We start from the raw sequence: 52,881 nt of genomic DNA, 5'->3' as shown, positions 1-52,881 counted from the left end.
TACCGGGACGACTGCGATCGGAGAGCCTGAATCGCCCCGGCTTTCGTGCGCACCCGTTTATCTGTCTGCAGCCGGTTGCTCGGAGCGGGTCGAATAGTAGTCGGTTTCGTACTCGGTCGGTGGTCGACGGCCGAGCCGGTGCATCAACCGGGACTCGTTGAACCAGGCGACCCATTCGTGGGTGAGTAGCTCGACGTCAGCCAGCCGGTTCAGCGGCCCTCTCCGGAACGGTGAATCGTCGCGGACCGCCTCGGTCTTGTAGAGCCCGATCGTGGTCTCCGCGAGGGCGTTGTCGAAGGCATCGCCCACTGATCCTATCGACGGGCGGAGACCCGAAAGCATCAGTGTCTCAACGACTTTCACTGAAGTATATTGACCCGGCGTCGCTGTGGTGGATCAGTCCGGGCTCGATCGGGTGCCCGTAATGATCACGCCGCCACACGGCCATGTTGAGCGCCTTGGACACCAGCGAGGTCGTTTTCGTGGCGGCCGTGGTCCAGCCGACGATCGCCCGGGAGTAGGCGTCGAACACGAACGCCACATACGCCCATCCGGTCCAGGTTGACACGTAGGTGAAATCGGCGACCCACACCAGATTCGGTGCGGCGGCAGTGAAGTCGCGATTGAGCTTGTCACCAGCGCGGATCCCGTCTTTGGCGGGGACCGTGGTGCGCAGCTTGCGGCCACGCACGATCCCGTTCATGCCGAGCTCGCGCATGATCCGGTCCACGGTGCAGAACGCGACATCATGGCCGCGGCGGCGCAGGAAGCGAGTAATTTTCCGGCGGCCATACATCTGCTCCGGCTGACCCGCCAGATCACGCAATGCGTTCTCCACGTGAGCATCTGCGATATCGCGCGCCGACGGTGGTCGACGTCGCGCCTTGCGATAGGTCCTGGGCGCGATCTGGATTCCCTGCGCGGTCAGCGCACGACAGATCGACTCGACGCCGAAGACCTGGCGGTATTCGTCGATGAACCCGACGATCAGCGGTGTCGCGGGTCGAGTTCCCGCGCGAAAAAAGCCGAGGCCGCTTTCAGGATCTCGTTGGCCTGCTTGAGATCTCGGACCTCTTTACGCAGCCGCGCCAGCTCCTCACGCTCGGCCGCCGACAACCCCGCACCGGCCTTGCCGGCCAGCGGCGCGCCCTGCGCGAGCGCCTTCTTCACCCACACTCGCAACGTCTCGTAATGCACGTCCACCAGCGGGCCGATCGCGCGGGCGGCGGCATACGGGGATTCGAACTCATCGAGGCGGTCGAGGACCAGACGGACGGCCTTCTCGCGAACCTCGGGCGGGTAACGCTTCGTCATGATGGGAACCATCTTCCACTAGGAAGAAGCGGCCCCCAACCCGTGACGGTTCAGTTCGAAGGTGCCTCAATGTTTTTGGGTTGGCTCGACGGTTTTATGTCGCACCCTTCGTTCTGGACCGGGCCAGGTTGTTAGCTCACGAGGCATCGGGGTATTTGTACAGGTTCGATCCACCACCCACGCTGATCAGCAGTACGCCGAACAGCGCGATGATTGCCGTCAGGATTCCGAATACCCAGACGTGTACATTGATGGCAAGCATGATGCCGCCCCAGGTCAGCAGTGCCGTCAGGATGCTGAGAACGATCATCAAGGCGAGTGTGCTTCCGTCCAACTTTCGTGAACTGCGGTGGGCATACCTTTCGATCTGAATGTCGAGGAGGTCGAGCAATGGCTGTCGGTGGCTCTCCGGGATGGTGTCGGCCAACTGGGCAAGCTGTTTGATCTTCCGTGTACGTCCAGAGTCGCGCTCGTCAAAAAAGAACTTCGTGAACAGCGCGAAGAATGGCGGGATCGCAGCGGTTCCCAGGGCGATGGCTGTCGTCACGGTCGGCGAGCGTAGCAGCGATGGCTGGATTAGGCGGGCGAGTCCGGCGAGGGGTCGTGTGTCTATCGGGCTTTTCTTTCTCCCTGCTCCCTCATCGGCCATCCTCTACGGAGAGGGGGCGTGTCAAGGATGCCGTCGGCACCGCGTTCCGCTGACCGGTCCGAGCACAGCTCAATAGAAGCGAGCGGAGTCCGTGCCTGTGTCAACCAGGCACGGGCTCCGCATTTTTCTACCAGATACGCGCATCCTGATGCCGATCACCTGGCGGGCCGACCCGCACGCTGGCTTCCAGCACGCGCATCAGGCTTGGCACGGGCGCAAGGCTTTCCCACGCCCGGACCGAAATCGTGGGTCAGGTCAGGGCTATTGCTCGATGCCACGCGGTGAGGGATTCGCCCCATCGCTGCCTTCTACGCGGTTAAGGAAATCGCGGACATGCTGACGGTAGCGTGTGACCTCTTCATCGAACTCTGCATTACCTGCCCCGATCACCGGCCCTGCCCTGCCTGGTAGGCCGGCGAGTTCTCGCAGCTGGGGCTCATAGTCAGGGGAGAGGCCCTTGTGACAGGTTCCGCAGAGGGTTACGAGGTTCTCCTCGGTAGTAGGTCCGTCCATCCGCCAGGGAATGAGGTGGTGGACATGTAGCTCAATATCAATGTGATCTTTCGCTTTTCGGCCACAAACAACACATCGATAGCCATCCCGCTTCAACACTTGCATCCGCAGGGATCTGGATGGAGCTCGGCGATCCACGTCATCGTCGGGGACGTGGCCGGTCGCGACGAATCCGAATCCGCCTACTTCGGCCGTTCCGTCCCTGACGCACTCGGACGGCCCTATCGCGGTTGCGAGATGTGCTTCGGCTACTGACTGTTCGACGAGCGCATTACCACCCCGTCGCATGAAGATCGCGAGACTGAAGTCGTCGTACACGACCAGCCATTGCTGCCGCATTGCATCCCAGGCGTGGGTCATGGATTCCGGATCGACAAGACTGGCGACTCGTATCTCCCAGCCGGTCTTTCGTTCCGACCAGCCCACCCAATGAGTATGGCGAGACCAGAAGGGTATACCGCGTCTGTCTGCACGGAGGGTTAAGGCGTAGTAGGCGCGCGTGGGGTCGAACCGAATCATCTGTCGAAGCTGTTGCGCCAGTTCGAGGTTGCCAGCGCTCCCACCCTGATCCATCCGGCAACTATCGCACGCCGCACCGACACGTCGTGGAGATGGCAGCTGCCTTTCCGACGGCCAGAAACGGGAGGTGGTGGCAGGCGCCGAACCCGGCCCAATTTCGACGCTGGTGTGGTGGCTCTGCGATCGGGGTGTACGGCAACTGCAGCTGGGGCAGTCCTGCTCTCGTTTTATTGAGATTGCGGCTGGATGAGCCGGAGTCCCGAAATCCCTCCCTGGTTCACGCAATCGCGAGCGAGATCTCGGTCCCGATCGAAGTAGCTGCTGTCGTCCGCGCTTGCGTTGATCGTTGCGGTGACTGGACTGTAGCGAGCCAACGGAATCGAGTCTCCTTCGTACTGGAATCCGAAACCATCGACCGTGTAGATGACCAGGGGTGCCTCACCAGCCCATTCGATCCCTACCCGTGTCTCGTACTCGGTGGTGCCGAGATGCTGGCTAACGGACCGAACCAAGCCCAGTAGGTCTACTATTGCGGATTCGGTTGCCGCCGAGTCGATGTACTCGCCCGGCCAGTAGCCGTTCTGGCGATTCGGCTCGCCACCGATTGCTGCCGCAATAGTTACGGATCCGTCGTCGTGGACGCTTGACTGGAGCCCTCTGGGCAGGTCCAGCGGTTGTGAGAGTTCTGATGCACCAGAATGGGTGCAGGAGGACGAGATCACGACATGGCGCGACGACGACACACCCCTGAGCAGATCATCCACCAACTATGTGAGGGCGAGAAGCTGATCGGGGAGAAATTCTCGATCGAGGAGGTGTGTAAACACCTCGAGATTTCCGAGGCCTCTTGGCATCGCTGGCAGGCCCAGTACGGCAGCATGAAATCCGACGACGCGAAACGGCTCAAGGAGCTCGAGCGCGAGAACGCGCGGCTGAAGAAGATGGTCGCCGAGCAGGCCCTCGATATTGACATGCTCAAGGAAGTGAACCGGGGAAATTTCTGAGCCCGGACCGCCGTCGCAGAGCGGTCGTGGTTCTGCGGCAACGGTTTCGGGTGTCGCAACGGCGGGCATGCCGAGTGGTCGGGCAGCCCCGATCGGTGCAACGTCGGTCCCCGTCGGTCGAAGAGATCGAACGACGCCTGCGGCAACGGCTGCGGGCAATCTCGCGCAAGCATCTGCGGTGGGCATGGCGCAAAGCGCACTGTGCTGCGGTGAAGGTTTTGTCACCAATCATTAATGCACACAACGACTCTGGCGTGAGGAGGGCTTGAAGCGACCGTGCCGGGTGCGTAAGAAGCGCCGTATCGGACCGGGCCGCGATCAGCGGTTGAGGGCGTCGTTTCCGGATCAGATGTGGGCGTTGGATTTCCAGGTCGATGTCACCGTCGACGGACGGCAGGTCCGGTTCCTCAACATCGTCGACGAGTTCACCCGAGAAGCATTGGACACCAGAGCATTCCGTTCGTGCACCTCGGATCAGCTCGTCGGTGTGCTCGATGAAATCATCGCGACGACCGGTCGCAGGCCGACGCATGTTCGCATGGACAACGGCACCGAGATGACCGCGTACGCGATGCGGGACTGGTGTCGATTCGCTGGTGTCGATGCCTCGTTCATCGATCCGGGATCGCCGTGGCAGAACGGGAAACGTCCCACTAGGTCCACTGGAAACGGTCGGTCCATCGCAGTTCTGTGATGGACCGACCGTTTGCTCTTGAAGCTCCGTCAAACTGCCCCAGAAGTATCTGAGCGCAGCACGCGGTGCCCGCTGGTGTCAGGTTCGAGGCAGCGTGCTGTTGCCGGAATGTCCCTGCACCTCGAGCGCAAGACCCGGCAGAGTGGACCAGGGGTCCGGCAAAGTCGTCCTGTCAAGGCTGACCTGCGGTTTTTATGCCCATTTGCCCGACACGCCAGGAAAGAAAAATTGGTGGGCACGGCGGCGCTCGAGATGATCGCCTCTCCACAAGTGCGTCACACCCGGAGAGCCTGCCGTGCCCATGTCATCATCTCCCATCCTTATCCCGTCCGTCGAGTTGCCTTGTGAGGGTGGTGAATCGACCCTTTTGCCCGGTGCGGTGAGTTTGCTGGAAGTGTTGGGAGAAGTCGTCGATCCGCGGGCTCGTCGCGGTGTGCGGTACTCGGCGCGAGCGATTCTGGCTGCCGCGCTGGCGGCGGTTCTGGCGGGTGCGCGCTCGCTGACCGCGATCGGTCAATGGGTCGCCGAGGCGCCGGCTACGGTGCTGACCGAGCTCGGATTCGGCGGTTCGGTACCGGTGGAATCGACGATCCGCCGGTTCCTGCAAGCCCTGGACCCCGATGCGCTGGACTCGGCGATCGAGGCGTGGATGTGGCGCCGGACCGTGGTGCCTGGTCGCCGGGTGGTGTCCTTCGACGGTAAGTCCCTGCGCGGCTCCCGGGATGCGGCGGGCCGGGCGAGGCACTTGCTGTCCGGGGTGTGTCAGCAACTCGGGGTAATCCTGGGGCAGGTCGATGTGGACGGCAAGACCAATGAAATCCCTTTACTACGTGAGCTTCTCGCGAGGATCGATATCGACGGGATGCTCATCACCGCCGATGCGATGCATACCAACCGCGACACCGCCACCTACATCACCGAGCTCGGCGGCCACTACCTGCTCACCGTCAAGGACAACCAACCCAAGCTGCGCAAGACGCTCAAGAAACTACCGTGGCACTCGATCCGCACCGGCGATCGCACCCGCTCACGCGGGCACGGCCGCCACGAAACCCGCACCCTCAAGGCCTTGCGGATCGACGGCGGGCTCGGGTTCCCAAGTGCCCGGCTGGCATTGAAGATCACGCGCCGCCGTGTCGACGCCCGGACACGGAAATTCGCGAGCGCGACCGTCTACGCGATCACCAGCCTGTCGGCAGACGAGGCCACGCCCCGGCAGTTAGCGGCATGGTTGCAAGGGCATTGGCACATCGAGAACCGGGTGCACTGCGTTCGTGATGTCACCTTCGACGAGGACCGCTCCCGTGTTCGCACCGGCGCCGGTCCGCAAGTCATGGCCACTTTGCGAAACACAGCGATCGGTCTGCTGCGACTCCACGGTCATCACAACATCGCCTGCGGCCTCCGCTACTACTCCTACCAGCACAAACGGCCACTCGAACTGCTGAAGATTTGCTAAAACAGACTTTGCCGGAGCCCTGATCGGCGAGTTCACGGGTCGACACTCCTAGGAGGCGCGCCGCGTGGTGGATTTCGCCCCATTCCTGACGATCGGGTGGTCGGTCGGCCGTGAGAATTTCCGCAGCCCGAAGTGCCGCAGTCGCGACGGCAGTGGAAACCGTGCGCCCCCGTAGCCAGGGCAACGACCACGACTCATGGCCGACGTACCACGCACAGGGCCGGTTCGTATCTGTTCCCAAGACGAGCTGCATCCTTCATCACCTCGTGCCGCAGGTCGGGGGCTGTGGCCCCCTGTGGTTGGAGTGCGTCGGCCGTCACGATGCGGTTGCGGAGGTCTGCAGAACCGGGTCCAGATGTGATGCCCGACACATGCAACGGTAGACTTGCAACATTTGCAGAGTCAAGATGCTCATGGGAACTCTGCATCGTATGTAGCATTGGTCGTAATTTCGGATGCGGAATCGACTCATTACACGTGCGGGTGAGGAAGGATCAGGGCATGGCACCGATGTCATCGACCGTCGCACGGTGGGAACTCAAGCTGCGCCTGAACCGGTTGCGCGGGGAGTCGGGGTTCGACGACGCCGATATCATTGCCGCAGTAGGTATCTCGCGTCCGTATTGGTCGCAGGTGAGCAATGGCACCAGGATCCTGACCGAGGACAAGCTCAGGGCGCTGCTCAACATCTACGGCTGCGATGAGGCCGAGCAGGACGAACTACTCGCCCTACGCGCAGTGCTCAAAGAGCGCGGCTGGTGGATGAAATACCCCGCCCTACTCAGCCCCGAAATGCAACGGCTGTTCGGGCTCGAACACGGCGCGCGGAGCATCCGTTGCTACAACAGTCTGCTGATCCCCGGGCTGCTGCAATCGCGGGGATACGCTCGCGCAATCATCGCCGCCAACACCATGATTCGCCCCTTCGAAGTCGACCAGCATCTCGCGATCCGTATGCAGCGACAGCACCGCCTGGCAGGCGACGATCCGCTGCACCTGACGGCCGTCTTCAGCCAAGCTGCCCTGATACAGCAAACCGGCGGCCCCGACGTGCTCCGCGAGCAGCTACATCACCTCGTCCGGCTCATCGAGGATCATCCGGACACCATCGAGATCCGGGTCATCCCCTTCACCGCCGCCGAAGGCGCCGCGCTCGGTGGCTCGACCTACCATCTGCTCGACTTCCCCAGCACGCACCTGCCGACGGTGGAGTGGTCGGAAACAGCGTTGCAGGGCAACATCATCGAAGACCAGTCCGAAGTCAACGGCCTTTCCTACGCTTTCCGTCAAGCCCTCACCCACACGCTGAGCGCCGACGACTCTCTAGCCCTGATCAAGGCCTCCGTCAGTGGGTAATGTACGAAGTATGAACGTTCGCGAAACCGCACGAACCAAGCCGTCCGGCTGGTTCAAATCCACCTTCTCCGATCACGGCAATGCCTGTGTCGAAGTGCGGTTCGGCGACGGGGAAATTCTCATCCGCGACAGCAAGTACGACGGGGACGAGGCCGTCCGGCCGATCGTTGTCGTCTCCACCCAAACCTGGGGTGTCTTCCTTGAAATCGTCACGGGCACTGATGAATCCGATGATACTCGTTTGGGAATCCCCGCTATCCAGCACGACATCGCCACCGGGGTAACAACGTTGCGGGACGCGGTCGGCACTGCTCTTTCCTACACACGGGAAGAGTGGGCTGCGTTTACTGCGGGCATCCACGCCGGTGAATTCGCGTTAGCCTCGGCCTGACCGACCAGCAGGAGTTCGCCGCGATTCAGCGAATTGGATACCGGGTCGTGAACATCGTGACGTCGCCTACGTCAGTGAGTTCCACGTAGGCGAACGCTGCTCTCAATGTCGACTCCAGCCCGGTGCAGTTATCGTCGGCATTGTTGAATGCCCCGGCGCGGGTGTAGGTGGCACTCAGCGCCCGCCCGAACAGAGTGCGTGGCCGCTGATTCAGGATCGTCGCCCCGAACAGCGTCCCGTCATCGGCGAGCACGCGCGCCAGGTGCGTGAACGCGACCCCTTTCTGCGCGAAAGAGCCGGGCACGCAGTGCATCACGAAGTTCAGCCCGATGGAATCGAAGCCGGTTCCCGCGCTGTCGGGTACCGGATCGAGCACGTTGCCGGTCACAGTTCGAACCTGACACCCCTTGCTGTGCAGCCGCTTTCGTGTGTGCGAGAGAGGGGCTGGATTCAGATCCATCAAAGTGATGAGGGACTCGGCGGGCCGCTGGGCGTTGACCAGGTACCAGCCCGACCCGGGACCCACCTCGAGATGTCGATGGCCGAGATGCTTGTTGTACGCCGCGAGCATGATCTCGGCCGGGCATCGCCACGCGGATCGGTTCGACAGCCGGATTACCCACGGGTCGTAGAGCGCAAGAAACGTGGGTGTGTACGGTTTTGCGGCGCGGAGCGCGTCCTTGCCGATCATTGGTGTCCATCCCCCTCGGAAGCGACCAACCCGAAGCCTCTTGTTCTGTCCGCTGACCACGCCCGAGGTTGCCCTCGCCCCAAAGCTCTCCACTGCCCCCGACGATCGCGGGCTACGTCGCCGGTGGAGCTCGGGGGTTCGAGGTCGCTGTACGGATGCGGAGCGCGGTGAGTTCCGGCGCGCGTTGCCGGAGGTTGTGGCTCAGTTGACCCGACTAGGCGGTGACGAGTTCACCTGAAGCTGCCGGACATACAGGTCCTGAGTCGCGCGAGCAATCAACTTCCCGTCGGCATCATGGATCTCGGCGGTATGGGTGGTGATCGACTTGTCGCCCTCACGGGTGGCCTGCCGGATTTCGTCCACTTGATCACGACCGAGTTCCATTGTCGCGGTGACGATCCCACGCCCGGCCGCCAAAAATTCGATAGCACCCGTGGTGTTCCAGATCCGGTATTCGTTCCCGAGCTGCCCGAGCGCCATCATCCCGAAGAACGGGTCGGTCATCGAGAATAGTGTGCCGCCGAACGCCGCCCCGTTGTGGTTGCGGTTCCAGGGGCGGACGCGGTGCACCACTCGGATCGAGGTCCAGTCATCGGCGACATTCGCGACCCGCACGCCGGCGAAAAATAACGGCGGGTACGCGCTCATGGCGAACCGAAACACGCGTGGCGAAGGCAGCCGCATTGTTCCCCCAATTCTGGTCATGCCGGTGGCTGTTCAGTCAGGCAACTCTGCCGCAGAGTAGTTCAGATCTGCAACGTGCGCGAAGTTCGTGTCTCACAGGAACCGGTCGCGCCAGCCTGCGCTAGTCATGGATGCAGCCAGTCAGCGGATCGGTTGGTGCGGTCCGCATTCCAGCAGCAGGAATAGCGGACGTACGAAGTTGACCTTGGGCTCTCGTCGCCGCCTGGGGCGCAGATGGCCAGCACCGCAGCCGATACGGGGAGCAGGGTGATGGGCGGATCGAGGTTTCGTCCACATCTGGGGGAGAGGGGCTGCTGATCCACCCGGCGGCCGTCCGCGCGGTCCCATGCGCCGATGTGTAGGACGTCCTCGCGCAGGGAGGGGTCGAAAGTGACTGCTACTTCGCTGATCCAGAAGGGCGGGATCGGTCAGCTGCGTCTGATAGGGGTCGGGCGGTCGCGATGATCGTGATCCAGTATTCGGCGTTCTTCTCGTACGCCGCCGATACTCGTTCATCGCCGAGCGCACTCGCTCCTCCACCATATTCGGCTTATGCCGCTCTCAGCAGTGTCATGGTCGCCGCGCGGACGGTCTTGCCGGTGATTCCGGTTCCCAGACGTTTCCTCCAGCGTATGGCGTGGTGCCTCGAGTGAGCGGCCGAACGTCCGATCTTGTTCGAAGCAAAACGGTGCTGGTTCGCGCATGCTTTCGTGCTCTTACCCTCTTGTTGAAATAATGTCAAACAAGCATGTAGAGATAAACTCTTGTAAGCTTGTTTGACATTTCTCATTCGGGAGGTACTCAGCGCCCGGTCTGCACCTTGCTGTGGCCGGTGACGCGGTCATAGCAAATGCCCGGGTGAATCTGTTCGCGGGCGGAACCGTCGAATTCACTGTTCCGGTACCGGATGTTGAAGCGGCTGTGGTCCTTAAGGCTCTTGCATGGCGAAAACGGCTTGCCGACAAGGACGTCATCGATCTGGCCACGCTATTCGAAATAGTTCATCAGCCCCACCGAGATCCGGACCTGGCGGCTGGCGGACACCGCGCTCATCGGTGCGCGCAGAGACGCAGTCGCCGCGCTCGCCCTGCTCGTCTCGAGCATTGATCGAGGCAAATGGCAAAGCGCGTTCGCTGGCTCCGCGAACTCCGCCAGATTCACCGCCATCATTCGTCGAAATGTTGGAGTCTGAGCTCCTCGACGAATCGCGGGTTGCCGCGGACCGGCAGCCACGATAAGGACGAAACCAGATGCGGCCGAGCGCGACAGCGTCGTGCTGAGTGGCGGCTGTCCTCGTTGCGGAGAGGCTTACAGGCTGGTCGGCGATCCCGTAGTGCGCAGTGGGGTGGCGCAACGCTGCCTTAGGCGCAGCGATTCTGCCCGTAGAACTGTAGGGCGCGGACCACCTCGCGCCGCCCAGCCCGAAGCGGGCCGAGCGGGCACAACGTGACGGCGCCCAGAGACGGAACGTAGTGCGCCCCCATGCCTTCCTCACCGGCCGTGGGATAGGCATCGGCGTGCCTGCTCCAAGCCGCAAGGCCGAGATTGCCGTCGATTCGAGTGACGTCGATACGGTCGATTAGGTCCCAGGGCATCCAGGCAGAGTTCTTCGGAAAGAATGTCTGGACACCGGCGACACCGACCTCCAGTCGAACCGGCTGCATCGCCAAGCCCCAAAACCCGATGATCAGAGCGACATCGATCGCGATGAAAACTACGCATGCGATTCGCCACGCAGCATCGCCTACGATCACTCCGGTCGCCGCCAGCGCTGCCATGAGTAGCAGAATCCCGACCAGCACCCAGTAAATGCCTTGGTGGCCTTCAAAAGTCACGTACCCGCCGGTGGGATTGCCGCGCGCGGACTGCTGAGGATCCCAATCAATCGCTGCGGCGTCTCGCCCGGAGACTTTGACTCCGACGCCGGCGGTCCTGTTGTTCGACTGCCTGATGTCCTCTGTGGCGGGAGCCTCGAACTTCTGGGCTGCCCACTGCTCGTGGTCGGCCTTCAGTCGCCGAAGACGTTCGGCCGTGAAGAACATCGGCTGGTCATCGACCTGCTTGTGGTGGACCTTGCACAGGAGGATCAGGTTGTCGTATTTGTCTAGCTCCGAAACCGGGATCAGCCCAGCTCGTGGGCCGCCACCGGATTGGGCAACAATATGTGCCTCGTCGCCGACGACAGACTCGCGGTCGGTCTCTGTTGCGTTCAGGACCAGAGGCTGTCTACAGATCGCGCACGCGTTATGGGAGCGCGCCCACAGGATCTTCCGATCCCGAGCTTCGACCGTCATATCCGCAGTCTCGCAGGGAGATCCGTAAGGCGTGCAGGTTCTCCCTTCATGATCACTCGCACCGCTGTGGCAATCGAGGCGGTGATACGCGCGACGTCGTGAGTGCCCGTCACGCTCATGTGGCGTGAGGACTGCGCTCTTGGATACGCGATAGCGCGTGGCGAGTTCCGCAGAGGAGGAGCCGTCCTGGTAAGGCCTGGATCAACTCCTCGATCGTGCTCTTCGACAGTCGTCGCTCGACCTTCTGTGGGGTGCGCGATGCCGCCTTCTTACTTGACGTTCGCTTGCGTCGCCGCTAGCCCGCTGGTGCGCCCATGACCTCGACCTCGGCCCGAGCGGCTTCGAGTTTCCGCAGGTCAGCGCGGTTCGAATAACGTCCCGCTAGGTCCACCCTGAAAGGAGTCGCAGGTCACCGACCTGCGGCTTCTTTCCGCTATGTTGCGTGAATGCTGACTAGGTCCTTGAGCTGCAGCAATAGCGCTCGCGGCGGTTCGAACCCGCAAGGGCCTGATACTGGAGTCAACTGATGCGATCAGCGTGACGAGAGTGATTAGCGCGGGTTGGCGACTCGTGTTGGTCCCTGAGTTCGCTGGTAACGACGGTGGTGGTGTTCGCGTCTTCTAGACATGCCTGCCTCTCCGTGAGCGGTGGGTTAGACCCGTCGATGATGCGCGCTGCTCCGCTCGTGGGTTCAATGAGTGTGGCTGTTATTGAAGGTTGGTCCCTCGTACTTCAATGGGTTGAGCGGTTATTGAAGCCGTTGCGCACACTGCGCATTGTTATTGTAGTTTGATCGGGTAAACTTCAATTATGGACGTGGAAGCTCTCAAAGAGTCCCCAATCGGGCAACTGGTCCCCATCTCTGGCATGGATCCGCGGACCAGTAGGGAGTGGTCGTACTGGGCGTACCTTCCCGATGACCTGCCTGAACAGCTCGGTATGTCACCTGCTGCGGTCAACGCCGTCACCCGGGCCGGTATGGCGATCGCTCGACTCGACGAGGCGGTGGCTCTGCTGCCGAGGCCAGAAATCATCGTTCGACCCATTATTCGTCGCGAAGCTCGAAGCACTTCAGCGCTGGAAGGCACATACGCTTCCTTTGAGGAGGTCCTCGAAGCGGACTTCCTCGAGGACCGGCAAATGTCGCATGAGCAGCGCGAGATCCGCAACTATGTGGAAGCGACCGAGTACGCGGTGCAGCACATCGCGCAGCGCCGGATCGGTCGCTCGTTCCTTGGGGAGTTGCAACGGATCATCGTTCACGGCACTAGCGGGGACACTGACGATGCGGGAGACATCCGCCCTCATCAGGTCGCGATAGGCGCTCATCGACGCCCCATCGAAGAGGCTCGTTTCGTTCCTTGCCCTCCAGGCGACCAGCTCGCCTCGGGGATGGATGCTTGGGAGAATTGGGTGGCTGATCACACGAGGATGCCGATTGTCGCTGCAATGGCGTTGGCCCACTACCAGTTCGAGACGCTGCACCCGTTCGGTGATGGTAATGGGCGACTGGGGCGACTGATTGCGATTCTTCAGACGATGCGTGCCAGGGAACTACGTTGGGCTGCCCTCAATGTTGCGCCCTACTTCGAGCGGCGCCGGAGTGAGTATCAGGACCAGCTACTCGGTCTCACGGTGACCGGCGACTGGAATGTGTGGATCCGATTCTTCGCGGACGGGGTCGAAGCTCAAGCCCGGGAAGGTTTGGGTGCAATCCGTGAACTTCTCCGGATCCGTGAAGAGTTGGTGACGCAGGTCAGGGCTAGCGGAAGAAAGGGGTCTGCTGTAGAGATCGCAGAGCTATTGATCGGATACCCGGTGATCGATGTGAAGACCGCAGCGATGCTGACCGGTGTCACATTCACGGCTGCGAACACGACTGTCGGGAATCTCGTGGACGACGGATTATTGCGGGAGACCTCGGGTAAGCAGCGGAATCGTCTGTTCGTATGTGACCGGGTACTCACCGTTCTGTTGCGTTCGGAGTGAATTGCCGGGCGACCAGAGAGGGCGGATCCCGGCGTCGAACGCTGTCGCTGCTGGATCAGAGCAGGGTGACGCGGATACTGGGTGCCGCTTGTTCGGCTGCTTTGGCGAGGCGGGCGTCGAATGTCACGAGCGGGGCGTCGTGTGTGGCGGCGATGGCGAGGTAGGCGGCGTCGTAGACCGAGACGTTGTGGCGCATGGCCCAAACCGCTTGCAGCAGAGCGATATCGGTTCCGATGAATTCGATCTGCATGGCGGTGAGGGCTCCGACTGCTGCGTCGGCGTCCTTGGCGGTGAGTCGGTCGCCGAGGACTGCCTTACGCAGGGTGCGCAACACCTCCAGGGGCATGTGTGCGGGGGCGATCCAGACGTCGTCGGCGAGCATCGCCGCGCGCGCGGCGTCGCCTTGCGTCGACGGACTGGACAATGCCATGACCATGACGTTCGCGTCGACGACGATCACTCGTCGTCCTCGCGTCCACTCCGGACCTCGTCGACGACATCTTCGGCGGTCAGGGTCAGACTCCGGCGCCCGACCAGGCTCTCGAAGAGATGTCTATGGCGCTCGGCGCGGAATTCTCGTTCCAGCAGTGCGCGGAGATAGACCTGGGTCGATTGGCCCCGGGCCGCGGCTCGGGTGGCAATCGCGTCCCGCACTTCCTCGGGTACGTCCTTGATTTGAATTGCAACAGCCATGCCCACAGGCTACATGCGCATGGCATGCGCATGTGCGGAGATCTCGGGCCGCTCATTGGGACTACGCACTGGGCGAGGACCGTCCGCGGTCTCCCCTTGCCTCACCGGCTCCGAAGGATGCGGAATGGATCGAGGCCGTACCGGCACTGGGCATCCTGAACTGCGTGGGCTCCAGGCACGGTGAACCCATCGACGTCACTGAACAGTTGCCTGCGCTGTGAGCAGGACTAGATGTGCGCCTCCGTGCGTCGCCACATCGAAAGGGAAGGGGGTTTCAGCGGTCGGAGCGTGGTCGTCCCGTTGGGCGCATCCGGCCAAGGTATGTCCGGAGTTGGTCGCTAGAATAGTGTGCCGCCGAACGCCGCCCCGTTGTGGTTCCAGGGACGGACGCGGTGCGCCACCCGGATCGAGGTCCAGTCATCGGCGACATGCTCGACTCGCACGCCCGCGAAAAACTCAAGGTACGAGGCTGAGAAAATTCGATGCTGGCGGGGCGAGCGTTATGCTGAGGATGCGGTCGAGGCTCATCGACGCCCGACATCATCGACGTCGTGACGCCGTGGAACGAACCAGTCCAGCAGAAGTGCTCACTCGGGCATGCGGGCGCGCGGTGTTTGTGCACGTCGACTCCCCTCCGACCCACGTACACAATCCGAGCACCCGCCGCCGCGCGCGTGCGATAGCTTCCGCAGCGCGTTCAACGGGTGGTCCGCGAGGGTAGGGGTGATCGGGTATGGCGCATCGCATTAGCGATGTACGCCACGGGAATCGAGTCACAGCCGGTCCTTTGAGCATCCGGAAGCAGACCCACGTTTGTGGGCCACCTGCTTCCGGAAGAGAGTCGCTCACCGACCGGCGCTGTCGCGACCTGATCGCGACAGCGGAATCGCAACGAGAACCACAGGGTGGGAGCAAACCCGCGAGTAACCTACTGATGAGTCGGTCGCTTATGCTCTGCCGCATGGCATTACCGGCGATGTGGATCGCAGTGGATCTCATCGGCACCGAACTCTCCGACGACCTGTTCATTCATTCGGCGGCGGGCGACCGCGTCGCCCGTCCACTGCGCCGCTGCGCGAACAAACTCGGCTTCGACCGCGCGGGCGAAACGGTGTTCCGGGCGGTGGTCGACGCGGCACAGGCTGGGCGCGAACTTCCTGTCGTCGACGGGGTGATTGTCGATACCCATCGAATCGACGCGGCTGACGGCACACCGGTCGGCTTGGTTGTCTGGGTGGCGCACCGTCCATCGGGTCCACGCCCGACCTACAACGCCTGGGTGCTCGATATGACCGCGATGACCACGCGGACCAGCGGTGACGATCCCAGCATGATCGGTGACGGCCGCGAGGTGGGGGAGGAACGCCATGTGCAGTACCTGTTCACCTGGCTGAATCCGGAGGACGCGTGGTCGATGGTGGGCGGCTACTACGACGCCCTCACCGGCGATGACGGTCTGCTCATCCAGAGCCACTGGAGTCTGCGGCCCGGCGGTACGGATTGGGTCCACATGTGGTCGAGTTGCAGACTCCGCGTCGGCCGCGACGATCATCGCACGCTCTACGGACTGACCCTCAAACTGCAATCGCGTGAGGTCGAGGCGAATATCGCCTCCCTCGTTCGCTTCAGCCGGGCCACCCTGCTGCTGGTGGAGGCGAAGAACAAGATTCCGATCACGACGGTCGGCCGCCTGGCGCCGCTCGGCGAGCAGCGGATAGCCGATGTGCTCGGGCAGGTGGACCTGGACAAACTGGCCAACCCCCAGTCTCCGGAGAGCGCGGAGCAGAAGATCCGAATTGATGATCAACCGTTCATCGCTTCGACTTTCGCATTGCACTCCGCTCGCGAACGACACGGCGACCCGGTCGCCATCATCCTGTTGGTCGAAGACCAAGCCGACTGAAATCACGATCCCCACTACCGAACTGATCTTTGGAGGTCAACTCGTGCGCGTCCTCGTCACCGGAGCCAACCGCGGTATCGGAGCTGCGATCGCCAGCCATCTCGCGGCCGAGGGACATACCGTCTGGGGAACCCATCGCGGTGCCGCTGTTCCCGAGGGGGTGCACGCCGTGCAGTGCGATGTCACCGATGACGCTTCGGTCGATGCCGCGTTCACCCACATCGAACAGGCCGACGGCCCGGTCGAAGCCGTAATCGCCAATGCCGGTATTACCGACGACACCCTGATCATGCGCATGACCAGCGATCAGTTCGGGCGCGTCATCGATACCAACCTCACCGGCGTCTTCCGGGTCGTCAAGCGGGCCACCCGCAATATGCTCAAGCATCGCAACGGGCGCATTGTGATTATCGGGTCCGCTTCCGGGCTCTCCGGTATGCCCGGACAGGTCAACTACACCGCCGCCAAGGCCGGAGTCGTCGGTATCGCCCGCTCCCTGGCGCGTGAACTCGGTTCCCGCGGCATTACCTCGAATGTGATCGCCCCCGGTTTCACCGAAACCGATATGGCCGCAGGCGTCAGCGACAAAGTCGTAGAGACGGCGCTGTCCCATATCCCGCTCGGTCGGTTCGGAAAGCCGGAAGAGGTTGCCGCTACGGCGGCGTTCCTGCTGTCGCCGGGCGCGGCGTACATCACGGGAACGGTCATCAATGTCGATGGTGGCATCGGCATGGGGCACTGAGCGCAACCGAACGCCCTCGGGCGGAACATCTCTGCGCCGTATGCTTCGATATCAGCGTCCGAGTCAGGATCCCACGCGGCGGGAAGTGCTGTGGCAGCCACCAGGCGCAATTTGTTGAACTGACCCACCCAGGCTGCGGCACGGTCCCGATTTGTGGGCCAAACGTGGATCACGGCCGATCGCCGGGAACTGGTCATGTCTGTGATGTTGGCGGTACGATGCCGTTTCGTTCCAGACGGATGGTGATCGCATTGGCGTTTCGCCCGAACTCGCTGACCAGCCGTTCGAGGCTCACGCCTTGTCCTGCCCTCCGTATAAGCCTAGCTTCTTCTTCGGCGGTCCACCGTGCGTGGGAGTTGGGATGCGCCTGACGGCGGTCCTCGACCGTGAAGGCAGGCTTTGATGGATTCGATTCGGGGCGGTGGCTGCCGTCAAGACGGTCCGTAGTGGCCAGTTGCCGCATGGCGATTCCTTCTCGGTCGGCGGCTTCGGGAGGTCGTACGACCGTCAGTCCTGCACCGGTCAGGATACTCAGGTCCAGGGTCCAGTCCCGGGCGGATCGAAGCTCCCACAAGCGAAATGCGTCCGCGACGTGCTGCCGCGCCTCGCCGGCCGCCATTCCGTTGACGCGCATCAGGTGATTGAAGGCATGGGATTCGTTCCCTGTGAGCTGTGCATATCCGAAGTGAGTGGTCTGGTGGCAGTCTGTGCACAGCAGAATGATCCGCCGCAGGATCTGGATTGCGCGGGTGTGGTCGTAGTCCCACCGTTCGTGGGCCTCCAGCCACCGTCGAGTACCCGGGTCCTTGGTTGCGCCGCAGATCTCGCATCGATGTCCGGCTCTAGCGTTCACCATGCGGCGCAACCGATTCCAGTCCCGCTTGTCCACGCAGGAACGAACATTGGTGAACCAGCACGATGACGGCACCAGATCCACGAACAGGCCAGTGCCGAAGTCACGGTCCTCTCCGGGCAGCAGTTGAGGGACGTCGGGTCGGACACCGCGAGGTTGTCCCTCGGGATGATCCTGTATCCAGGACAGGCCACCGAGATCCAGGCGCGTTCTGGCGCGGGTCACGGCGACGTAAGCCAAGCGTGCGTCAGCGTCGTCGATGGGACTCGGCTGTCCATCGTCATCTTCGCCGGGCTCGGAAAAGTCGTCGGCGATGCGGACCGTATTCCACTCACGGCCCTTGGCCTTATGAGCGGTGGAGATAGTCACCTGGGCGTGGCGTTCGTCGCTGAGACGCCCGACGGCTTCGAGGATGGCATCCACACCGTGCTCATCGATCAGCTCCACGAACGAGTAGAGGTCGGAGCCGGAAGGGTCTTGCGCGGCGTAGTCCTGAACCTCGCCCCAAGAGGAGAACAGGAACAACTCGGGGTGAGTAGTCTTGCGGCCGGCCTGCAGATCGTGGGCGGCTTCGGCTAGTGAGCGTAACTGCCCGCCTCCGCCGACCATGGCGACTGTCGTGCCGACCTCCAATGCGCTCAAGACCTCCCGCATCGCGCCGGCGTTCGTTCGGCACAGGATCGCGTCCGAGAGCTCGACGGGTCCTACCGATGTGGCGATTGGGTCGTAGCCACTGAGCCGGATCGGTGCGTCGACAATCGATAGCCAGCGGTTGGCTTCCTCGGCGACGGCAGGGCCGAACCGAAATGATTGAGTCAGACCGAGTTTCGTACCGTCGAAGTCGGTCATGACGTCCTGCGCGCCGCGCCAGCCGTAGATCGCCTGGGCCGAGTCGCCCACCATGACGAGTTGCGCCGCGCTGCGTTGGGCGTTGAAGACCTGGTCGATTACGGGGTTCGTGTCCTGGGCCTCGTCGAGAAGGATGAAGTCGTGCTCGAGCACCGGACGGCTGAGTGCCCAGAGCTTCAGGTAGTGATCGTGCTCGAATCGCACCGTGCCGGTATCAGGATTTTGGATATCGGTCCACGCCTTGTTGGCGAACGGCAGCACAGCCTCGATGAGCGCCTGATGGTTGTCAGCGCTGTCGAGTCCGCGCATCCGAGGTACGTGGTGGACCCCAATGATGTCGTCTGCGGAGTAGCAGAACCGCAGTACGGTGCGCATCGCCGCATAGGACCGCGCGAGCGGGCTGACCTTGCGGCCTCCGATGCGCATGTCTCCGCGGATGCCGAGTCCGGCAGCGACTTCTCGCGAGGGGATGCGGGGAGCATTCAGGCGTGCACTGTAACGCCGTCCATACGTTTGGAAAGCCAACGAGTGCGCGGTACGACACTCGATATTGTGGGAGAAACTTCTCTTCGCGTCGTCGGCGATGGCGCGGTTGAATGCGATATAGAGCCCACGCTGGGAGGTAGCCGTCGCTAGCATCCTCAGCGTGGTCGTCTTGCCTGTACCAGCACCGGCCTGGATGGCCAGGTGATCGCCCCGAACGAACGCCGCGACCGAAGTCCGCTGTTCTTCCGTCTGCCTGACCGATGACCCGCTCACGCACACCCCCTGCTCTGCGACACCCTTGGCGATCATGCCATCAACGCTGACTCTTCGCGGCGCTAACAGAATGGCCGCGGACCGATCTTCCACGTGCAGTACAGGTTTCAGGGTCCCTCGCCTTCGGGGCCGACGCCGAACCCGGGGAAGACGCCTTCGAGGAGTTCCAGGACGTAGGCTTCCGTCCATCCACGCGTGAGGGGGACCCAGCAATGCTCCCAGACCAGCCGGTGCGCCAGGACATCCGGACATAGCCAGATGGCGAGTAACCGAAGCTTCAAGATCAGTGCATCGAAGGTGATCTGCTTCGCCCACAGCCCATCGCAGACCTTCTGAAGCAGCGACTTGATCGCCTCCTTCAGCACAGTGTCGGCGACGCTTTCATCCCGATCACGCTCGGCGCGGCTCGGTCCCGGCTGCCGCCTGCCGTTCGGCGTGCCGCCCCAGTCGGCGTCCCGGGAGCATCGAAAGCTCTTCCATACCTCGTCGACGAGCCAGTCGATGGCCTTGTTGCGGAGTTTCTCGATCGCCCCGTCTATTTCCGCCAGTACCCATGCCAATGCGCCGACCACATCGCACCAGAAGTGGTCGGCAAGCCGTCTCCGCTGGCCCTTTTTCGGCAGCGCTTTCAGGAGGTCTTCGGCCGCCCCACCGATCTGCTCGGCCAGGAACTTCACGTCCAGGAGCGCTGTCGGATTATCGACCAGCCACCGGATCGCTTCGTTGTCGGTGGCATTGCGTACCCCCGCTCGCCCCATCACGTTGGTGAATTTCGGGCGGTCGTCCGCAGGGCCGCACTCCAGTGGGCTCACCACCGATGAGAGCCAACACTTCCGCGCCTCATCAGCCCGCGCTACCGCGGTCCCTTCATGCCGCTGCACATCAGCAGGGCTCAGCTCATCGAATCCGGTCGGCCGATACTTCTCGGGGATCCGTGCGTATGCCCAGAACAGTCGGTCCATGCCATGGTTTGCGCCGCCGCAACCACATACGCACGTTGGTCCAACCGCATATCGGCAACGAGAACCTGTGCAACTGACCATGGAAAACTTCCCTGTGTGTCAGCCACCCGCCCCGACCGACCACGAACACCACATCCACTACTCAGATTATCGAAAATCCGGAGCCGAACAGCCATTTCGGCGGATTCCGGTGCGGCACGGATCCCGACGTGTAAGCACCGCGCAGCAGGGTGACGGGAGCAACGAGCTGAGGGGAGCTGTCGGCTCGACAGCTCGAGTCAATGTCGGAGTAGTGAGATATGTTGTGCTGAAACGATATTGGTGCTGATCGGCCACCTGTTCCGGCTGTATGACGATCGCAAGGAAGATCACCGTTGGGTGCCACCCCACCTGTGGCGCGGCGGCAGCTGCGGTGAGCGCCCCTTCTGCCGAGCCATTCGCCCGATACGAATCCACACTCGCCAGATCCACTGCTCGAGTGAACCCGACCATTGACGGCGCTCGGCCGTCCGTTGTCGAGATGTGAAACGTTGCGGGTCAACGTATTCGCAGACGGTGTATCGATACGTCAGGCAGTGATGTTGTCATGACCGAGTATTGGGAGGTTCCGAACCTTGATGCCATCTTCGCGGAGGCGAACAATCGCCGACTATCTGCACTCGCTCGATCCGAACACGCGGTGGCGGGCGGTAACGCGCCGCTGATAGATGTGCGCGGCGCGGGGATGACCGTCGATGCGAAGGTTGCCTTCACGGTGAGGCAACCGTCCGGATCTACCTGATCCCCGCCGAGATAATCAATGGCCGCACGAGCCCAAGGGCGCGACAGGACGGGGAATTGGGGGCAGGCCGCAACCTGTACCTTCCGGCAGCGACTGCCGAGAACTACGAAGTGAAAATCGCCAATCGGCGGTCGACGAGAATCCAAAGGTCCTGCGGCCCAGCCAGGTGGCTGCGTCGTCCGGTCCATGCCGTGGGTGTCGATCCGACGCAGATGAAGATCGCGTGGCCGGAGGACCGGGAGTACGCCGTCGTCACCGGCGGCAATGTCGGATTTCTTGAGCTGGGACGGCCCAATCTTGATGTCGCAGAGATCGCCGAGACGCACTGCGTCCCACCTCACAGGCAGGCCTGTGGAGTCGAGTTCGGTCGGCGCTGTGGATTGGTGAAAGCCTCACAGCTGGGCAAAGTCTCGGCCCCGCGGTACGATCGCGCGTCGGCGGAACCAGGGCTTCGCAGGATAGGGGGTGTGGTGGAGGGCAGCGGTGAAGCTTACGAGACTTTGATCGTGCAGGTTTCCGAGTTGTTTCCTGATGTGGCTGCGCAGATCAAGGCCGACGTGGCTGCGGGGCTGGACATCCCGGCCGAGGACCAACGCTCGTTCGTGTACATGAAGGCCAATGCGAGATCTACCGAGATCACGACCCGCAAATTCTCCGACGACGAAAAGCTGGAGATCCTGCTCACCGCTTTGGTCACTGCCACCAGAACAGCGATTGAATCACGCGAGCGAATCGCCGGATTCTTCGGCGCTGACGCAGACCGTGCCGGGCAGGGATACCGCATCACTTTCGCCTCGCCGGACACCGGCGAAAATCTACTGACAGTGTCGGCGGATCAGATGCCGCCGATCGGTGAGATGGCTAGGGCGCTCGAGGATTTGGAGCAGGCACTGGCGTTGCTGGGATCTCGATGAAAGCGGGGGTTGGGAAGGTCGAGCTGATTCAGTTCGTCGAGCGTTCGCTGGGGGTTCTCCACGCGAGCTATCGAGGATTCGCGAAGGAGTCCGACCTGTACGAGGCCGCTCTGCTCTACATCGCCGTCGAGGCTGCACACGCTGCGGGCGGCAACTCGATGATCACCTACGACGGCATGACCGCCACGACACAGGTTCGGTTCCGATGCTCACCGGGGAACCTGTGGGCGCCTGGCTTCACATACGTGCGAGTCTTGTTTCCGGAGATACGGGAAACGATCGAGATACACCTCGGAGTCAAGGTGGCCGGCAGTTCGGGTGTCGCCCATGAATGTGACGTCGCGATCCTCGAACGCGATGAGGCGGACCGCAGTCGGCAATCAGGTGCCCACCCGAAGCAGAGCAAGCTCATCGCGGCGATCGAGGCGAAGAACTACAGTGCCTCTCCGGAACTGGGTGTCGGGCGAGGGTTTGTGGGGCTGAGCGCCGAGCTGACGAAGGCGAACTGCAATCTGGTGTTCCCGGCCAAAGGGCGAGACAACATCACGAAACTGATCGCCAAGCGAAAGAGCGGCATGTGCTTCGATGAGGTGACCCCGATATCACCGGCCGCCGAGCGACTGCGCTCCTATCTCGAGACCGTCCTCCGGAATTGGGTTGCGACCAGGCGTGTTTCGTAGCGGTTCCGTGCGGTCATCGTAGGCACTTCAGCAGACGGTCGACGCCGGTGCCGGCACGGCTCACAGCGCCATGGCAGCGGAGATATCACCGGTCGTGGTTCCCTTGAATCATCCTGGCGTGCAGTTCGAAGCTCTCTAGCCGAAGTCGCAGGTCATAGACCTGCGGCTTCAATGCGTTGAGTCGCTTATTCGAACCGTGAGTAAACGGCAGGAGGTAGCCTCCAGGGTTATTCGGGTGCCGTGTACACGGAGTGGGCAGCGCGGCGGACGTCGATGTCGGTGTGCGAGCGCAAGTCGGCGAGTAGTTCTGGCCATGGAGGTGTCCAGCCGAATTTGTTGCCACACTGTGCGATCAGATCCACGGCGGCCAGGGCGGCGGAGCTCGCGGCGAGTCCTGCGGCGATCGGTGCCAGTGCCTCGGCGGGGATCTTTTCGAGGTCGTGGGCGACCCGATCGGCCAACCTACTCGCGGGATGACCGGTGAGGGCCCCGGTCGCGACGGCCGACAGCCCAGTGAGAGCGTCGATGGTCTGCTCCGGTTCGGTCCATCGAACCGCGGCAAGGGTGAGGTCGATGACTTGCTCATGCCACAGCGGGTCGGCGGTGAGCAGGTCGATGACCGGCGCGGCGACGGGGCGGGCTACATCATGATTGCGCAATGCCGGTCCAAGCCACTTCAGCAGCGTGGAAAGCCGTTGGCGGGCAGGCAGATCACGGCCCGGAAGGGTGGCGGTGGCGTGGAGCAGCCGGTCGACGGCCGCGATCACGGCGGGGTCACCGTCAGCGGCTACACCATCGAGCAGCGCCCGCATCGCGGTCATCCACAGACCCGATTCGGAGAGATCGCTCAGCCGGTCCACCAGCACGTCACTGGTGTCCGGCGGCGACCAGCGATACCAACGGGTCAAGGCATTCAGGGCTTGGCCGGCCACCCGATGATCTGAGACCGCGGCCAGTTCGCGCAGGAAGGTGGCGAAACGCCGTCGCTGCGGCACAGACAGCCACGGGGGCGCGATATCGAGAACGGCACCGGCCACCTCCGGGTCGGTGGCCGCCTCGCCCAGGAGTTGCCACGCTTCCTCATGGTCGAGGAGCCAGCGGGTCGAGAACACCGCAGCGCGGCGGATGTCCCGGTGCACGTCGTGCCGATCCCACAGCGCGTGAATGGTCGGCATGGCGTCGGGGGCGTGCAGCATCGCGAGCACCCGCACGCCCTCCTTCACTGAGGTGACCTTGCGTGAATCGATCAGGGGCGCAACGGTGTGGCTGAGCCGCTGCGGCGGGACCGCACGAGCACATACGGCGATGCCGCTAACCGCGACCCGAGCACGATCGGTGTCGACGTGCTCGGCCAGCACAGCAAGGGCGCGCTCGGGTTCGTCGCTGCGGCCGAGCGCGGTGAGCGCGGCCTCGACCACCGTGAGCTCGTCCGTGCCGACATAGGCCAGCAGCCTATCGAAACTGCCTGGCAGCCAACCCAATTGGCGAACCGCGGCGGCGCGCTCACCGATCGATGCCTTTTTGTGCCGGGCGAGGCTGTCCAGCAGGCCCGCATACCGGTCGACGTGGTGCGGTGCCCAGCGATCGAATCCGGTCAGGAGCATCGGGACGAAACGGATCTTCCTCGACAGGAATCGGCCGGGGGTCGATTCGCTCAACAGCGCGGTGAGCAGATCAGTGCGACGCCGGGCAATGAGGTTCTGCACCGCCGGTAGGGCGACGAGGGATCGGTCGCTGCGTAACATCTCGTCGAGATGGCGGTCACGAGTAACGGGATTGTCCAGTGCCAGCAGGACCGCGCGCCGGACCGTCCCGTCATCGTGTGCCGCGCAGGCACGCACCATCAGGCGCTGCAATTCCGGGATGCCGTGGGCTCGTCTTCCCAGGCCGCCGCACAATTCCAAGGCCAGATCCCAGCGGTCGCGGGCGGCATCGTCGTCCAGGCGGACACGCAGCGTGGCGAACAGCCGATGTTCGGCCCCGCGCGGCAGATCATGATGCAGGCCATAGAGATTCCATGGCCTCGTCTGCTCGGCGAGCCGGGTCGCGAGGCGCAGCGCGGCCTCGGTGAAGGCCATGTCGTCGGTCTGTGCACCGCGTCTGAGCAGAGTGCGGGCGAGGACACCGATCGTGGACATCGTTTGATAGGAGCAGTCGCGGGCCTGCAGGGCGTCCAGTGCCAACTGTTCGAGCGCTGGCACATGGTCGGCGGACAGCAATCCCATCGGGATGGTGGTCACGGCATGTAAGGCGTTGCGGCGCACCGGATCTTGTTCGTTGCGCAGCCGACGCAGGAGGTCCAGGAGTTCACCGACCACCGCGGAGTCGCGACTCCCGGCAGCAGCCGTGACCAGCAGCGGGTACGCCCGCGCCCGCTCCTCGGCGCTGGAACGCCCGATCGCTTCGGCCAGCACCGGTTTCGCCGCGCTCCAGGGCAGCCGGGCCGTGAGCAGCTCAGCGACCTCGGGCACATCCGATCCGCCGGGACGGGCCAGCAGTTCCCGGGCAAGGGCGGCGCGGTCGGAACGGGGCAGCGCGTCGAACGCGAGCACATCGACATCGCCCGGCGCGATGCCGGGCCGGGCGAGCAGCGGCCTCGCGATCACCGCCCGCCGCTGCGGCGGCACGGTACGCAATAGCCGGTATCGCTCGCGGGGTGCGCAGGCGGCGTAGAGTTCGCGCAGCCGGTCATCGGGCAACGCCCCCATGGCCTTCCACAGCGTGGTCCCGGCCAGTCCGCGGCCATGGCCGCTCGGATGCCTGATCAGTGCGTAAACAGCCGCGGCGTCGTAGCGGGCCAGCATCCCCGCCACCGGATTCAGCTCGGCGACAGGCACATACGCGACCGCCTGTGCGGCTACTTCGAGCAGCAGCCTCGGATCGTAGCGCGCCGCCGTGTCGACATCCGCGGTGAGCCACCGCCACAGCTCGCACCATTCATCCCGACCGGCACCCGGTGCACGCGAGCCCACAAGGTCGAACACCACACCGAAATGCCTGCGGCCCAGGACAATCCAATTCGGCACCGCGTACGCCAACTCGGGCAGTAACTCGGCCACCACCGCCCGCGAACAGAACGGCAACACCCGCGCCGCCGCGCCATCACCGAAGGACCCGCGCATCGGCCACAGCAGCGCATCGGCCAATTGCTCCCGGTCACCGCGGCTCAGGGCACGGAACACCCGGGTGCGTAACCGATCCGATAATCCCGGTACCCGATCCACAACCAGGTCGGGCTCGACACCCATCCGGATCAACGCCGTCAATGCCCGGCCGGCGCACTCCGGATCTTCCGAATCGAGCTGGGTCAGTAGGTGATTGCGCGCACCAGTGATCACTGCCATATGAATGGCGGTCTGCCGTTCGTAGCGGCCACCGGCCGACAGCTCATTCAGCAGCCGGTCCAGCTCGGGTGTCCCCGCAAGCCGCCGAGCTTCCCGTGCGATCGCCCCGCGCCGCTGCGGCACTGACAGCTCCGCGACCTCTTCCAGCAGGCTTCCCCTCGCAGTCACGTGGGCCACGGTACCGCGAGGTTCACCTACGGCCGCCGTTGTCAGCGATTACGTGGTGCAGCGTGCGCACCAGGGGATGGTGTGCGCACGCTTGTCCGAACCATTGGTACGAGCCTCCTCGCCGACCCGGCGACAGTAGGTGTCCTGGTCCCATTTGGTGGAGCTGCTCATCGCAGGCTGACCTGTTCTATTCGAACCAACCCCACGACTACCCCTCGCTTTCGTCGAAACGGCCTGTGCGGGTGTCCTATTCGACTGGGAGAGTGCGCAGAGCACCCGCTCGCCGAATCGTATGTGGTCACCACACACCTGTAATTCGGCCGCGCCCCGCTCGAATGGGTACCGGATTACCGCTGTGACTGGTGATGCCGCACAATCCGGGAGTGACGTACGAGGGCGACGAGTACGGATTCGATGCGATTCCGCTGGCAGAAGCGGCATTGGCTGGGCAGCGACCTGACCGGCTCACAGCCGACGAGGCAGATGTCATCCACGCCTACACATACAACGCGCACGACGTCATCAACAAGGCGTTGTGGGGCCAGATCGAGATGACGCCGACGAACGAGCGCCGCATTCGCTTGATCAGATCGGGCCTGGCGAAGTATCCGCTAGAGACCGCGGTCCGCGTCACCCGTGAGGCAGAGGCCGCGGAATACGGCATCGTCGATGAAGACTCGGCCTTCGCGCTGATCGACGAAGACATTATTCATCATGGGTTCCTGTCGACCTCCGGTTCGGCCAACCCTCCACGCTCGTACACCCGCGTCAACCCGATAATCTTGGATTTGATCGTTCAGGCTGGCGTTCCGGCCCTGCGTTTGGGAGACCTTGCCCAGGAGCCCAAGGAAAGAGAAGTCCTGGTAATCGACGCGCGCACCCTCTTCGTCGTTGGCGTCGAGTGGGATGAGGCGCGTAGCATGTTGCGCATCAAGGCAATCGTGCGAGGAGGCGAGTGATGAGTGCGCTGACACAGGGAACACTGCGCGTCACCCGGGTGAAACTCACTCCGGAGCAGATCGCTGAGCGCCGACGCGAGGCCGAGAAGATTCTTGGGCGCAAGCTGCCGCCGCGCCCCACACCGGCCCGCACAGCCAAGTAGCATCATCGGAGTCTGGCGCGGACGCGTGATCGGGCACGGTCCTGTCGTTCCCGAGCTGCCCGAGCGCCATCATCCCGAAGAACGGGTCGGTCATCGAGAAGAGTGTGCCGCCGAACGCCGCCCCGTTGTGGTTGCGGTTCCAAGGACGATTGCTCGTACGGTCTCGCGCCGCTGAGCTCGAGACAACCCGTTGATCGGATTGACCTGGGATGAGAGCCGGTAAACGACGTGGCGGCCATCGTGTTGGGATGGTGGGCTGACCGTACGGCAGACCGGTTGCCCCTACTTCGCCTTGCTGAGATGGACCATGGCGTCATAGAGCTGCTCGTCCGTCATCGGCGGCTCGGGAATCGAGTGTGCCCGCTCAGCCCGGTAGGCATCGAGCATGAGATAGAGGTTGCGCCGCCAGGCCGTGGGCGCCGTGGCGCTGGTGGCGTCGATGATCCGGCCGATGGACCAAATCAGATTGATAATGTCGGCCTGGGCGATGTCGGGGCGAACTCGGCCGGCTTCTTGGGCTCGGGTGAGCACGTCGACAATCTGTTGGGACATCTGGTCGTGGATGCGCTCGGTCTCGGCGCTGTGAGTGAAGCGGCGGGAGAGGAAGTCACTGAAACCTCGGTCGCCCACCTGCATGCCGAACAGGTTGGTGCCTGCCGGTTTTCTTTGCCTCGTGGGCGAATTCGCGGAGCCCCGTGGAGCAGGTCGTCAGACGTACCGGCGAGCGTCTCTGTACTGCGGTCAACCGCAACGCAGAGCAGATCCTGGAATTGGCGCGGTCGGTGTCGAGCCGTTCTTGTTGGATTCGGGCAATGGATGATCCACGCAGTGATGCCGCAGATGCCAAGGTCCTGTCAGAAATGTCCGTTGGGCGGGGCGCGCCAAGCCGGTCTGACGTAATGATTATGTCACATTATTGTGGTGGCATGCTCTTCCCGACGCCTGAACTGACTGCAGACGATCTCCGTGTCCTCGCCGACGTGGACCGTATGCGGGCCGACTTGCGCCACGAACTTCAGGCCAAACCTGGCAAACGGGCAGGTGGGCTGCGCAAGTTCCTCACCGCGGACGCCGTGTCTGCGTCGAACTCCATCGAGGGCTTCAGGGTGTCGACGGTCGATGTGGAGGATCTGATCGCCGGTGAACGGGACGTCGAGGTCTCCGAGGAGAACAAGGCCGAGACCCTCGCCTATGAGCGGATGATGACTTACATTCAAACGCTGCATGCTGTAGAAGATTTCGACTACAGCAAGGGATTCCTGAACGCACTGCATTGGATGCTGCAAGGGCATCGGCACACCGAGCGGCGCCCGGCCGGGCAGTGGCGCGCAGGCCCGGTGTACGTGACCGATGCCCGCGACCCGAGTATCGCCGCCTATACCGCCCCCGAGGTTGATCGAGTGCCGGCGCTGATGGAAGAACTCGTCGATTGGCTCAATGCCGACGACGGCACGCATCCGCTCGTTCGCGCGGCGATGGCGCACCTGCACCTCGTCGCTATCCATCCCTGGGCGGACGGCAACGGACGCATGTCTCGATCACTGCAAACACTGATGATCGCGCGGGAAGGTGTTCTCGCGCCCGAATTTTCATCCATCGAAGGATGGCTGGGTAGGCCGGGTAACACATGGGAGTACTACCAGGTGCTCGGTCGGCGGGGGAGCACATATCGGCCGGATCAGGATGTGTCCGAATGGGTTCGGTTCAACCTGACCGCCTACCATCAGCAAGCCCAAACCGTGCACGCGCGTTGGGTTCGGTCCGGCACGGTATGGGCGCTGCTCGACGAGTACGTCGCGGGCATCCGCCTGGACGAAAGAGTTGTCAGCGCACTGCATGATGTCGCGATGTCCGGCCGCGTCCGCCGCACCCGCTACGAACAAGCCGAAGGGCTGAGTCTTCAACAGGCACAACGCGATCTACGCGACCTCGTCGCACTCGGGGTACTCGAGCCGGTCGGCCGTACCCGAGCCCGTTTCTACACCGCCGGACCGCGCTACCCAGTGGACGTGTTGGAAGTCGCCGGAACCCCCACCACCCTCGACAGCCCCTACGGGGTCTAGCCGAGGTCTGTTGGCCTCACTGAGGTTCCCCACGTTGCATTCGACAGCCGGACTGGACAATGGCCCGTGCAGCGTTTATACAGCGGCCCGACGACATCATTCGAGCTGCCGACCTCTCGTTGCGCACCTGAGTCGAGTATTCGGATCACACTAAGCTCGAGCTAGCGGTGGTTGTGTGTCGCGGTGAGTTGTTCAAAGCCTCTGGGCCGGTGTCAAACTGGTGCGGTGCGAGGCGAAACAGCAGAGATCGCTGAGGGGGAAGTCGAGTGAGGCGCGACGACAGGACGCTGGCCGAGAAGGTTGATGCTCTGTTTCTGGAGCGTTGGCCTCGGGGGAGCCGCTCGGCCACGATCGAGGTGGCGGCGTTCGTGGCGGGCGAGACCGGCCGAGATATCGACCGGCAGTACATCTATCGGATTCGGGCGGGCAAGGTTCGGAAGGTCGATGGCAGGGTGCTCGAGGCCATCGCGTTGTTCTTCGGCAAGCCGTTCGGATATTTCTCCGCGAATACCGATGACGAGATGGCTGCGGTACTGCGCGAGTCGAAGTTACAGTTGGCGGGCCTGCGGGCGACGGGAGATTTGACCCCTGAGGCACATGCGGAGTTGCGCGAGTTGATGGATATCGCGCGGCAGGTGCTCAGAGACGAAGAAGCGGGGCGGCGGAGATAGATGGACCTTCAGTGGATTCGGATGGACGACATCGTGGCGCGCCTGGTGCCCGATCCGTACACCATGACCGGTCTGCTGGAACGTGCGTCGGACGAGCTGGGGATTCGGTTGTTCATGCTCGCGAAGGTGCGTCGCGGCACGCCGCTGACCGGGATGGTGGTGCGCGATGGCAACCGCGGGGTCATTCTGGTGCCCGCGGATGCGACCGAGGAGTTCCAGGTTCATATTTTCGCTCATGAGTTGTGGCATCTGATGCGTGGACACTCCTGTACGCAGCAGCTGAACGGCTACCGGACGACAGTGCGATCGAGGTTTCGAGAAGCCTGCTGCGAGCGGTTCGCGCGCAAGGTCGGTTTGGAGATCAAGCGGCAGCGCGCGGACAGTGCGGCGGCGGTTCCGTCGGCCGCGCGCGGGCTGGCCGAGGCGTTCGGCGTCCGCGCTTGGTAGTCCTGCTCGTTGTTCGGAGCCGACTTCTATAGACCAAGGGATCGCATAACCGATGGGCGCGCAATGGGTTTCGGGCGTGTCGTGGCTCGGATTCGGGGTCGGGACGGTGTTGTTCGGTCGGGGGATGTGGCGGGCGCGCCCTACCCAGCAGCTACTCGGGGTCGGAATCGCTTCCTACGCATTGTGTTTGCGGACCTTCGCGCCACTGGGCGTGGCCGGGGTGCGCGAGCCGCTGACCACCGATGAGCGAGTGTGGGCGGCGACTTTCGCAGTGGTCGCAGGGGCTGCGGTGCTGGCATTGCTACTGACCATCGTGGGGGGCGCAGCACGTCGGGGCCAGGACGCGCAGGCCGTTGCCGCTGCTGGGCTGCGCGGCGGTGCTCAGTGCGGTGGTGCTGCGCACGGTGATGTGGCTGCCCGGTCTGGATCTGCCGCCCAGCAATGACTTTCTCAACGCCTACGGCGGCGATGTACGGGTCGTGGTCTATCAGTTGGTTTTCGCCGCGTGGCTCGGTCTGCCATTGGGGGCGCTGGGGACATTCGTGTTTCGTTTCCAGCGGGGTTTGGTGCGCTGGTGCACCGTCACCGGGTGCCTGGCCGGAGTGGGATGGGCGATCTGGAAGGTCGCCGGCGTCGCGGTACGTTTCATTACCGGGGACGCGATTCCATTGCAGTCGCCGGTCAGCGTGGCCACGGCCATGACGGCGCTGGCCCTGGTCGTGGGTGGGTTGCTGAGCGGGCAGGTGCGCGACGCGGTGCGGCGGGCTCGGGAGAATCGAACGTATGCCCTGGCCCGCCGCGCCGACGACGAACGTCACTGCAACCCGGCACCCGATTCGACGGATACCTCTGCGGCGTAGCGGGTTCGGAGCTGCCCCTTGTAGATCTTGCCGCTGTCATCGCGGGGCATGGAGTCGACGATCTCGATGCGGGAGGGCACCTTGTAGTCCGCGAGCTGCTCGGAAAGGGTTTCGCGCACATCGCTTTCGGTGACGATCGTACCGGGGCGGGGCAGGATGTGCGCGACTACGATTTCGCCCAGGTCACCGGCGTCGGGAATGCCGAATACGGCGACGTCCTCGACGGCATCGAGTGCGGCGATGGCGTTCTCGATTTCGGCGGGGTAGATGTTCACTCCGCCTCGGATCACTACCTCGGCGTCCCGGCCGGTCAGGTACAGAAAGCCATCGTCGTCGAGATAGCCGAGATCGCCGACCCACAGCATGCCCTCGACCGGGGATTGCGGTGCACCCTGGTTGAGGTATTCGAACCGCGGCCAGTAGTCCGCGCCGCGTACCCAGACCCGTCCGATCTCTCCCGCGGGTAGCGGCTTGCCGTGCTCGTCGCCGATGAGGACGGCCGAGCCGTCCGCTGGTCGGCCGACGCTGTGGGGGTGGTCGAGCCATTCCGCGGCGCTGATCCAGGTGACGGTGCCCGCTTCGCTACACCCGTAGAACTCCCACAGGGCATCGCCGAACAGGTCGATGGCGGCCCGCTTGAGGGCGGGCGGACACGGCGCGGCCGAGTGGATGACGTGGGTCAGGCTCGACAGGTCGTAGGTTGCGCGTTCGTGCGCGGGCACGCTCAGGATGCGAGAGACCATGGTGGGCACGATCTTTACCTGCTGGATGCGGTGAGTGTCGACCAACCGCAGGAACTTTCGCGCGTCCCATTTGGGCATGATCACAATGTTGGCGCCCATGCGCAATCCGAGCACGGCAACGGCATTGGGGGAGGAGTGGTAGAGCGGTCCGGCGACCAGCATCGGCACACCGGGTGCCAGGCCCATGCGCTGGGCGGTCGCACCCGCGATGCTCAGCAGCTGGTGCGGTGTCATCTGCTCGCGCGCAATACCTTTGGGTTTGCCGGTGGTGCCGGAGGTGTAGATGACGCCCATGGAATCGGAGATCGCACCTTCGATATGGCCGACGGGTTCGGGATGCGCGGCGATCCAGTCCTCGAGCGAGTCGTGGCGGTCAGTGGGTCGGGCCAAGGCCGGATCCCATCCACCCTCATCGAGAAGCTCAGGGACCATGGGGATTTCGACAATGCGAGCCTGGCTGCCCGCGAGTTCACGCGCGGTCTCGATGACGGGCACGAATTCGGTGTGCGCGAAGATCAGACGCACTTTCGCGTCGGTGAGGACGTACGCGGCTTCGACTGCGGTCCAACGGGTGTTGATCGGCAGTGGGTTGCCCCCGGTGGCGGCGATTCCGACCGAGACTTCGAGGAACTCGATGTCGTTGCGCGCCATGATCACGCATTTGTCGCCACGGTCGATTCCGGTGGCCAGGATCGCCGACCCGAGCCGCCCCGCGCGCAGCAGGACTTCGGGTTGGGTGCGTGTGCGGGCACCACAGACGACGGCAGGGAATTTCGGCGAATCATCGGTCATATCCGGGAAGTCTGCCACCACAGCGATCATTTGTGACTGTGAGTTCGGTCCGTGAGAACCGCGTCGCGGCCCTTGCCGGTCGAGCCGACACAGACTCTGCCACAGCGTCTTCCGAGCAGAACGGGCCTTCCCCTCGTCCCCTGCGATGTGATTTACTACCCTCCGCGATCAAAAATGATCGTCAAAAGCGAGCTGACCTCCGGGCCCAGTGACCAGGTGGATTCGGAGCCCAATGAAGCGTCCCGAATTCTTCCCGAGCTGGTCTGAGACCTGATACGAAGGGGGTATCGGGTCTCAGGCCAGCGCCCCACAAGGGACGGACAAAGTGGCGAGGCGCGACCTCGGCCACGCGCCAGTAATTCGACGGGACCAGGCGCCTCGACGTGACCGCTGCGAGCGCCACATCCGCCGTTTCGTCCGGCTTGTCGGCGGCGACCAAGGCCAAGCCCAAATCCAGGTTCGCCGAGGCGATTCGGCGGGGACAGGCGGATGCAGCTCCGGCGAGGTCCGCGAGGACGTGCCGCGCGTAGGGCTCGGCCGACGGATCGCCGAGCCAGGCCAACGTGGTGACGACATAGGCGTCCGGCTTGGCCGGGTCATACCGGAAATGGTGTTCCGGCCGGTCGGGAGTGCTCAGCCCGGACACCAACCTTGCGACTCTGCGCAGCGCCACCGTATCGAGGACGAAAACTCGGATGGTTGAGCCCGTGCAGTTCGAACTGTTGGTACCCGGTAAGAGATCGCTGGACGCCGTCAGCGAGTGGCCGTTGAGGCAGAACCGCTCAGTCCGCTCGCCTGTTCGGTCCGCCAGCACCACGTGTCCGTGAACTGGTGCAGGTGTGCGAGTTTGCCCTCTGTGATCCGCCAGATATGAGCGAATTCGGCCTCCACGGGGCGGTTCGTCGAACGTTCGGTGCCTCGGTATCGGCCTGTCACGATGACGACGTCGCCGGGTGACTCGAACCATTCCTCGGCGTGTGGCGCGATATCGAATGCCTGCGCTACCGGCATCCAGATGCCTGCCAGGGCGGCTTGGGGGCCGTGGAACACCGTGCCGGTGACGGCGGGGAGGCCGGGTGCCACGTGTCCTTCGAAATCTGGATGCAGCGTCATGAGGAGGGCTGTGCCGTCACCGGATTGGGTTGCTCGATAGAACTTCTCGACTACGTCACGATTGCTCATGCCACCATATTAGAGCGTTCCTTCTATATCGGCTAGGGCGCGATTCGGCGAGGTTCGAACGCGGGCGGGGCTGTCAGGGACGTCGTGCGCCTTATTCCTCGGCGAGGATCTCCCGCAATGCTGAGGCAATGGCGTCGCGCAAGCTGTCATGTCTGGCGCTGAGTAGATGCTCGGGAGCCTCGCGGTCGCGGCCGTACAGATCGACGGGACCGATGCGTAGATTGTCGGGCTCCCACTGGTAGCGGGCGTGGATGTGTCCGTGTAGGTGCGGCCACAGGTTCCCGAGGACCTCGTAGTTGATGCGGGAGAAGGCGGGATCCGCTGCGCGGCAGGCGCGTTCGACGGCCTCGCCGAGCAGGACCATGTCGTGCATGAAGGTGACCCGGTCGGGGCGTGGCAGGTCGGTGAGCTGGTCTGCGGTGCCGTCGTACAGCAGCACGCAGTATCCCGGCAGGTGTTGGGTGTTACCGATGACCGCCCAGCCGCTTCGCATTCGGCACAGCACTGTCGGGTTGGTGCCCTGCCGGGCCGCCCCGATCGGGTCGGTCCGGAAGTCGATGATCGCCGAGGCGGGGTCGGGAGCGGACATGCTTCCTCATTTCTGCTGTGCGCCGATCACGTTCATCAGTAGTCGAGGGCGTGTTCCGGTTGGCAGACGTCCATGGGCGACGGGAGATAGCGGACGATCGCGTCCAGGAGTGGGGCGATGTCATCGCTTCTGGGGGCCGCGCTACACAGCACGGGGACAATGTCGCCGATGCGGGTGAGGCTGCGGATACGGTGATGCAACTCATCCGGAGGGATCTGTCGCGGGCTGCGGGAGCTGTCCATGGCCTCCTGCTCCATGACCGCCTGGGCGAGAGTTCGATAGCAGTCTTCGGCGACCTTCCAATAACTGCCGTAGAACTCGACACCCATCGGTTCGAGCGCCCACATCGAGACCAGGTCGATGACACCCTGGAACTGGGTGCCGGTGCCGAGCGGGAGATGGAGCCGCAATGGCACCGCTCCGCGGGTGTCGGTGATCGTTCGGACGCAGCGGTCGTGGTCGGCGGCCGGTTGATCGAGTCCGTGGATCAGACATATGCGGGCGACCTGGTGGTCGTCGGCAATGCGCAAGAGCGTCTCGAGTCGCGGGTCGCTGCGCACCGCGGCGTTCGCGAGCGCGATCACGCCATCGGCTACTCGGATCGATCGCACCAGGTCCGGGATCGGTGCGTGGCTCGACAGTTCGGTGACGCGAATCGTGTGTTCGACACGGCCCGCTGTCCAGTGAACATGGGACTGGCGGCCGGACCCGGTCGTGCCGCCGCGGCGGAGCAGACGGTGGGCGATCCGCGCCGTCTCGTCGGGATCCCCGATAATCGTGACATTGCGGATCGTCTGCGGATCAATGGCTTTGGTGCCCATCGCGTTGTGGTACTCCAGATCGACTCGAGGAGGTCGACGCATCCTCAATCAGCACTCACCGTACCTCCACGCGCGCATCGCCGGAGTCGAATTCCGCCCCAAAGTAGAACGTGTTCCTATACCGTCGGCCCTGTGCAGAAAGAACAACGCCCTGCCGTGGCGGACTGGTTCACCGTGGACGATGGCGCGGTGCGTCTCCAGGGGACCCGCTGCAATGATTGCGGCACACCGTACTTCCCACGGAACATGCTGGCCTGTCGCAACCCGCAGTGCTCGGGGCCGCACGACGGCTCCGAGCTGGTCGATTACCTGTTTTCCACGCGTGGCCGGATCTGGTCGTACGCGGACGCTCGCTACAAACCCCCCGCGCCGTATGTCTCGCCCGATCCATTCGTGCCGTATGTCGTTGCGGCGGTAGAGCTCGAGGTCGAGAAGATGGTGATTCTCGGGCAGGTCGTACGCGGCCTCACCACCGACGACCTGGCCGTCGGCATGCCGGTCGAATTGACCGTCGGCACGCTGTACGAGGACGACGAGGCGGAGCACACGGTGTGGATGTGGAGGCCGGTCAATGACTGATACGAATGATCGCGATATCGCCGTCCTCGGCGCGGGTATGCACCCGTGGGGTAAGTGGGGGCGCAATTTCGTCGAATACGGCCTGGTGGCCGCGCGTGCGGCGCTGGCCGATGCCGGTGTGAACCACCTCGACGTCGGTTACATCGCGGGTGCGGACACCATCCGCAACGGTTATCCCGGATTCGTCTCGGGCGCGACATTCGCCCAGGCGCTGGGTTGGTCGGGTGCGCGGATCTCGAGCAGCTACGCCGCCTGCGCCTCCGGTGCACAGGCCATCGCCAATGCCCGCGCCCAGATCTTGGCCGGATTGTGTGATGTGGCTCTGGTGGTGGGCGCCGATACCACCCCGAAGGGCTTCTTCCAACCGGTCGGTGGTGAGCGCCGCGACGACCCGGACTGGTTGCGCTTCCATCTGCTCGGCGCAACCAACCCCATCTATTTCGCGCTCTACGCGCGCCGCCGAATGGCCTTGCACGGCGCCACCCTCGACGATTTCGCCGCGGTCAAGGTGAAGAACGCCCGGCACGGCCTCAACAACCCGAATGCTCGCTACCGCAAGGAAGTTTCGGTCGACGAGATCGCCGCCTCGGCGATCGTCTCGGACCCGTTGCGGTTGCTCGACATCTGCGCGACCAGCGACGGCGGTGCCGCACTGGTGTTGACATCGATGGACTATGCCCGTCGCCACGGCATCGCCGACCCGGTCCGCATCAAGGCACTGTCGACGGTCACGCCGACTTTTCCGAAAACCGTGCTCGACCTCCCGGATTTCGCGACGGACTCCGCCGTGGCCGTCGAGGCCCCGCCACAAACCTTCCGTTCCGCCATCGCGCACGCCGCGTACGAAGAGGCCGGACTCGGACCCGAGGATCTGTCGTTCGCGGAGGTCTATGACCTCTCCACCGCTCTCGAATTGGATTGGTACGAGGACATCGGCCTCTGCGAAACGGGCGGTGCGGAGCAGCTACTGCGCAGCGGTGCGACAACATTGGGCGGTCGTATTCCGGTGAACCCGAGCGGTGGCCTGGCCTGCTTCGGCGAAGCGATCCCCGCCCAGGCGATCGCCCAGATCTGCGAACTCACCTGGCAGCTGCGCGGTCGAGCCGACGGCCGCCAAGTGGAGAACGCCCGCGCGGGCATCGCGGTGAACCAAGGCCTCTTCGGCCACGGCTCGGCGACCATCGTCACCCGCTGACCCAGGGGTCCACCCAGGTCCGCTCACCGAAAACCCGGGCTATGCCCGGGTTTTCGTGTGTCGGCGAAGCCGGGGCGCGTCAGGCGGTGCCCGTCATGCTCTGTTGCGGGGCAGTCTGGTTGCGGCGGGCGAAGAGGTAGGCGGCCGCGGCGGCGGGGAGGTTCATCAGGACGCCGTAGACGGCGCCGGGGACTGCCATGGCGTCGTTGTGCAGGACCGAGGCGGCTACGGCGATGGCGATCGCGCCGTTGTGGATGCCGATTTCCATGGCCGAGGCGATGGCTTGGTCGGTGTCTACGTTGAAGAGCCGTGGAGCGAAATAGCCTACGGTGAGGCTTATTACGGCGAACAGGAGGCAGATCGAGGCCAGTTTGCCGATGTTCTCGGTGAGGATGTCGAAATTCTTGGCTACGGCGGCGGTGACCACCAGGATCAGGACCGCGATCGACAGGATTTTCACGTTGCCGCGCATGCGTTCGGACCAAGCGGTAAAGCGATGGTGGATGTACATGCCCACCGCGACCGGGATCAGGACGATGGCGAAAACCTGGGCGAACTTATCGGGGCGTAGGCCGATTGATTCGGAGTCGTCCAGGAACAGCGCGAACGAGAGTGCCACAACCACGGGCATGGTGAACACCGCAAGCACCGAGTTCACCGCTGTGAGAGTGATATTGAGGGCGACATTGCCACCGGCGATGTGGCTGAACAGGTTTGCCGATGGTCCGCCGGGGGACGCCGCGAGCAGCATCATTCCGGCGGCAAGCGCACCGTTGAGTCCGAACAGGTAGATCAGTCCCAGGCAGACTGCCGGGAGCAGCAGCATCTGGCATACCAGGGCGACCACCGCCGCTTTGGGATAGCGCAGGACCCGTACGAAATCATCGACGGTCAATGTCAATCCGAGGCCGAACATGATCAACGCCAGGGCGATTGGCAGCATTACCGCGAAAAGCGTTGAACCCATGTGGATCTCCTCTCAACCGCCCCCAAATCAGGCCAACTGACGACGTTAGTCATCGCAGCGGGCGGGCGCGAGCCGGGAGAGAGGGTGGCCCGCGGTTGCCGATCCGCGGGTAGGGGGCCGTCCGTATGGGGGCTATGGCCTATCAATTGACCAGCCGGTAATTTACTATTGAGTCAATTCAGTCGGCGGTCGAGAAAGTGCAGCGTATGGCGACGAGGTCGTGGTGGGGTTGGGGCAATCAGGAGGACGCGGTCACCGGTCCGGAACGGGCCGCGCTGACAAAGCGGGTGGGGGCGATGTTGCCCGGCGCGGATCTGACGGTGCATGCGGCACCCGATATCGCCGCCCTGGATGTGCCCCCGGTGCGGGTTCGGTTGCCCGCGTCGCTGCGGCACCTCGCCTCGGAGGATCGCGCCGATCGCATCGTGCACGGGCACGGGCAGGCGTTCCGGGATGTCGTGCGCGCCTTGCTCGGCCGCGTCGACCACGTGCCCGATCAGGTCGTGCGCCCGCGCACCGAACAGGATGTGGCCGACGTATTGGACTGGTGCGCCGAGGCTGATGTCGCGGCCGTACCGTTCGGCGGCGGCACCTCGGTGGTCGGCGGAGTCGAACCCCGATGCGGTGCCCACTATTCCGGAACCATCGCACTGGACATGGGGCGAATGGATCAGGTGCTGGAGATCGATCACACCAGTCGCGCCGCCCATATCCAGGCCGGAATCCTCGGTCCCGCACTGGAATCCGCGCTACGTCCGCACGAGCTGACATTGCGACATTTTCCGCAGTCCTTCGAATTCTCCTCACTCGGCGGATGGTTGGCGACGCGAGCCGGAGGCCACTACGCGACCGTCTACACCCATATCGACGATATGGTCGAATCCCTGCGCGTGGTGACGCCGAGCGGGGTCAGCCAGTCGCGGCGGCTGCCGGGATCGGGCGCGGGACCTTCCCCGGATCGCATGTTCCTCGGCTCGGAGGGGACTCTCGGTGTGATTACCGAAGCCTGGATGCGTTTGCGGGAACGGCCGCGCTGGCGGGCGGGGGCTTCGGTGCTGTTCGACGACTACGGTCGGGCCGTCGCCGCCACCCGGGCCATCGCGCAATCGGGGCTTTTCCCGGCCAACTGCCGCCTGCTGGATCCGGTGGAGGCGTTCATCAATGCCGGAACCAGTTCCGTCGGTGGGGTACTCGTATTGGGCTTCGAATCGGCCGATCATCCGGTGGACGCGTCGATGGCACGGGCCGTGGAGATCTGCCGCGAGCACGGCGGGCAGGTGCCCGAAGCGATCAGCGGCACCGATTCGGCCGTGCGACCGGCGGCGGCCGACACCTGGCGCTCCTCGTTCCTGCGCATGCCGTATCAGCGCGATGCGCTGGCCGCGCAGTCGATGATTGTGGAGACCTTCGAAACCGCCTGCACCTGGGACCGTTTCGACGCGCTGCGGACTGCCGTGACGGACGCGGCGAGCGCGGCGTTCGAATCCGTCGGAGCCACCGGCGTGGTGACCTGCCGCTTCACCCACGTGTATCCGGACGGTCCCGCACCGTATTTCGGTATCTATGCCGCCGGCCGGTGGGGGAGCACCGTCGACCAGTGGGACGAGATCAAAGCGGCGGTATCGGACGCGCTCGTGAGCTCCGGCGGCACCATCACGCACCACCATGCCGTCGGCCGGGACCATCGCCTCTGGTACGACCGGCAGCGGCCCGCGCCGTTCGCGGCCGCGCTGGTCGCCGCGAAAGCCGCGCTCGATCCGGCGGGCATCCTCAACCCCGGTGTCCTGATCGATCCGGTCCGGGCCCGATGAGCCGACCGGGCACCAAGGGGGTTCCGCGTGAGCGGCGTGAGGAGCAGATCCTCGACATCGCCACCGCGACCTTCGGTGACCGCGGCTACGCGAACGCGTCCATCGTTGAGATCGCCGCGGCCGTAGGCGTTTCCAAACCGCTCATCTACGCATACTTCGGTTCCCGCGATGGTCTGCACGCGGCGTGTGTGCACCGTGCGGGCCGACGACTGGTCGACGCGGTGGCCGCGGCGCAGGCCGCGCACGGCGCACACGACAGGGCGCTGGCGACCCTGACCGGCATCTTCGGCGCGCTCGATGGGCACACCCAGAACTGGAAGATCATCTATGACGCCACCCTGCCCCGGCCGGGCACGGCGTTCACCGTCGCCCGGGACTACCAGGACGCCCTCAACGCGATGGGGGCCGAGGGTGTCGCGGCGGTGCTCGCCGACGCCGGAATAGCCGCGGCCGACGATCATTCGCTACTGCTGGCGGTGTGGTACAGCATTGTCTCCACCACCATCTCCTGGTGGGGCGAGCATCCGGACCAGACGTCGCAGGACATGACGGACCGCTGTCTGCGGCTGTTCACCGCGTTCCGCCGACCGACCTGATCTCGGTCGGCAGTGCCGTTCGCGCAATCGGCCGAATCGTCGATCAGCACAATCCGGCGAGCTTGTAGAGCACCAGGGACCCGGCGACCGCGACATTGAGACTGTGCCCGGTCCCGACCATGGGAATCTCGACTGCCATATCGAGCAGTTCCAGCCCCTCCGGTGGAATGCCGGTGGATTCGTGCCCGAGCACCATCACGGTTCGCTTGCGGGCAACGGGCAGATCGGCGAGCCGGATCGACTCATCGGTGAGCTCCACCCCGACGACCGCGGACCCACCCTCGCGCTGGCGGGTCAACCAGCGATCGACCCGCCCGTCGACCCAGTGCACACACTGCCGGTGCCGCAACGTATTTCCCCGATCGAGTGCTTCCGGCACCCATGGTCGCCGCGGCACCGCCAAGCACGCCCCGACCGCATCACAGGTCCGCAGCAGTGTGCCGAGATTGACGCCGTGCTTGGGCCACAGCGGTGCCGCGATCAAATGATTCCAGCAACCATGCGAGCGCTGACGGCGTTGCGTACGAAGTTCGGGCCGGGTGCGCACCCGCGCGGCCGTCATGAGCGGACGGGAAGAGCCTTCCCGGGGAAACGTTGGCAAACAACAAATTTCATTGCAGCGATGCTTCTCGGCGCACCAGGGCCATCGACGTGGCCGGTCACCATGTCGACCGGCCGTGTGAGTTAAGAATAGCTTCCGCCTCGGGTGGCGGCGCAGACCCCCCGGTGCGCCTGAACCTCGCCGCGGCCAGCATTGCCTCGGCATCGTCCGGGTCGACGGTGAATCGGGCCAGCTCCATGGCTGTCATCTGTTGTTCTCCTCTGGTGTTGCGAATGTCCGACACAAGGTGAGAGCCGGATTCGGGCGCGAGTGCGACAGGTGAACCGTGGTGATGCCGGTCACTTCTGTGGGGGCGGGCACTCGGGCAGGTACGTATCGGAGGGAGATCGTGCGGCTCGGTAGCGCCGCCCGCGTGATCCGCGGTTAGCGTGCGATAGCGGGCTCGGATCGGTAGCATCTGGGCTGTTGCCTGAAATATGCTCTGAAGCAGCATATTTCAGCTGGTGAGATAGTGCGGCGGGGTCCGGAGGGGGGATTGGGCGACCGGGAGTTGCGAAACCCGCTGCTGCTGACCGTGTCTCGACGTTGTCTTCGTCTACCAGTTGGAGATTATTTGTGAGCGCACCGCAGGCGCCTGGAACAGCGCAGTCGCCGGGCGGGGGTTGTCCCGTCGTGCACGGCGCGCCGATCGATGGCGGCGGGCCGCGCATTGCTATATATACGCAGCAGTTCGCCGATGACCCGCACCATATGTACGCCGATATGCGGGAACGTTTCGGGTCGCTTGCGCCGGTGGAGCTCGCGCCGGGTGTGCCGGCGACATTGGTGGTCGGGTATCGGACCGCGCTGCGGATTCTGAACGACCCCAGTCACTTCCCTGCCGATCCCCGTATTTGGCAGCGGGATGTGCCCGCCGACAGTCCGGTGCTGCCGATGATGGAGTGGCGGCCGAATGCGTTGCGCAGCGCGGATTTCGAGCATCTGCGTTACCGGTCGGCGAACCTGTTCGCCATCGGTGCGGTTGATCGGCACGCCATGCACACCGTGGTGGAGCAGATCACCATCCCGTTGGTCAACTCCTTCTGCGGTGACGGAAAGGCCGATCTGCTCCAGCAATACGTGTACCCGGTGGTGTTCCAGACGCTCAACGCCATGCTGGGGTGTGACCCCGATATCGGTGAGCAGGTCGCGGCCGGGATGGCCGCCATGTTCGATACGGTCAATGCCGAAGCGGGCAGCCGGATGTTGGAGGCGGGGCTGAAAGAACACACCCGCCGCAAACGTGCCGAACCCGGTGACGACATCACCTCGCGACTGATCGCGCACTCCAGCGATCTGAGCGACGAGGAGATGATCCACCAGCTGGTCACCCTCTATGGCGCGGGTATCGAGCCGCAGGTGCACCTGGTGTCGAATGCGTTGCTGCTCATGCTGACCGACACCCGGTTCGCCGCCGATGTACTCGACGGCAGCCTCTCTACCCGCGACGCCGTGGACGAGGTGCTTTTCGCCAACCCGCCGCTGGCCAACTACTGCATCACCTACCCGCGCCAGCCGATGCTCATCGATGATGTCTGGCTGCCCGCCCATCAACCGGTGCTGATCAGCATGGCGGCCTGCAACAACGATCCGGCGGTCCGCTCGTCGGATGTCAGCGGCAACCGCTCCCACCTGTCCTGGAGTATCGGCCCACACACCTGCCCCGCGCGCGAGCTGGGCTACCAGATCGCCCAGGACGTGATCGATCAACTCCTGGATGCGCTGCCGGAGGTTCGGTTGGCGGTAGCCGCGGAGGAATTGTCTTGGCGGCCCGGTCCTTTCCACCGTGCGCTGTCGTCACTGCCGGTGACGTTCCCGCCGACCCCACCACTACGTATGTGATTTTCGGTGTTCAGTCAGATAGGAGCTCCCATGACGGAGACACTTCCCAACCCGCTTGTCCTGGACCCCACGGGGGCAGACATTCAAGGCGAGGCCGCGCGCATCCGCGAACGTGGACCCATCACACCGGTCGAGCTGCTCGGCGGCGTGCGCGCCTGGTCGGTGACCGACGCCACCATCCTCAAGGAGCTGCTGATCGACTCCCGGGTGTCGAAGGATGCCCGGCAGCACTGGCCGAAGTTCATCAATGGTGAGATCCCGCAGGATTGGCCACTTTTCACGTGGGTGGCGGTGGCCAATATGTTCACCGCGTACGGCACCGATCACAAGCGGCTGCGCAAACTGGTCGCACCCGCGTTCACGAAACGCCGCACGGATGCGATGCGTGAGCAGATCGAGCGCATTACCGAGGACTTGCTGACGACGCTGGCACAGACACCGGCGGGCGAATCCGTCGATCTGCGTGAGGAATTCGCGTACTCGCTGCCGATCCGGGTGATCTCGGAACTGATGGGCGTACCGGAGAGCCTGAATCCGGGCCTGCGCGGCTGTGTCGACGGCATCTTCGACACCTCGCTGACACCCGAGCAGTCGCAGGCGAATTACATGGAGATGTACCGAATCCTGGGAGAACTCGTCGCCTACCGGCGCGATAACCCGGGCGACGATATGACCAGCCTGCTGGTATCGCACCGGGATGCCGACGACGGCTCCCAACTCACCGAGCAGGAACTGGTGGATACCCTGCTGCTGGTGATCAGTGCTGGCCACGAGACCACGGTCAACCTGCTCGACCAGGCCATCTACCTGCTACTGACCCGGCCGGAGCAGCGAGCGGCCCTCACCGAGAATCGAGCGACCTGGACCGATGTGGTCGAGGAGACCCTGCGCTACGAGGCACCCGTCGCGCATCTGCCCCTGCGCTACGCCGTCGACGATATCGAGATAGCCGGAGTCCACATCGCCAAGGGCGATCCCATCCTCGCCTGCTACGCCGCCGCCAATCGCGACCCGAAGATCCACGGCTCCACCGCGGACGATTTCGACGTGACCCGAAAGTCCAAGGATCACCTGTCATTCGGATACGGCGCGCACCTGTGCCTCGGCGCTCCACTGGCTCGACTCGAAGCCCACGTGGCATTGCCCGCACTCTTCGAGCGCTTTCCGAATATGCGACTGGCCGCCGATCCCTCGGAGCTGGGCGCCGTGCCCAGCTTCATCTCCAATGGCCATCAGCGGCTGCCCGCGTACCTGACCGGTGGACCGGCCACCGGAGCCTGACCAGGAAGTACCAACCTCACTGTCCGCGATTCAGCGTCAATGACACGCTGAATCGCGGACAGGCGCGGTACCGGCAGTATCCGGCCGATGCGGCGGCGACCACCGGCGCGCCGGATCAGCGGGTGGTGTAGCCGCCGTTCGCGAAAATGGTTTGGCCGGTGATCCAGCCGCCGTCGGTAATGAGGAACTCCACCAGCGGGGCAATGTCCTCGATGCGGGTCAAGCGGCCGCCCATCGCCTGGGACTTGTGGAACTCGACTCGCTCCGGGGTTTCCTGCGGGTAGAAGAACGGGGTGTCCATCGGCCCGGGAGCGACATTGTTGACCGAGATACCGCGGGTTGCGAACTCTTTCGCCGCGGCGCGGGTGAAGTGCTCCACCGGTGCTTTGGCGCCCGCATAGGTGGAGTAACCGTCGGTGAACGCCGCGAGCAGCGAGGTGACAACGGTGACGATCTTGCCGCCGTCGTTGAGCCGCCTACCCGCTTCCTGGAGGAAGAAGAAGGCGGCCTTGGCGTTGATGTCGAACATCGAGTCGTACTCGGCCTCAGTGGTTTCGATAATCGGCTTGCGCAGCACCTGACCCACCGTGTTGACCGCGATATCCACCGACCCGAAGGCCTCGATGGCGGTATCGAACAGCTGCCGCACATTCGCCGGTACGGTCAGGTCGGCCTGGAACTTCACCGCTTCGACACCAGCGTTCTCGGCGGCAGCCACGATTTTGTCGGCGTCGGCCTCGGTGCTGGCGCTATTGAAGTGCACCAGCACATTCGCGCCGCGCTCGGCGAGGCCGGTGCTGATGAGGCCGCCCAGGTTCTTGGCTCCCGCGGCCACGACCGCCGACTTGCCTGCCAGTAAGTTGCTCATGATGCGAGTCCCTAACTCTTCAGATCGGAGATCTTCCGAATTCGACGTTAGGACCGCCTTCCACAAATGTGAAACAGTATTTATTGGTGTTTCTACAAATCCTGTTTGTTTGCCCAGGGTGCGCTGATCGACCCGCGCTATTCAGGTACGCGGCGGTGCGACCGTGCGTGGCTGTCGCCCGTGATGAGCAGGTCGCGAACGGCCGATCGAGTGTGCGGCAGCCAGATGGCCTGCACCGGGGCCAGCGGCGGATCGGTGATATCGATGACGTGCACCGCACCGCCCAGCGCGGCCCCGGACGGCGCGGTGACGAAGGCGACCGCATCGGGATGGTCGAGGACGGCGCTGGTCGGCGTCGTACCCTGAATCCGGGGCACGACCAGGCTGGGCTCGAAACCCGCACGGCGGCAGTTGCTCAGAATGAAATCGGTGTAGAACGACGCACCCGGCGGAGCCCACACGACAATCCGCTCATCGCGCAGGTCGCGGATGGCGATGGTGTGGTGCGCGGCGAGGTGATGGCCGCGTGCGACGGCGATGCGCAGGGGGTGGTAGGCGATGACCGCGGCGGCCAGCGTGGCGGGCGCCGTCGTTCCGCGTCGTAGCGCGAGGTCGACGGTGCCGTCGAGAACGCCCGATTCGAGATCTCCCGGAAACATCTGGACGGCGGTGACCGACACCTCCGGCATCTGGCTGCGGACCGGCCCGAGCAGGCCGTGTACCTCCTCGGCCGTTACCGCCGGGGTATGGGCGACCACAAACGGCCGCCGTTCCGTGGCCGCGGCGTCGCGGACCTGCCGGGCCAGCACCTGACCGGCCGCCAGCAGCACCGACGCACCATCGAACAGCGCCTGCCCGGCCGCGGTGAGCCGCACCTGCCGACCGGTGCGGTCGAACAGCGGCACCCCCAACTGCGCTTCCAGCTTGGCGACCGAACTGCTCAAGGCCTGCTGGCTCAGATGGAGCTGGTCGGCTGCTCGGCTGAAACTGGAATGCTCTGCTACGCAGAGGAATTGCTGTAGTCGCCGCGAATCCAGCGGTTCCTCGTCGGGTGACACGGCGGGATTGAGCATGCGCGCATGCTACCCGTCGGTACAACTCGGATCAGATCCTTGGGCCCGGCCTCGTCGGCTACGACTCCCGGCTATCCGCAACCCCGACGAGCGGGTAGCTGGATAATTACTGCCTCGGTCGCGGATCGTGGCCGGTTCTCGCCGTCACCTTCGTTCTGCTGGCGCTGAGGCCGGTGGCGCACCCTGATCGATCGGATGTAGTCAGCGGCTATATTCGTGGGATCGCGGTGTCGAGATGGGTGTGGTTGGGGCGGAGTGGGATTCATGGCTGACGGTGGCGGGGACCCAGCGAGCCGGACGGTTCGCTATGGGGACCCTGCCGATATGCGGGCGGTATCGCGCATGCTGGCGCGGGCTTTCGAGGATGATCCGCAGGCCCGGTGGATGCATCCCCGACCGGAATCGCGGTCGAAGCAGCTGCGTATCTCCTTCGAGAGATCCTTTCGGGAATCCTGCGGGACGAGTGACGGTGTCGATCTGGCCGTCGACGACGCGGGCGAGATTGTCGGCAGCGCGCTGTGGATCGCTTCCCCTCGAATGCGGGTCAAGGCGACGCTCGGTGATCGCATCGGAATGTGGCGGGCGTACGGCTCGCGAACTCGACAGGCGGTGGACGCCGCGCACCTGGTCTGGAGTTCCCATGTGCCGGAACCACACTGGCATCTGCTCGCGATCGCGACCGCGGGGGAAGTGCGCGGCCGCGGATACGGTGAAGCGCTGATGAACTCCGGCCTGTCCCGTTGCCGGGCCGACGGACTGCCCGCCCATTTGGAGACGGGGAAACCCGAGAACATCCCGTACTACCAGCGATTCGGCTTCGAGGTGATCGCCACGATCGACCTGCCGCACGGTGGGCCGCGCAACTGGCTGATGCGATACGGGCCGTGAAGTGCCTTCCCGCCACCTCTGACTACTCGGCGATCTCCCGGTCGGCTGGTCAGCCCTTGGTGACGAAACCCTCTGCGATGAGCCAGTCGCGGGCGACCTCGGCGGGTTCGCGGCCCTCGACGTCGACCTGGCGGTTGAGTTCGGTAATGGATTCGTTGGTCAAAAGGTCGGAGATCGGGGTCATGATCTCGATGATCCGTGGGTTGGCCTTCGCGAAATCCTCGCGCATCACCAGGGCCGCATTGTATTTCGGGAAGAAGGTGAGATCGTCCTCGAGCAGCTGGAGATTCAGGGCTGGAATGCGGCCGTCGGTGGCGGCGACGGAGCCGAAGCGGCACTGGGTGGCGTCGGCGGTGGACTGGTAGACGAGAGCGTCCTGGACGATGCGCTTGCGGGCCTTGTCGGGGTCGATGCCGTATTTGGCGATCAGCCCGGGGAAACCGTCTTGGCGGACACTGAATTCGGTACCGACGCAGGTAACGGCGGCGTCGGGATCGGAATTGACCAGGGCGGCGTAGTCGGACAGGGTTCGCACACCGGTCTCACCGGCGGTGGCCGCGCTGGTCGCTATGGCATAGGTGTTGTTCATGGGAGCCATTGCCGCCCAGACCATTCCGTGGGCGTCGCGGTCGGCGTCGCGGACCGCCTCGAACTGTTCGACCGTACCGGGGATCGGGGATTCATTGCCCAGGTAGTTGATCCAGCCGGTGCCGGTGTAGTCGTAGGCGATATCGACCTGGCCATGTATCTGCGCGTCGCGGAGGCTATTGGACCCGACGATATTCGTCAGATCGCGCACCTGCGCGCCCGCGGCGCTGAGCGCGAACTCGATGAGGTAGCCGAGCACCACCTGCTCGGTGAAATCCTTGGACCCGACCGTGATCTGGACGCCATCGAGTTCCGGCACCGGGCGGATACTGCCGGGCTCCACCCGCAGCGGTACCGCGCTACCGGCCTCCAACCCGCAGGCCGCCACCAGGAGCAGTCCGACGGTGGCAGCGAAAGCCGCACAGCTGCGCCGAATTCGAGTCACCGCTCCGGTCACCGCAGCCCCCTCGGTCCGAGATACCGTTCGGCCAGCGCACCCAGCCAATCGATGAGCAGTGCCAGCGCCACGGTGAGCAGCGCCCCCACCCAGAGGGTGACGTTATCGCGCAGTTTGTAGCCGGTATCGATGAGGATTCCCAACCCGCCGGCACTCACCAGGAACGACAGCGTCGCCGTGCCCACGGCCAGCACCAGCGATATGCGCAGACCGGCGAGGATGTAGGGGATGGCGAGCGGAAACTCGATGCGGCGCAACAGAGTCAGAGCCGACATGCCCTGACCGCGCCCGGCGTCGATAACGGACGGGTCGACCTGCTGGAAGCCGAGGATGGTATTGCGCAGTACCGGCAACAGCGATAACAGCACGATCGGGGCCACCCCGATCCAGAACCCGGTGGTGCGGGTGATCAGATAGAACAGCACGATCAGACCGATGGCGGGCGCGGCCGCACCGATATTCGCGATACCGATGAAAAGTGGTGTGAGACGCCGGAATCCGGGCCGGGTGAGCATGGTGCCGAGGGGGACCGCGATGGCGATGACAATCGCCACCACGGTCACCGTGATCAGCACATGCTGGCGGGTGGCGGTGGCGATATTGGCCGCGCTCAGACTGGCCTGCTGGGTGGCGGTGAGGTCGCGCGCGAAAGCCCACACCAGCACGCCGACGCTGAGTGCGATGGCCAGCACCGGTTGGGCGAACAGCCGGATGCGTTCGGCCTGCCGCTCGGGATGCCGGGTGGGTGTGGTCATAGTCCGGCGTCCTCGTCGACACCGGTGCGCACGTGGGCACTTCGCATCTCGGCGAGATGCGCGACCAGGGTGTCGATGGTGATCAGACCCACGTACTCACCGCGACGGCCGGTAACGACGGCATTGGCATTGCTGTCGACCAGCAACTTCTCCAGCGCTTCCTGCAATGTCGACTCCATGGCCACGATGCCGCCCACCGGCGTCCCGACCGTGCGCAGCGAGGCCGCGTTCGCGAGCTGCGCGACCGTGACCCAGCGCAGGGGGCGGCGCTGCCCGTCGAGAATCAGTCCCCAGCCACGATCGGATTCGGTCATGGTCCGCCGGAACTGTTCCACGGGTACGGATTCCGACGCGACCGGGCACTCACCGCGCGGTACATCGCGGACCCGGGTGAGGGTGAGCTGTTTGAGACCCGCGTCCCCGCCCACGAATCCGGCCACCGTGTCATCCGCCGGTTCGGCGAGGACGGCCGCCGGAGTGTCATATTGCAGAATGCGGGACTGATTGCCCAGCACCGCGATTCGGTCGCCGAGCTTCACCGCCTCATTGAAATCGTGGGTGACGAAGACGATGGTCTTGCGCAGATCGGCCTGCAACCGCAGTAGCTCGTCCTGGAGCAGCCCGCGGGTGATCGGGTCCACCGCGCCGAACGGTTCGTCCATCAGCAATACCGGCGGATCCGCGGCCAGGGCGCGGGCGACGCCCACGCGCTGCTGTTGACCGCCGGAGAGCTGGCGGGGATAGCGGTCGCGGAAGTCCCCGGGGTCCAAGCCGACCAGGTCGAGCATTTCGTCCACGCGATCGGCGATTCGCTTACGGTCCCATCCGATCAGGCCGGGCACGGTGGCGACGTTCTTGGCGACGGTCAAATGCGGGAACAGCCCGGCCTGCTGGATGGAATAGCCGATGGTGCGGCGCAATCGGTCCGGATTCTCGCCGAGGATATCGCGGCCGTCGATGGTGATGGTGCCGGAACTGGGTTCGATCAGGCGGTTGATCATCCGCATGGTGGTGGTCTTACCGCAGCCGGACGGTCCGACCAACACCACGATCTCGCCGGCCGGAATTGTCATCGAGACCCGGTCCACCGCCGGATCCTGGTGTCCCGGATAGCGTTTGGTCACCGCGTCGAGCACGATCTCGACGCCGGAGACCGCCGCCTCGCGGGTTTCGGGTTCAGTCACGGACACCCCTGGGTGTGGTGAGTCGGCCAATGAGGACGAGGATGGCATCTAGGAGCAGCGCCAGCAGGATGATCAGCACCGTGCCGGTCAGCGCCCGCGGCACCGCGTTCGGGCTGCCCACCCGGGACAGTCCGGCGAAGATGAGATTGCCCAGTCCGGGGCCCTTGGCATAGGCGGCAATGGCGAGAATGCCCATGATCATCTGGGTGCTGATCCGCATACCGGCGAGAATCGCGGGCCAGGCCAGCGGCAGTTCGATGCGGGTCAGCACGCGCAATCGGTTCATACCGACTCCGCGCGCGGCATCGGTGGTCGCCGGATCCACCGACGACAACCCGACAATGGTGTTGCGCAGAATCGGCAGCAGTGCGTACAGCACCAACGCGACAATGGTCGGCGGCACACCCAGGCCCAGTACCGGAATCAGCAGGCCGAGCAGCGCGAAAGACGGAATGGTGAGAATAATGCTGGCGGTGGCTGTCGCGGCCGATGAGCCGAGCGGACTGCGGTGCACCAGAATCCCGACGCACACCGCGATGAGCGTGGCGATCAGGATCGATTGGACCACCGCCGACACATGCAGGTAGCTGTCGGTCATCAATTGATAGCGGTGATCGACGACAAAGGTCCACAGGGTGTCCAGTGTCCTGACCTCCCCACTGGTCGGCGTCCAGGCGAATTATAACGTTCAGTTCCCTTGTCATCCGGCCTTTTTCGATAAGGCCCACCGTAATCGCGCGTTACTCGGGCGCGGCGCGAATGGCAGGCCTGGACCGTGGACCAGGAGGAGAGTCGTGTCGGTCCGACGGCGCCGGGAAACGGCCAGGTGGCACCGCCGTACACTGGGCCGTCGATCACCGACGACGTCTGGAGGAACTCTGATGTGCTATCCGGTCAACTGCCCCAGCTGCGGGAAGACGACGTGGGACGGCTGTGGCGAGCACGTCGACGACGTTCGCGCGCAGATTCCGGCCGCGCAGTGGTGCGACGGGCACGCGGCGTCCGGCGACGAGTGATCAGCGGTACCTCTTCCGATAGGTGGTAGCCGTTTCCGGTCGGTGGAGCCGAGCGGGTAGAAAAGGTTCAGGCGTCATGGAAGCTTTCCGGGATGCCGCCGCACAGTTCGGTGCGGCAACGCAAATACTTCTGTCGAACACCAGAGAGGCTTCTTCATGGCGACCTCGCAAGCGCGCGCCCAGATCGGCGTGACCGGCCTGGCGGTTATGGGCAGCAATATCGCCCGCAATTTCGCGAGGAACGGGTACACCGTCGCGTTGCACAACCGCAGCGTCGGTAAGACCGACGCACTGCTCGAGGCGCACGGCGGTGACGGCGATTTCGTGCGGACGGAAACGGTCGAGGAATTCGTCGCCGCGTTGGAGAAGCCCCGTCGGGTGCTGATCATGGTCAAGGCCGGGGACGCCACCGATGCCGTGATCGAGGAGTTGGCCGCGGTCATGGAGCCGGGCGACATCATTATCGACGGCGGTAACGCCCTCTACACCGACACCATCCGCCGTGAGGCCGCGATGGCCGCGCGGGGACTGAACTTCGTGGGTGCGGGCATTTCCGGTGGTGAGGAGGGCGCGCTGAACGGTCCCGCCATCATGCCGGGTGGTCCGAAGGAGTCCTACGAGTCGCTGGGTCCGCTGTTGGAATCGATCGCGGCGCAGGTCGACGGCACCCCGTGCTGTACCCATATCGGCCCCGACGGGTCCGGGCACTTCGTGAAGATGGTGCACAACGGTATCGAGTACGCCGATATGCAGCTCATCGGCGAGGCCTATCACCTGTTCCGCGACGCGCTCGGTTTCGACGCCAAGCAGATCGCCGACGTGTTCACGCAGTGGAATTCCGGCGATCTGGAGAGCTACCTGGTCGAGATCACCGCGCAGGTGCTCGAGCAGGTCGACGCCAAGACCGGCAAGGCCCTCGTCGATGTCATTGTCGACGCCGCCGAACAGAAGGGCACCGGGCGTTGGACGGTGAAGTCCGCGCTCGATCTCGGTGTGCCGGTGACCGGTATCGCCGAGGCGGTGTTCGCGCGTGCCCTGTCCGGGTCGCGCGCCCAGCGCAAGGCCGCGGTGGGCCTCGCGTCGGGCACCCTGGCCGATAAGCCCACCGATGTCGCGCAATTCACCGAGGACATCCGTCAGGCGCTCTACGCGTCGAAGGTGGTCGCCTACGCTCAGGGCTTCGATCAGATCGCGGCCGGTAGCGCCGAATACGATTGGGATCTCAATCCCGGTGATCTGGCGACCATCTGGCGTGGCGGCTGCATCATTCGCGCGCGGTTCCTCAACCGCATCAAGGACGCCTACGCCGAGAATCCGGAGCTGCCGAGCCTGATTCTGGCCCCGTACTTCCGCGAGGCGATCGAAACGGCCATCGACAGCTGGCGTCGCGTCGTGTCCACCGCCACCCTGCTCGGTATCCCGGTGCCCGCGTTCGCGTCGTCGCTGTCGTACTACGACGCCCTGCGCGCCGAACGCCTGCCCGCGGCCCTGACCCAGGGTCAGCGTGACTTCTTCGGCGCGCACACCTACGAGCGCGTCGACGCCGACGGCAAATACCACACGCTCTGGAGTGGCGACCGCAGCGAAGTCCCCGCGTAGCCGGAACCTCAGCAGCCCACCCCTCGTCATTCCGGCACACTCTCCGTGTCATTCCGGCAGGCTCCTCGTCGGTCCGGCAGGCTCGTCGTCATTCCGGCATGCTTTT

Annotated in this window: 49 protein-coding genes, 2 pseudogenes and 1 other annotated feature; of the genes and pseudogenes, 26 read left to right on the top strand and 25 right to left on the bottom strand. The window is 64.1% G+C overall.

Annotated features, from left to right (window positions below):
• Nucleotides 1-57: 57 nt before the first annotated feature.
• From NU1_RS09000 to NU1_RS43115, 3 genes and pseudogenes are all read right to left on the bottom strand, one after another.
• Nucleotides 58-1,314 (bottom strand): annotated as a pseudogene (locus NU1_RS09000) (IS3 family transposase).
• Nucleotides 899-1,027 (bottom strand) — a sequence feature (AL1L pseudoknot). (Overlaps the previous pseudogene by 129 nt.)
• Before the next feature lie 136 nt (nucleotides 1,315-1,450).
• Nucleotides 1,451-1,861, bottom strand: coding sequence for a hypothetical protein (locus NU1_RS08990; RefSeq protein WP_067519303.1), 411 nt, complete (start codon nucleotides 1,859-1,861; stop codon nucleotides 1,451-1,453).
• 363 nt (nucleotides 1,862-2,224) lie between these two features.
• Complete coding sequence (locus NU1_RS43115) at nucleotides 2,225-3,049, bottom strand: HNH endonuclease (protein ID WP_245720016.1); 825 nt, start codon at nucleotides 3,047-3,049, stop codon at nucleotides 2,225-2,227.
• Between the two features lie 671 nt (nucleotides 3,050-3,720).
• Here NU1_RS43115 and NU1_RS08980 point away from each other — a divergent pair.
• From NU1_RS08980 to NU1_RS08960, 5 genes are all read left to right on the top strand, one after another.
• Nucleotides 3,721-3,999, top strand: coding sequence for a transposase (locus NU1_RS08980; protein WP_067519300.1), 279 nt, complete (start codon nucleotides 3,721-3,723; stop codon nucleotides 3,997-3,999).
• 265 nt (nucleotides 4,000-4,264) lie between these two features.
• A complete protein-coding gene (locus NU1_RS08975) occupies nucleotides 4,265-4,693 on the top strand; it encodes a DDE-type integrase/transposase/recombinase (RefSeq protein WP_157552058.1) in 429 nt (142 codons plus the stop codon).
• A gap of 379 nt (nucleotides 4,694-5,072) precedes the next feature.
• The gene (locus NU1_RS08970; RefSeq protein ID WP_245720015.1) at nucleotides 5,073-6,152 is read left to right on the top strand and encodes an ISAs1 family transposase; all 1,080 of its coding nucleotides are present in this window, start codon (nucleotides 5,073-5,075) and stop codon (nucleotides 6,150-6,152) included.
• Between the two features lie 501 nt (nucleotides 6,153-6,653).
• Nucleotides 6,654-7,508: a helix-turn-helix domain-containing protein gene (locus tag NU1_RS08965; protein ID WP_067519298.1), complete on the top strand. Its 855-nt coding sequence runs from the start codon at nucleotides 6,654-6,656 to the stop codon at nucleotides 7,506-7,508.
• A gap of 10 nt (nucleotides 7,509-7,518) precedes the next feature.
• The gene (locus tag NU1_RS08960) at nucleotides 7,519-7,899 is read left to right on the top strand and encodes a DUF397 domain-containing protein (protein WP_067519297.1); all 381 of its coding nucleotides are present in this window, start codon (nucleotides 7,519-7,521) and stop codon (nucleotides 7,897-7,899) included.
• Nucleotides 7,900-7,924: 25 nt separating this feature from the next.
• Here the strand turns inward: NU1_RS08960 and NU1_RS08955 are convergent, their stop codons facing one another.
• From NU1_RS08955 to NU1_RS08935, 3 genes are all read right to left on the bottom strand, one after another.
• Nucleotides 7,925-8,590, bottom strand: a complete 666-nt coding sequence (locus tag NU1_RS08955) for a class I SAM-dependent methyltransferase (RefSeq protein WP_067519295.1) — start codon at nucleotides 8,588-8,590, stop codon at nucleotides 7,925-7,927.
• A gap of 201 nt (nucleotides 8,591-8,791) precedes the next feature.
• Nucleotides 8,792-9,238: a DUF4442 domain-containing protein gene (locus NU1_RS08950; protein ID WP_169815023.1), complete on the bottom strand. Its 447-nt coding sequence runs from the start codon at nucleotides 9,236-9,238 to the stop codon at nucleotides 8,792-8,794.
• 1,397 nt (nucleotides 9,239-10,635) lie between these two features.
• Nucleotides 10,636-11,568 (bottom strand): HNH endonuclease, encoded by a 933-nt coding sequence (locus NU1_RS08935; protein ID WP_067519288.1) that lies wholly within the window; start codon nucleotides 11,566-11,568, stop codon nucleotides 10,636-10,638.
• 810 nt (nucleotides 11,569-12,378) lie between these two features.
• Between NU1_RS08935 and NU1_RS08930 the strand changes: the two genes are divergently transcribed.
• Entirely contained in the window at nucleotides 12,379-13,557 is a 1,179-nt protein-coding gene (locus NU1_RS08930) for a Fic family protein (RefSeq protein WP_067519286.1), read from the top strand.
• Nucleotides 13,558-13,612: 55 nt separating this feature from the next.
• On the opposite strand, the gene NU1_RS08925 is transcribed toward NU1_RS08930, so the two are convergent.
• Entirely contained in the window at nucleotides 13,613-14,017 is a 405-nt protein-coding gene (locus tag NU1_RS08925) for a type II toxin-antitoxin system VapC family toxin (RefSeq protein WP_067519285.1), read from the bottom strand.
• Nucleotides 14,014-14,250, bottom strand: coding sequence for a FitA-like ribbon-helix-helix domain-containing protein (locus NU1_RS08920; protein ID WP_067519283.1), 237 nt, complete (start codon nucleotides 14,248-14,250; stop codon nucleotides 14,014-14,016). Before NU1_RS08920 ends, NU1_RS08925 begins: the two co-directional genes overlap by 4 nt.
• 961 nt (nucleotides 14,251-15,211) lie before the next feature.
• Between NU1_RS08920 and NU1_RS08915 the strand changes: the two genes are divergently transcribed.
• Nucleotides 15,212-16,153, top strand: a complete 942-nt coding sequence (locus NU1_RS08915; RefSeq protein WP_245720014.1) for a hypothetical protein — start codon at nucleotides 15,212-15,214, stop codon at nucleotides 16,151-16,153.
• A gap of 43 nt (nucleotides 16,154-16,196) precedes the next feature.
• A complete protein-coding gene (fabG, locus tag NU1_RS08910; protein ID WP_067519279.1) occupies nucleotides 16,197-16,895 on the top strand; it encodes a 3-oxoacyl-ACP reductase FabG in 699 nt (232 codons plus the stop codon).
• Between the two features lie 193 nt (nucleotides 16,896-17,088).
• On the opposite strand, the gene NU1_RS42700 is transcribed toward fabG, so the two are convergent.
• Together NU1_RS42700 and NU1_RS08900 are read right to left on the bottom strand one after the other, a co-directional pair.
• Nucleotides 17,089-19,392, bottom strand: coding sequence for a UvrD-helicase domain-containing protein (locus NU1_RS42700; protein WP_067519277.1), 2,304 nt, complete (start codon nucleotides 19,390-19,392; stop codon nucleotides 17,089-17,091).
• A gap of 71 nt (nucleotides 19,393-19,463) precedes the next feature.
• A complete protein-coding gene (locus NU1_RS08900) occupies nucleotides 19,464-20,171 on the bottom strand; it encodes a hypothetical protein (protein WP_157552057.1) in 708 nt (235 codons plus the stop codon).
• A gap of 733 nt (nucleotides 20,172-20,904) precedes the next feature.
• On the opposite strand from NU1_RS08900, the gene NU1_RS08895 reads away from it, so the two are divergent.
• From NU1_RS08895 to NU1_RS08885, 3 genes are all read left to right on the top strand, one after another.
• The gene (locus NU1_RS08895; RefSeq protein ID WP_067519273.1) at nucleotides 20,905-21,099 is read left to right on the top strand and encodes a hypothetical protein; all 195 of its coding nucleotides are present in this window, start codon (nucleotides 20,905-20,907) and stop codon (nucleotides 21,097-21,099) included.
• A 191-nt stretch (nucleotides 21,100-21,290) separates the two neighbouring features.
• Nucleotides 21,291-22,013: a hypothetical protein gene (locus NU1_RS08890; RefSeq protein WP_157552056.1), complete on the top strand. Its 723-nt coding sequence runs from the start codon at nucleotides 21,291-21,293 to the stop codon at nucleotides 22,011-22,013.
• Entirely contained in the window at nucleotides 22,010-22,693 is a 684-nt protein-coding gene (locus tag NU1_RS08885; RefSeq protein ID WP_067519270.1) for a hypothetical protein, read from the top strand. The genes NU1_RS08890 and NU1_RS08885 overlap by 4 nt, the downstream gene beginning before the upstream one ends.
• Before the next feature lie 227 nt (nucleotides 22,694-22,920).
• Here the strand turns inward: NU1_RS08885 and NU1_RS08880 are convergent, their stop codons facing one another.
• On the bottom strand, nucleotides 22,921-26,205 hold the full coding sequence (locus NU1_RS08880) for a HEAT repeat domain-containing protein (RefSeq protein WP_157552055.1): 3,285 nt from the start codon (nucleotides 26,203-26,205) through the stop codon (nucleotides 22,921-22,923).
• A gap of 383 nt (nucleotides 26,206-26,588) precedes the next feature.
• On the opposite strand from NU1_RS08880, the gene NU1_RS08875 reads away from it, so the two are divergent.
• Nucleotides 26,589-27,164: an ADP-ribosyltransferase gene (locus NU1_RS08875; RefSeq protein WP_169815021.1), complete on the top strand. Its 576-nt coding sequence runs from the start codon at nucleotides 26,589-26,591 to the stop codon at nucleotides 27,162-27,164.
• Nucleotides 27,164-27,307, top strand: a complete 144-nt coding sequence (locus NU1_RS43110) for a hypothetical protein (protein ID WP_245720013.1) — start codon at nucleotides 27,164-27,166, stop codon at nucleotides 27,305-27,307. The genes NU1_RS08875 and NU1_RS43110 overlap by 1 nt, the downstream gene beginning before the upstream one ends.
• 52 nt (nucleotides 27,308-27,359) lie before the next feature.
• Here NU1_RS43110 and NU1_RS43105 read toward each other — a convergent pair.
• Both NU1_RS43105 and NU1_RS08870 read right to left on the bottom strand, forming a co-directional pair.
• Nucleotides 27,360-27,518: pseudogene (locus NU1_RS43105) on the bottom strand (DUF4442 domain-containing protein); the annotation flags it as partial.
• Nucleotides 27,519-27,589: 71 nt separating this feature from the next.
• Nucleotides 27,590-27,943, bottom strand: coding sequence for an SbtR family transcriptional regulator (locus tag NU1_RS08870; RefSeq protein ID WP_212761736.1), 354 nt, complete (start codon nucleotides 27,941-27,943; stop codon nucleotides 27,590-27,592).
• Between the two features lie 59 nt (nucleotides 27,944-28,002).
• Between NU1_RS08870 and NU1_RS08865 the strand changes: the two genes are divergently transcribed.
• From NU1_RS08865 to NU1_RS08850, 4 genes are all read left to right on the top strand, one after another.
• A complete protein-coding gene (locus tag NU1_RS08865) occupies nucleotides 28,003-29,370 on the top strand; it encodes a Fic family protein (protein WP_245720012.1) in 1,368 nt (455 codons plus the stop codon).
• 266 nt (nucleotides 29,371-29,636) lie between these two features.
• Entirely contained in the window at nucleotides 29,637-30,041 is a 405-nt protein-coding gene (locus NU1_RS08860) for a hypothetical protein (RefSeq protein ID WP_067519263.1), read from the top strand.
• Nucleotides 30,042-30,488 carry a hypothetical protein gene (locus NU1_RS08855; RefSeq protein WP_067519261.1) on the top strand — a complete coding sequence of 149 codons (447 nt, stop codon included), beginning with the start codon at nucleotides 30,042-30,044 and terminating at the stop codon, nucleotides 30,486-30,488. It abuts the gene before it with no gap.
• Between the two features lie 353 nt (nucleotides 30,489-30,841).
• Nucleotides 30,842-31,348, top strand: a complete 507-nt coding sequence (locus NU1_RS08850) for a hypothetical protein (RefSeq protein ID WP_067519259.1) — start codon at nucleotides 30,842-30,844, stop codon at nucleotides 31,346-31,348.
• Here the strand turns inward: NU1_RS08850 and NU1_RS08845 are convergent.
• The 4 genes from NU1_RS08845 to NU1_RS08830 all read right to left on the bottom strand — a co-directional run bounded on the left by NU1_RS08845 (nucleotide 31,303) and on the right by NU1_RS08830 (nucleotide 35,475).
• Nucleotides 31,303-32,913 (bottom strand): AMP-binding protein, encoded by a 1,611-nt coding sequence (locus NU1_RS08845; protein WP_245720011.1) that lies wholly within the window; start codon nucleotides 32,911-32,913, stop codon nucleotides 31,303-31,305. The two genes, NU1_RS08850 and NU1_RS08845, sit on opposite strands and share 46 nt — an antisense overlap.
• A gap of 723 nt (nucleotides 32,914-33,636) precedes the next feature.
• Complete coding sequence (locus NU1_RS08840) at nucleotides 33,637-34,065, bottom strand: nuclear transport factor 2 family protein (protein WP_067519258.1); 429 nt, start codon at nucleotides 34,063-34,065, stop codon at nucleotides 33,637-33,639.
• Between the two features lie 91 nt (nucleotides 34,066-34,156).
• Entirely contained in the window at nucleotides 34,157-34,654 is a 498-nt protein-coding gene (locus tag NU1_RS08835; RefSeq protein WP_067519257.1) for an HIT family protein, read from the bottom strand.
• A 35-nt stretch (nucleotides 34,655-34,689) separates the two neighbouring features.
• Nucleotides 34,690-35,475, bottom strand: coding sequence for a GTP-binding protein (locus NU1_RS08830; RefSeq protein WP_067519255.1), 786 nt, complete (start codon nucleotides 35,473-35,475; stop codon nucleotides 34,690-34,692).
• A gap of 132 nt (nucleotides 35,476-35,607) precedes the next feature.
• On the opposite strand from NU1_RS08830, the gene NU1_RS08825 reads away from it, so the two are divergent.
• Nucleotides 35,608-36,054, top strand: a complete 447-nt coding sequence (locus tag NU1_RS08825) for a Zn-ribbon domain-containing OB-fold protein (protein ID WP_307643344.1) — start codon at nucleotides 35,608-35,610, stop codon at nucleotides 36,052-36,054.
• A complete protein-coding gene (locus tag NU1_RS08820; protein ID WP_067519252.1) occupies nucleotides 36,047-37,249 on the top strand; it encodes a lipid-transfer protein in 1,203 nt (400 codons plus the stop codon). The genes NU1_RS08825 and NU1_RS08820 overlap by 8 nt, the downstream gene beginning before the upstream one ends.
• A gap of 79 nt (nucleotides 37,250-37,328) precedes the next feature.
• Here NU1_RS08820 and NU1_RS08815 read toward each other — a convergent pair whose 3' ends face one another.
• Nucleotides 37,329-38,216, bottom strand: coding sequence for a bile acid:sodium symporter family protein (locus tag NU1_RS08815; protein WP_067519250.1), 888 nt, complete (start codon nucleotides 38,214-38,216; stop codon nucleotides 37,329-37,331).
• Nucleotides 38,217-38,422: 206 nt separating this feature from the next.
• Here NU1_RS08815 and NU1_RS08810 point away from each other — a divergent pair, with 206 nt between their 5' ends.
• Together NU1_RS08810 and NU1_RS08805 are read left to right on the top strand one after the other, a co-directional pair.
• The gene (locus NU1_RS08810) at nucleotides 38,423-40,027 is read left to right on the top strand and encodes an FAD-binding oxidoreductase (RefSeq protein ID WP_067519249.1); all 1,605 of its coding nucleotides are present in this window, start codon (nucleotides 38,423-38,425) and stop codon (nucleotides 40,025-40,027) included.
• On the top strand, nucleotides 40,024-40,623 hold the full coding sequence (locus NU1_RS08805; protein WP_067519247.1) for a TetR/AcrR family transcriptional regulator: 600 nt from the start codon (nucleotides 40,024-40,026) through the stop codon (nucleotides 40,621-40,623). Before NU1_RS08810 ends, NU1_RS08805 begins: the two co-directional genes overlap by 4 nt.
• 43 nt (nucleotides 40,624-40,666) lie before the next feature.
• Here NU1_RS08805 and NU1_RS08800 read toward each other — a convergent pair whose 3' ends face one another.
• Nucleotides 40,667-41,185 carry a TrmH family RNA methyltransferase gene (locus tag NU1_RS08800; RefSeq protein ID WP_067519245.1) on the bottom strand — a complete coding sequence of 173 codons (519 nt, stop codon included), beginning with the start codon at nucleotides 41,183-41,185 and terminating at the stop codon, nucleotides 40,667-40,669.
• A gap of 615 nt (nucleotides 41,186-41,800) precedes the next feature.
• Here NU1_RS08800 and NU1_RS08795 point away from each other — a divergent pair.
• Both NU1_RS08795 and NU1_RS08790 read left to right on the top strand, forming a co-directional pair.
• On the top strand, nucleotides 41,801-43,066 hold the full coding sequence (locus tag NU1_RS08795; protein WP_067519244.1) for a cytochrome P450 family protein: 1,266 nt from the start codon (nucleotides 41,801-41,803) through the stop codon (nucleotides 43,064-43,066).
• A 30-nt stretch (nucleotides 43,067-43,096) separates the two neighbouring features.
• Nucleotides 43,097-44,347: a cytochrome P450 family protein gene (locus NU1_RS08790; protein ID WP_067519242.1), complete on the top strand. Its 1,251-nt coding sequence runs from the start codon at nucleotides 43,097-43,099 to the stop codon at nucleotides 44,345-44,347.
• 115 nt (nucleotides 44,348-44,462) lie between these two features.
• Here the strand turns inward: NU1_RS08790 and NU1_RS08785 are convergent, their stop codons facing one another.
• Entirely contained in the window at nucleotides 44,463-45,215 is a 753-nt protein-coding gene (locus tag NU1_RS08785; RefSeq protein ID WP_067519240.1) for an SDR family oxidoreductase, read from the bottom strand.
• 137 nt (nucleotides 45,216-45,352) lie between these two features.
• The gene (locus NU1_RS08780) at nucleotides 45,353-46,288 is read right to left on the bottom strand and encodes a LysR family transcriptional regulator (protein ID WP_067519238.1); all 936 of its coding nucleotides are present in this window, start codon (nucleotides 46,286-46,288) and stop codon (nucleotides 45,353-45,355) included.
• Between the two features lie 324 nt (nucleotides 46,289-46,612).
• Between NU1_RS08780 and NU1_RS08775 the strand changes: the two genes are divergently transcribed.
• On the top strand, nucleotides 46,613-47,176 hold the full coding sequence (locus NU1_RS08775; RefSeq protein ID WP_169815020.1) for a GNAT family N-acetyltransferase: 564 nt from the start codon (nucleotides 46,613-46,615) through the stop codon (nucleotides 47,174-47,176).
• Between the two features lie 49 nt (nucleotides 47,177-47,225).
• Here NU1_RS08775 and NU1_RS08770 read toward each other — a convergent pair whose 3' ends face one another.
• Genes NU1_RS08770 through NU1_RS08755 form a run of 4 tightly spaced genes read right to left on the bottom strand, consistent with a single transcriptional unit; the run spans nucleotide 47,226 to nucleotide 50,758 of the window.
• Nucleotides 47,226-48,221, bottom strand: coding sequence for a glycine betaine ABC transporter substrate-binding protein (locus NU1_RS08770; protein ID WP_371859781.1), 996 nt, complete (start codon nucleotides 48,219-48,221; stop codon nucleotides 47,226-47,228).
• Entirely contained in the window at nucleotides 48,218-48,976 is a 759-nt protein-coding gene (locus NU1_RS08765) for an ABC transporter permease (protein WP_067519236.1), read from the bottom strand. Before NU1_RS08765 ends, NU1_RS08770 begins: the two co-directional genes overlap by 4 nt.
• Nucleotides 48,973-50,208 (bottom strand): ABC transporter ATP-binding protein, encoded by a 1,236-nt coding sequence (locus tag NU1_RS08760; protein ID WP_084521109.1) that lies wholly within the window; start codon nucleotides 50,206-50,208, stop codon nucleotides 48,973-48,975. Before NU1_RS08760 ends, NU1_RS08765 begins: the two co-directional genes overlap by 4 nt.
• The gene (locus NU1_RS08755; RefSeq protein ID WP_067519307.1) at nucleotides 50,153-50,758 is read right to left on the bottom strand and encodes an ABC transporter permease; all 606 of its coding nucleotides are present in this window, start codon (nucleotides 50,756-50,758) and stop codon (nucleotides 50,153-50,155) included. The genes NU1_RS08760 and NU1_RS08755 overlap by 56 nt, the downstream gene beginning before the upstream one ends.
• Before the next feature lie 283 nt (nucleotides 50,759-51,041).
• On the opposite strand from NU1_RS08755, the gene NU1_RS43755 reads away from it, so the two are divergent.
• Nucleotides 51,042-51,176 carry a DUF8730 family Cys-rich protein gene (locus NU1_RS43755; protein ID WP_281221092.1) on the top strand — a complete coding sequence of 45 codons (135 nt, stop codon included), beginning with the start codon at nucleotides 51,042-51,044 and terminating at the stop codon, nucleotides 51,174-51,176.
• A gap of 156 nt (nucleotides 51,177-51,332) precedes the next feature.
• Nucleotides 51,333-52,775, top strand: a complete 1,443-nt coding sequence (gene gnd / locus NU1_RS08750) for an NADP-dependent phosphogluconate dehydrogenase (RefSeq protein WP_067519232.1) — start codon at nucleotides 51,333-51,335, stop codon at nucleotides 52,773-52,775.
• Nucleotides 52,776-52,881 lie beyond the last annotated feature (106 nt).

The sequence above is a fragment of the Nocardia uniformis NBRC 13702 genome, assembly GCF_001613345.1.
Lineage (GTDB): Bacteria > Actinomycetota > Actinomycetes > Mycobacteriales > Mycobacteriaceae > Nocardia > Nocardia uniformis.
Note: the sequence above shows the minus strand (reverse complement) of the source record. Positions and strands in the feature narration are given on the sequence as shown.

Excerpts from the sequence above, each read along its gene's own strand:
- NU1_RS08845 (WP_245720011.1), bottom strand. The coding sequence starts at position 32,913 with ATGATCGCTGTGGTGGCAGACTTCCCGGATATGACCGATGATTCGCCG.
- NU1_RS08800 (WP_067519245.1), bottom strand. The coding sequence starts at position 41,185 with ATGACGGCCGCGCGGGTGCGCACCCGGCCCGAACTTCGTACGCAACGC.
- NU1_RS08835 (WP_067519257.1), bottom strand. The coding sequence starts at position 34,654 with ATGTCCGCTCCCGACCCCGCCTCGGCGATCATCGACTTCCGGACCGAC.
- NU1_RS08780 (WP_067519238.1), bottom strand. The coding sequence starts at position 46,288 with ATGCTCAATCCCGCCGTGTCACCCGACGAGGAACCGCTGGATTCGCGG.
- NU1_RS08760 (WP_084521109.1), bottom strand. The coding sequence starts at position 50,208 with ATGCCATCCTCGTCCTCATTGGCCGACTCACCACACCCAGGGGTGTCC.
- NU1_RS08855 (WP_067519261.1), top strand. The coding sequence starts at position 30,042 with ATGGACCTTCAGTGGATTCGGATGGACGACATCGTGGCGCGCCTGGTG.
- NU1_RS08935 (WP_067519288.1), bottom strand. The coding sequence starts at position 11,568 with ATGACGGTCGAAGCTCGGGATCGGAAGATCCTGTGGGCGCGCTCCCAT.
- NU1_RS08765 (WP_067519236.1), bottom strand. The coding sequence starts at position 48,976 with ATGACCACACCCACCCGGCATCCCGAGCGGCAGGCCGAACGCATCCGG.
- NU1_RS08790 (WP_067519242.1), top strand. The coding sequence starts at position 43,097 with ATGACGGAGACACTTCCCAACCCGCTTGTCCTGGACCCCACGGGGGCA.
- NU1_RS08915 (WP_245720014.1), top strand. The coding sequence starts at position 15,212 with ATGGCATTACCGGCGATGTGGATCGCAGTGGATCTCATCGGCACCGAA.
- NU1_RS43755 (WP_281221092.1), top strand. The coding sequence starts at position 51,042 with ATGTGCTATCCGGTCAACTGCCCCAGCTGCGGGAAGACGACGTGGGAC.
- NU1_RS08950 (WP_169815023.1), bottom strand. The coding sequence starts at position 9,238 with ATGAGCGCGTACCCGCCGTTATTTTTCGCCGGCGTGCGGGTCGCGAAT.
- NU1_RS08980 (WP_067519300.1), top strand. The coding sequence starts at position 3,721 with ATGGCGCGACGACGACACACCCCTGAGCAGATCATCCACCAACTATGT.
- NU1_RS43110 (WP_245720013.1), top strand. The coding sequence starts at position 27,164 with ATGAGTGCGCTGACACAGGGAACACTGCGCGTCACCCGGGTGAAACTC.
- NU1_RS08960 (WP_067519297.1), top strand. The coding sequence starts at position 7,519 with ATGAACGTTCGCGAAACCGCACGAACCAAGCCGTCCGGCTGGTTCAAA.
- NU1_RS08775 (WP_169815020.1), top strand. The coding sequence starts at position 46,613 with ATGCGGGCGGTATCGCGCATGCTGGCGCGGGCTTTCGAGGATGATCCG.
- NU1_RS08870 (WP_212761736.1), bottom strand. The coding sequence starts at position 27,943 with ATGCAGGTGGGCGACCGAGGTTTCAGTGACTTCCTCTCCCGCCGCTTC.
- NU1_RS08895 (WP_067519273.1), top strand. The coding sequence starts at position 20,905 with ATGACCGAGTATTGGGAGGTTCCGAACCTTGATGCCATCTTCGCGGAG.
- NU1_RS08820 (WP_067519252.1), top strand. The coding sequence starts at position 36,047 with ATGACTGATACGAATGATCGCGATATCGCCGTCCTCGGCGCGGGTATG.
- NU1_RS08810 (WP_067519249.1), top strand. The coding sequence starts at position 38,423 with ATGGCGACGAGGTCGTGGTGGGGTTGGGGCAATCAGGAGGACGCGGTC.
- NU1_RS08885 (WP_067519270.1), top strand. The coding sequence starts at position 22,010 with ATGAAAGCGGGGGTTGGGAAGGTCGAGCTGATTCAGTTCGTCGAGCGT.
- NU1_RS08805 (WP_067519247.1), top strand. The coding sequence starts at position 40,024 with ATGAGCCGACCGGGCACCAAGGGGGTTCCGCGTGAGCGGCGTGAGGAG.
- NU1_RS08965 (WP_067519298.1), top strand. The coding sequence starts at position 6,654 with ATGGCACCGATGTCATCGACCGTCGCACGGTGGGAACTCAAGCTGCGC.
- NU1_RS08930 (WP_067519286.1), top strand. The coding sequence starts at position 12,379 with ATGGACGTGGAAGCTCTCAAAGAGTCCCCAATCGGGCAACTGGTCCCC.
- NU1_RS08755 (WP_067519307.1), bottom strand. The coding sequence starts at position 50,758 with ATGACCGACAGCTACCTGCATGTGTCGGCGGTGGTCCAATCGATCCTG.
- NU1_RS08815 (WP_067519250.1), bottom strand. The coding sequence starts at position 38,216 with ATGGGTTCAACGCTTTTCGCGGTAATGCTGCCAATCGCCCTGGCGTTG.
- NU1_RS08840 (WP_067519258.1), bottom strand. The coding sequence starts at position 34,065 with ATGAGCAATCGTGACGTAGTCGAGAAGTTCTATCGAGCAACCCAATCC.
- NU1_RS08920 (WP_067519283.1), bottom strand. The coding sequence starts at position 14,250 with ATGGCTGTTGCAATTCAAATCAAGGACGTACCCGAGGAAGTGCGGGAC.
- NU1_RS43115 (WP_245720016.1), bottom strand. The coding sequence starts at position 3,049 with ATGGATCAGGGTGGGAGCGCTGGCAACCTCGAACTGGCGCAACAGCTT.
- NU1_RS08830 (WP_067519255.1), bottom strand. The coding sequence starts at position 35,475 with ATGGGCACCAAAGCCATTGATCCGCAGACGATCCGCAATGTCACGATT.
- NU1_RS08785 (WP_067519240.1), bottom strand. The coding sequence starts at position 45,215 with ATGAGCAACTTACTGGCAGGCAAGTCGGCGGTCGTGGCCGCGGGAGCC.
- NU1_RS08955 (WP_067519295.1), bottom strand. The coding sequence starts at position 8,590 with ATGATCGGCAAGGACGCGCTCCGCGCCGCAAAACCGTACACACCCACG.
- gnd (WP_067519232.1), top strand. The coding sequence starts at position 51,333 with ATGGCGACCTCGCAAGCGCGCGCCCAGATCGGCGTGACCGGCCTGGCG.
- NU1_RS42700 (WP_067519277.1), bottom strand. The coding sequence starts at position 19,392 with ATGATCGCCAAGGGTGTCGCAGAGCAGGGGGTGTGCGTGAGCGGGTCA.